The sequence below is a fragment of the Marinobacter sp. genome (assembly GCF_041690455.1).
Classification (GTDB): domain Bacteria; phylum Pseudomonadota; class Gammaproteobacteria; order Pseudomonadales; family Oleiphilaceae; genus Marinobacter.
This window is the reverse complement of the sequence record NZ_JAWLHI010000037.1, coordinates 1-40,756: the sequence shown is the minus strand read 5'-3', so window position 1 is coordinate 40,756 and position 40,756 is coordinate 1. Positions and strand designations below refer to the sequence as shown.

Here is a 40,756-nt window from a genome sequence, read left to right as displayed (position 1 = left end):
AGGCCGTATTCAAACCCATCTGCAAAGCGCGTTGACGCATTGACCATCACCGAGCTGGAGTCCACTTCGGTGATAAACCGGCGGGCCCGGGTGTAGTTTTCCGTGATGATACTGTCGGTATGCTGGGAGCTGTAGCGATTGATGTGCTCGATAGCACCATCGAGGCCGCCCACCACCCGAACCGCCAGGATCGGCGCCAGGTATTCCTCCTCCCAGTCTGCTTCGGTGGCTTCTCCGGCACCGGGGACGATGTCACGGGTTTCCGGGCAGCCCCTCAGTTCCACGCCCTTTTCCTCGAAGGCGGAGGCGAGCAGGGGCAGGATATCCGCTGCCACTTCCCGGTCCACCAGCAGGGTTTCCATGGTGTTGCAGGTACCATAGCGCTGGGTCTTGGCGTTGACCGCCACTTTCAGCGCCTTCTCCGGATCGGCATGGCTGTCGATATAGACATGACACACGCCGTCCAGGTGCTTGATGACCGGCACCCTGGCATCCCGGCTGATCCGTTCAATCAGGCCCTTGCCGCCCCGGGGCACGATGACATCGACATACCGGGGCATGGTGATCAGCTCACCGACGGCGGCACGGTCCGTGGTCCTGACCACCTGCACGGCGGTCTCGGGCAGCCCCGCCGTGGCAAGGCCCGTCGCCAGACAGGCGGCAATGGCCTGGTTGGAATGAATGGCCTCGGAACCGCCACGCAGGATGGTGGCATTACCCGATTTCAGACACAGGCTCGCTGCTTCAACAGTGACGTTGGGACGGGATTCATAGATGATGCCGATCACCCCCAGGGGCACCCGCATCTTGCCGACCTGAATGCCGGACGGACGATAGGTCATACCGGTGATTTCGCCAATCGGGTCCGTCAACGAGGCCACCTGTCTCAACCCTTCGATCATTGCGTCAATACGCTGCGGGGTCAGTTCCAGCCGGTCCAGCATGGCGGCATCGAGGCCATTCTCGCGCCCCTTCTCGAGATCCTTGCTGTTGGCAACCGCCAGTTCGTTGCGAGCGGCATCAAGGGCCTCCGCCGTAGCCAGCAAAGCCTGGTTGCGCGTGGCCGTGGTTGACCTGGCCACCTGTGTGGCAGCCGCTCGCGCCTGCTGGCCGACCTCGGCCATGTATGCTGCTATATCCATCCCGTGTCCTTGCTACCTTGTCAGTCAAATTCAGGAATAAGGGCCTAACTTTACCTTTCCCGTTTCAAGTACGCATCCCAAACCATTATTATACCGCTGCGCTATGCTTCATACTCAAGGAGCCTCTGATTAATGGACACCCGGGAGAGGAAGGACACACCATGGCCCAGACGGCCGATAAATTCCTGTTGACCAGGTTGTCACGAGCCGGGTTCGTGGCATTTCTGGCCATTACCCTGCTGAGTGCCCTGCTCGGCCAGCCCCTGATGGCGGCGGTTGCCGCTGCGGCGGCCGGCATTGTCATCAGCGGCCGGACCTTTCATCCGGCCCGGGCAAAACGGCCCTGGCCCCTGATACAACGGCTTTTTTTCCTGGTCCTCACATTTTTGCTGCTGTCCGGATTCGTGGTGGGCCCCTGGGCCCTGACTCACTGGCTCTACGCCATTCCCCTGGTCGCCTTCTCGCTGTTCCCGCCCGCCGCCGCCATGATCCTGGCCCTGGCAGTGACCATCCTGGCGATGGCAGGCGTCTGGTGGGCGACTGGCCTGCCCGACCGGCACCAGATGATCAGCGCCTTTCTACTCACGCTGCTGCTGTCCGGCCTGCTGGTGTTTCTCCGTGAATACAAGAGCCGCCAGCTTGCGCCGTTGCGGCGCACGGACGAGCTGACCCAGGCCGCCAGCCGGGAGTACCTGTCCGCGGATCTGCACAAGGAGATCCAGCGCAGTGAGCGGGAAGGCACGGACATGTCCGTCATCATGATCGGGCTGGACACTCATCTGAGCGACAACGAACGGGACGAGGACATCCGCTCGATCCTGCCCCGTATTGGCCGCTACCTGCATTCGCAGTTGCGCGACTTCGATACCTATTACCGGGTGGCGGACCTGCAGTTCCTGGTCATCCTGCCCGGCATCGGCACCAATAACGCCCTGGACCGGGCCGAGACCATCCGTGCCGGGCTGCAGACGCTGCTCAAATCCCACGGAATGCGCCTGACCGTGAGCACCGGCATTGCCGGGCTGAATATCGGCGATGACGCCGACAGCCTGCAACAGAGCGCTGCCCACGCTCTGCGTCGAGCCCAGCAACAGGGCGGCAACCGGACTCAGGTGTACAGCGCCTGGTCACAGCAGAACCACGGCATCGCCGGGCAGGAGCGGCCGGCATCATGACCGAAACCCGCCTGAGAACCTGGACCCACAGTGCCGGCTACGTGCTGGCCACCGTGTTCATTGCCAGCCTGGCCGGCCAGAACCTGCGCTATGGTTTCTACGACCTGTTCTACCTGGCTTCCGGAATGGCCATTCTCACCACCGCCGGACTGATCTACACCGTCATCAACCGCCGACACCAACTCGCGTCTCAGGGGCACCTGATCATCCTGTCCGGACTTAACAGTGGACTGGTGGCAGCCCTGATCACCATGGACGGCCCGGGCATCAGCCACTGGGCGATGCCCCTGCTGGTATTGAACCTGCTCATCCTGCCTCTGCGCCAGGGCGTGGGATTGTCGGTGTTGCTGCTGGTACCGCTCGCAGTGACCCTGTTCCTGAAGCACCCGGCCAGTGAAGCCATGACCATCACCACCGGCCTCCTGATCCTGCTTACCGTAACCGGCCTCTACACCTGGCATTACGGCCACATGGCCCAGTCCGCAGAAGATCTGGCGATCACGGATCCCGTCACCGGCGCCCACAATGCCCGCTTCCTGGACGAAACCCTGCAGAAAGAGATCAGCCGGGCCATCGCCACCGGGCACCCGCTTTCGGTTATCCACCTTGGCCTGGACTATGCGGACGAAGCCCGGGACCTGCATGGCGAGGACGCGATCCAGGCGGTATTCCGCGATATGACCCAGCATCTGTTCGGCGTCATCCGCGCGGGAGACACCCTGTACACACTGGACAACGCGGAATTCTTCCTGGTCCTGCCGTTCACCCCCGAGGAAGGGGTACGGGTGATTGCGGAGCGTATCCGGCGGAACATTGCCGAACACCAGTGGCCTGTTCTCGGCAAGGCCACAGTGAGTCTCGGATGCACCACCCGAGGCAGTGGCGATACCCGTACCGATACGCTGCGCAAACGCGCCCGACAGGCACTTGAAGAGGCCCGCAAGCGTGGCGCTGATTCCGCCTGGTTCAGCCCGGGAGAGACCATCGAGGCATGAGCACCGCCTGGCTGACAGAGCTGACGGCGTGGCTATCAGCCAATCCCGGGCTGTTGGCCGGTGCCCTGTTCCTGACCGCATTCATCGAGTCCCTGGCGATCGCGGGCATTATCGTGCCCGGGGTTGCAATCCTGTTTGCAGTTGCCGCCCTGGCGGGCAAATCCGGCATGCCACTGACCGAGGCACTGGTCTGGGCAGGGCTGGGGGCGGTTGCCGGCGACAGCGTGAGTTTCGCCCTTGGGCGCCAGTTACAGGGCCGGCTCACTTCGGTCTGGCCTCTGAGTCGCTTCCCGGTGCTGATCAACAAGGGCGAAGCCTTTTTCCACCGGCATGGGGGCAAGAGCGTGGTGATCGGGCGCTTTATCGGCCCCATCCGCCCCATTATTCCGCTGATCGCCGGCGCCCTCTGGATGCCGTGGCGACGGTTCCTGGGCTTCAACATTGCCTCCGCCATCGGCTGGGCCCCGGTCTACATCCTGCCCGGCTTTCTTGTCGGCAGCGCCCTTCAGAGTGAACTGCGTCCTCCCGCACACTTCTATGCCGTCATGGGCGTCAGCCTCGCGGCCCTGCTCGTGGTCTATCTGATCCTGATCCGCTTCCAGATGGGGCTGGGGGAAGGAGGCCGGGCCTACCGGTGGTTCGAGCAGCGGATGCGGCAGTATGAATTGTCGCACCGGTTCTGGCGTCTCTACACCAATGACCGGCCGGCCCGGGAAGGAGAATTTCCGCTGGCCTCCGTACTGATGGCGGTGGCGGCGTCCGGACTGCTGCTGATCTGGGGGCAGCTGGCCGTAACCGGCGCACTGGAACCCTTCAACCAGTTGACCCTTGAGTGGTTCCGCCAGCTTCGGCAACCCCTGCTCGATGGCCCGGCCATCACCGTTACCCTCATCGGTGACCCCGCGGTACTGGTGACAGCGTCCCTGCTGGCGGTCCTGGTGCTCGGTTTCCGGGGATATTATGCCGCTGCGCTGCATATACTGTTCGCCGCCGCCCTGACCCTCGTCCTGGTCTGGCTGCTGAAGTCGACTCTGGGCATCCCACGCCCGGACCAGGTATTCCAGCCACCGTCTTCCGGGGCTTTTCCCAGCGGTCACAGCGCCGGAATTACCGTGTTTGTCACCATGCTGGCAGGTTTTGTGGCCGGGGAAACCCGACACCGGAAACGCTGGCAGGCCTATGTGCTGTTTTCGTTACCGCTGCTGCCGGTGGCCGTCAGCCGCCTGTATCTTGGGGTGCACTGGTTCACGGATATCATCGGGGGAATCCTGCTGGGGCTGGCAACTACCGGCCTGGTGCGGGCCAGCTACAGCCGTTTTGATCGGGTGCCCATCCACACCGATGGCTTTACCCTCGCGGCCCTGCTGCTGTGGAGTCTTTTTACTGCTGGCTATCTCCATGACCGCTGGCCCGAAGCCGTGGAGGAGTATTCCCGACAGCCGGTCACCGAGCAGACTACCCCTCTTCCAGGGCCTCCAGCAGACCCTGCAGGCGGCTGAGCCGTTCCAGAGGATCCTGAAGTTCCACCAGGCGCTGCTTTTCCTGTTTGTCCAGGGGCAGAAGTTCCGTCAATCGCCAACCCACATCCCGGGCATCCTCGTAGTCCACATCCATGGAAAGGTCGCGGATGACCGGGTGCCTGAACAGAGCCTGCAGCACCGAGGGCAGCTCGATGTATCGCTCGGGAACATCACTCCATGCCTCCTCAAGCAGGCATTCCACATCGCCGACATTGAGACCGTCATCCTGCTGCCAGCTGCGGACCACGGACACCTTGGTCTCGCCCTCGACGGTAATGCCCAGCAGCCCGTTCTCGAGCTGCTGAAAATCAATGATCCGGACGTAGGTCCCGATATCATAGAAGCGCGCAACCGGGCCGGTCTCCTCGCCATCCCTCAGCAGCACCACCACGAATCCCCGGTCCTCCTTGAGGCAACGGGTCAGCATATCGATGTAGCGCGGCTCAAACAGCTGAAGTGGAATACGTCCCCGGGGCAGGACAATGGAATTCAGGGGAAAGAGGGGGACATGCATGATTGGCTTGGTCATCGAGTCGACAGCAAAAGTTGCGTTTGCTCTACCCTCGCCCTGGCTTCGGCAAGAAGCTCCTGGCTGCGGGAGGCACCGGGCTCCGACCCACCCAGTCGCGCGAGCGCGGGCACCTGGTTCAGGGCTGGAAGCTCGCCATTCTGGCTTGAGCCGATCATGGAATGCAACCGGGCGGCGATCACCACATCCACCAGCTGCGGACTCTTGTCGGGACACTCATAATGCCAATCCTCTCCATGACCCACCGCCTCCACCAGAGATGGCGGGCAACCCCAGTTCTCGAGCAGGGCAGTGCCGAACTCTGCCCGCAATTGTCTACTGACAGACTGCAGCCTGGCTTCATTGGACCACAGGCCCGGGTGATGCTCCGCCAGAAGCAGCAACGGCACTCTGCCGATATCATGCAGCAGCCCGGCCAGCTCTGCCCCATCGCGATCCGGGCCCTCGATTTGATCGGCCAGCAGCCAGCACAGTGCAGCCAGTTCCCGGGATTGCTGACTGAGCTTCAGCATTTCCCTCTGCAGACTCAGCTGCCGGCTTCTGAAAACGTCCCTCAGGGCGAACTCGGACACCAGTTGCCGTGTGGTACGCATACCGAGCCGGCTGACCGCCTCGTGAACACTGTGGACACCACCCAAACCTCGGTACACAGGGCTGTTGCAGGCTCGTACCAGCTTGGCGGCCATGGCCGGATCGGCCGCCACCGCCATGGCCAGTTTCTTCTCCGAGAGCCCTTCCCGGGCCGCGGTGCGGCGTATTTTCCATGCCATATCGGGCACGCTGGGCAAACGGATATGGTTGGAGCGCAGTTCCGAATTGAATTCCATTCGCAGCCGATGCTCGGCACTGCCCGAGGCAACCCAGTCACCAGAAGACTCCATTTCCACCTGGCTGACCGGAGCCGAATTCAGGAAGCCATTGAGTATGTCCTGCTCGATCACCAGAAATTCGCTGGACCTGATGGCAACCACCTCGTACATGCGGGGCTGCAGCCGCGCAATGGGATTGATCGCTTTTTCCGTCTCCGCCTCGATGATCGATTTGCGACCATCCTTGGCGTGCAGTTCCACGGCGCCGCTGATGAGAAAAAAATCCAGGCCATCCCGCACGCCCTGCTCGATTACGGTCTCGCCAGGATTGTGGCAGCGACGCTCAGCGCGGTTAACCAGCAGGACCAGCTGATCGGCGGTCAGCCGGTTCAGGGGGTAGAAGCTTTTCAGGCGACCCAGAGGCAGGCGTTCCCGGCCAGCCATAGACGAACTCCTTCTCCGCTCAGCAGAACGCAGCAATCTTCCGGTTCATGTCTTGTTTATAGTCACCAGCCGGGGCAAAAACAACCATGCGCGCCGGGCCTAATCTGGTATCCTCTGTTTTTTACGGAATTTGTCAGGACACAAGAGAGAGACCAGAACTCATGCCTCAGTATCGTTCGCGGACATCCACAGCCGGCCGCAACATGGCCGGTGCCCGCGCCCTCTGGCGCGCTACCGGAATGAAAAACGAGGATTTCGGCAAACCGATCATCGCGGTTGCCAACTCGTTCACCCAGTTCGTACCCGGCCATGTGCACCTGAAAGATCTGGGGCAGCTGGTGTGCCGCGAAATCGAAGCTGCCGGCGGCGTGGCCAAGGAATTCAACACCATTGCCGTGGATGACGGCATCGCCATGGGCCATGACGGCATGCTCTACTCCCTGCCCTCGCGGGAGATCATCGCCGACTCGGTGGAGTACATGGTCAATGCCCACTGTGCCGACGCCCTGGTGTGCATTTCCAACTGCGACAAGATCACCCCGGGGATGCTGATGGCCGCCATGCGCCTGAACATCCCGACCATCTTTGTTTCCGGCGGCCCCATGGAGGCCGGCAAGACCAAGCTGTCCGAGCATAAACTGGACCTGGTGGACGCCATGGTCATCGCCGCAGATCCGAACGCCAGCGACGAGCAGGTGGAAGAATATGAGCGCAGTGCCTGCCCGACCTGTGGCTCCTGCTCCGGCATGTTCACGGCCAACTCCATGAACTGCCTGACCGAGGCCATCGGCCTGGCCCTGCCAGGCAACGGCTCGCTGCTGGCCACCCATGCTGACCGCGAACAGCTGTTCCTCAAGGCCGGGCGCCAGATCGTCGAGAACGCCCGCCGCTACTACGAGGAAAACGACGCCAGCGTCCTGCCCCGCAGCATCGGCTCCGAGGCCGCTTTCGAGAACGCCATGACCATGGACATCGCCATGGGCGGATCCACCAACACCATCCTGCACCTGCTGGCGGCGGCCCAGGAAGGCGGGGTGAATTTCGATATGGCCGACATCGACCGGCTCTCCCGCCATGTGCCGCAGTTGTGCAAGGTGGCGCCCAACTCCCCGAAATACCACATGGAAGACGTCCACCGTGCCGGCGGCATCATGGGCATCCTGGGTGAACTGGAGCGGGGCAAGCTGATCAACACCGACCTGCCCACCGTTCACAGCAAGACCATGAAAGAAGCCCTGGAAACCTGGGACATCATGCGCTCGCCGACCCCGGAAGTGGTGGAGTTCTACAAGGCCGGTCCGGCGGGCATTCCCACCCAGACAGCCTTCAGCCAGAGCACCCGCTGGCCGAGCCTGGACGGTGACCGGGAGAACGGCTGCATCCGTTCCGTGGCCAATGCCTACTCGACCGAGGGCGGCCTGGCCGTGCTCTATGGCAACATCGCCCGGGACGGCTGCGTGGTGAAAACCGCCGGTGTCGATGAAAGTATCTACGTGTTCGAAGGCAAGGCGCGGGTGTTCGAGAGCCAGGACTCGGCAGTCGCCGGCATCCTCGGCGACGAAGTGAAACCCGGCGAAGTGGTCATCATCCGGTACGAAGGCCCCCGCGGAGGACCCGGCATGCAGGAAATGCTCTACCCCACCAGCTACCTGAAATCCAAGGGGCTGGGCAAGGATTGCGCCCTGCTCACGGACGGTCGATTCTCCGGCGGCACCTCGGGGCTCTCGATCGGCCACGCCTCCCCGGAAGCGGCAGCCGGCGGGGAAATTGGCCTGATCGAGAATGGCGACACCATCCTGATCGACATTCCCAACCGCTCCATCAATGTTCAGCTCGACCAGCAGGAGCTGGATCGTCGCCGGGAAGCCCGGGACGCCAAGGGCTGGAAGCCGGATCTGCCGCGCGACCGCAAGGTCTCGGCGGCGCTCAAGGCCTACGCATTGCTGGCCACCAGTGCCGACAAGGGCGCGGTTCGGGATCTGTCGAAACTCGACTGACCTCTTCCGGACAGCCAGCAAAAAGCCCGCAGGGTATCAACCCGGCGGGCTTTTTTATGAACGGCGAACCGGCGGCACTACCAGAGCGACCAACCACCGTCTTCATCTTCCTCGATGGCGTCCTTTTCTCCGGATTCCTTCGCCGGCTCGGCCGAAGCGGCGCTCGATGCCGAGTCTTCCGCACCCTGCGATCCGCTCTGGGCGGGCGCCGCAGCAACCTGCACAGTGATCATCCCCAGTGCCTTGCGGGTTTCCTCGTTCAGGGCACCGGTAGCCTCTAGACCGTGATTTTTCTGGAATTGGGTCAACGCGGCACGGGTCTTGTCATCCATGCCCGAACTGACTTTCGTGATGTCGTAACCGGCACCATACAGGGCGTTCTTCACCGCTACGGTGTCATCTGCCTGGGCCATGGGCGCAAGGCCCAGCATAGCCGCCACACCGGCTGCAGCCAGAAGGCGACCGGGATAACGGGTCGTTTTCTTCATGGTTCTCACCTGTACTACTCCTGACGCCTGGATGGCATCGGTTTTTCTTGTTGTGTGGTGCCTATCTCCACAAGCTGGGGCAAACAATGAATACCCTATCATAGTTTGCCATCGGGACGATTGCCGTGGTTCTCATCTTCGGGGCCGGCGTCCGGATGAAGCACCGCCTGGGACTCGTGCCCGAATTCCCGGATGAAAATCCCCCAGAAAGCCATGAACAGGGCCGCAACCAACGGGCCCATGACAAACCCGTTGATACCGAACATGACAATGCCACCGAGCGTCGACAGCAGCACAATGTAATCCGGCAGCTTGGTGTCACGACCCACCAGAAGCGGCCGCAGGAGGTTATCGGCAAGGCCGATAACCACCACGCCGAACACGGTCAGGATAAGGGCGGGAACAACATCCCCGACCGCCGCCAGGTAGATCGCCGCCGGCACCCAGACCAGGGCCGCCCCGACCGCCGGCAACAGTGACACGATGGCCATGACCACGCCCCAAAGCAGCGCACCGGTAATTCCCAGAATCCAGAAGATCAGCCCCCCCAGGGCGCCCTGGATAATGGCGATCAACAGGTTGCCCTTGACCGTGGCCCGGGTCACCTCGGCGAACTTGGCAAACAGCAGCCGCTCGCGCTCATCGCCCAGGGGCAGCGCCCGTATGATCAACTCGACCAGTTGGTGGCCATCCCGCAAAAGGAAGAAGGCCAGGTAAACCATCAGGGCCAGGCCCATAAAGAACTGGAAGGTATTCTGGCCGATCCCCAGGGCCTGCTTGGCGAGGAACTGGCTGCCGCCAACGAACAGGTTGACAGCCCGGTCCCGTAACTCGGTAAAGCTGATATCAAACTGCGCCAGGAATGCCTGGATCGCGGGGAAGGACTGGTTGACCTGATCGATGTACTCCCCGGGGCGGATCTCGCCGCGCTGGATCTGCTGGTAGATGTCCACTCCCTGTGCCACCAGGGAGGTCACCAGCACCAGCACCGGAATCACCACAATCACCATGCAGATCACCAGTGTAATCAAGGCATTGGTATTTGGCCGTTCGCCGAGCCAGCGGACCAGCAGGTTCTGGACCGGATGGAAAATGAGCGCGATCGCCACTGCCCAGAAAATGGGGCCGAAGAAGGGCTTCATCAGAAACACGAACGCCAGGGAAACCCCGACCAGCAAGGCCAGAAAAGTCCGTGTTTCAAGTTTTGCGTACATAGGTCAGTTCTTCCCAAAGCTGTGAACGGTAACCGCGGGTCTGTGCGGCCACTCCGGCCCGATAGCCTACCACGATGACATGGCCACTGTAGCCTGCTTCAGGTTATAGTGGTCGGTTACGGATTAACCGACAAACGAGTCACATTATTGGAACTGGAAACCTTTACCACCGAAACCGCACTAGACGCCGCGACGGAACTTCAACGCGTGCTGGCGGCAAGGACCCATCGCCGAAAGGTGATGGGGCAGGAGGTGCTGGTGCCCGGTCAGCTCGGGGAGGCTCTGCAACTCCCCAGGATCATCAATCGGCTGCAGAGCAAACAACAGAAGCAACGGGAACAGGGCCTGGACGATTTCCAGGAGCTCTGGCCCACCCTGTCCCCGCGTACTCGCCAGAAAGTGCTTGAGGCCATTGGCTGGTACGACCCCAAGGAGCTTGACTGGGAAGACAAACGCTCCAACCGGCGGCCGGTGGTCGATCCGGATAAAGGATCCGTATAGAGATGGAAATCTCAGCGAAAGGCCGACTCTGTATTGTCATACTCTGGCCCTAGTCTGAAACTATCAGGAGGATATTTATGACTGAACATACCCATTACAAGGCCATTCTCGCCGAAGGCAGTGCGGTACCAACCCTGCTTTGCGGCCATTGCAGGTCCATTCTTTCCCGCGCCCGCATGTTCCGCAACGAAGGCGAGAACCAGCAGGACACCCAGTGCCGCGTCCTGGCCCTGTGCTCGGCGGACGATTGCGGTGCCGTGAACTGCTGTGACGACGCCATGGCAGAAATCGAAAACCCGGAGCGCCTGCTCGACCTCGCCTGCTGAAGCAAACGGGCAACGCACTGTTACGCAACTCAAACACATGAAACAGCCTTCTGATTTATCCTGACTTGCGAGAATTGTCATAACGGCAATTGCGCAACCTATCAGTCAGGACAGTCGATGGCATGCGTATTCTGAGAACCGACGAAGCCCGCTTCCAGGGTCTGCCGGATTACCCTTTTTCTCCCAACTATCTCGACGTAGAGCCCAACCTGAGAATGCACTACGTCGATGAAGGCCCCCGCGGTGCTTCACCTGTGCTGATGCTGCATGGCGAGCCATCCTGGTCCTACCTGTACCGGCACATGATTCCGCTCATTGCCGCTGCCGGCCACCGGGCTCTTGCCCCGGATCTGATCGGCTTCGGCAAATCGGACAAACCGGCGGCAATGGCAGACTACAGCTACGAGCGCCATATGGCGTGGCTGGGCAGCTGGATCGAAAAGCTGGACCTCCGGGACATCACACTGGTGTGCCAGAACTGGGGATCGTTGCTCGGGCTCCGCCTGGCAGCCGAACACCCCCACCGGTTCCGCTGTATTATCGTGGGTAACGGGATGCTTCCTACCGGCGAAACCCGGGCACCGGCGATGTTTTCCCTATGGAAAGCCTTTGTCACCCACAGCCCCTGGCTGCCGGTCGGTCGCATCGTCCAGCTGGGTACCGAACGGACCCTTAGCAGGGCCGAGCAGGCAGCCTACGAGGCGCCCTTCCCTTCAACCGAATACAAGGCCGGTGCCCGCGCCTTTCCGAAACTGGTTCCGGTATCCAGGGACGACCCGGCCGGACAGGCCAATCGGGAGGCCTGGAGGGTACTGGAGAAATGGCGCAAACCGTTCATTACCTGCTTCAGCAGTGGCGACCCCATCACCCGGGGAGAAGACCGCTACATGCAGCGTCGGATTCCCGGCGCCCACGGCCAGCCTCACATCACCCTGCGGGGCGGCCACTTCCTGCAGGAGGACTCCCCCGAGGATTTCGCGCGTATCATTATCGATGCCCTGAAATCAGAAATGGCGGCCTGAGCCGCCATTTCCATGCCTGGTTCCGGGGTTCCCGGAGCTCCGCCCATCAGGACTGGTGCTTGGGCTGGTACTGGCCGGCGTCGACTCGGGGACGGTCCGGCTCACCTTTCTCCAGAGGCTGACACTCCACCAGGCTTGCCAGTGAGCGGCGGGTCAGTCGCTGGTATTCCTCGGTACCCTTTTTCTTCCAGTCCACTTCCTTGTCACTCAGCGTGCGCAAGACCTTGGCGGGCGAACCGACGATCAGGGACGCGGGCTCGCACTGGAATTTGGCCTTGACCAGCGCTCCGGCCCCGACAATGGAACGGGGCGCGATGTGGGCCTCATCCATCACAACCGCATTCATCCCGACCATCGCGTCCTCACCCACGATGCAACCATGCAGGATTGCGCCGTGACCAACGTGACCGTTCTTCTCGATCACCGTGTCCATACCCGGGAAGGCATGCATCACACAGGTATCCTGGATGTTGGATCCTTCCTTGAGGACAACTCGCCCGAAATCACCCCGCAAACAGGCAGCCGGCCCCACGTAGCAGTCCGGTCCGATCCAGACATCACCAATCAGCACGGCACTCGGGTGAACATAAGCGGTGGGGTGGACAACCGGGACAACACCTTCAATGCTGTATACGGGCATAACTTTCTCCTGTTGGCAGGGGGACCGGCACGCAGCCTTATGGAACCCAAAACGATTGTTGTGATTCATTTTCCGTATCACATTATCCGTTTTTGTATGGAATTTCATGTCCACAGGCTGCTTAACAAGGATCAATTACCTTCGAATTGGCTATAAAAAACTCAAAGCCAGAATTTATTTTTCTTTATTTTCATCAAGATAAACGGGTAATTCATCCCCAGACTGCCAAAGTGATACAGAAGTCGATACCACGAGTCCTTGACGGGTATCAATTCTGAGATATACTCATTCACGCATTCGGCCCTGACAGACCAGATCATCCAGGGCATGCAGCGCCCGGAATCTGACCGGCGAAGCCGGCACCTGAGACAAAAACAAAGTCACACCGGATTGCTTATGCCAAACAACCTGCACATCACGCCCGCAGGAGCGGTAACGGGAATGACCGATACCGCCACTGCAAACCTCCGCCCGGACACCTGTCGCGTGCTCCGGGGGACCTTCGCCATTCCTGTCACGGGACGCTGAGCGTCCCTAACCATTTCTTGCTACCAACAACGGGACAACACCATGACCCAGCCGAGCATCCTTCTTGAAATCGATCAGGGCGTCGCCCTGCTCACCCTGAACCGACCGGACAACCTCAACAGCTTCAATGTCGAGATGCATGAGCGCATGCGCGATGCCATCGACACCGTTCGCAAGGACGAGACCGTTCGGGTGCTGGTGATTACCGGTTCCGGCCGGGGATTCTGTGCCGGCCAGGATCTCTCTGACCGCAGCGTATCCCCGGGTCAGGAGATGCCGGATCTAGGCGCTTCCCTGGAAAACTATTACAACCCGATGATGCGCAGCCTGCGTGACCTGCCCATGCCGGTGCTGTGTGCAGTGAACGGCGTAGCCGCCGGTGCGGGCGCCAACATCGCCCTGGCCTGCGACATTACGCTTGCTGCCCGCTCTGCCAGCTTCGTCCAGGCCTTCTGCAAACTGGGCCTGGTGCCGGATTCCGGCGGAACCTGGACCCTGCCCCGGGTGGCAGGCATGGCCCGCGCCAAGGGCATGGCCCTGCTGGGCGGCAAGATCAGCGCCGAAAAGGCGGAAGACTGGGGCATGATCTGGCAGTGCGTGGACGATGATCAGCTGAGGGAAGAAACCATGAAGCTGGCCCGCCACTTCGCCACCCAGCCCACCAAGGGCCTGGCACTCATCAAGCAGGCCCTGCACGCCAGCGTCAACAACACCTTTGAAGAGCAGATCAACCTCGAACGGGATCTGCAGCGGGAAGCCGGTCGCACAGAAGATTATCGCGAGGGCGTGGCCGCCTTCATGGAAAAACGCACACCGTCTTTCAAGGGGAAATAAACGATGCCGGCACTGGACACCCAAACAAAGGTTGCAGTCATCGGCGCCGGCGCCATGGGCGCGGGCATCGCTCAGGTAGCGGCCCAGGCAGGGCACCACGTATTCCTGCATGACCAGCGCGAAGGGGCCGCCGAGGCCGGACGCGCCGGCATTGCCAAGGTGCTGCAGCGCCGTGTGGACAAGGGCAAGATGGACCAGCAGGACCTGGACGCCCTCCTCGACCGCATCCAGCCGGTGGCCGATCTCTCGGAGGCAGCCGAGAGCGGGCTGGTGATCGAGGCGATCGTGGAGAACCTGGACATCAAACGCGGCCTGCTGGCTGACCTCGAGGCGCTGTGCCGCGAGGACGCCATCCTCGCCACCAACACCTCGTCCATTTCCGTCACCTCCCTGGGTGCCGGCATGAAGCATCCCGGTCGCCTGGTGGGCATGCACTTCTTCAACCCGGCTCCGCTGATGGCGCTGGTGGAAGTGGTGCTGGGCCTGGCCACCGACAAGGCCGTTGCCGAGACCGTATACGATACCGCCAGCAACTGGGGCAAAAAACCGGTTTACGCCACCTCCACCCCCGGCTTCATCGTCAACCGGGTCGCCCGGCCGTTCTACGCCGAGAGCCTGCGCCTGGTCCAGGAACAGGCAGCGGACCCGGCGACCCTTGACGCCCTGATGCGCGAGGCCGGCAACTTCCGCATGGGCGCCTTCGAACTCACCGACCTGATCGGCCATGACGTCAACTACGCGGTAACCAACTCGGTGTTCAACGCCTACTACCAGGACACCCGTTTCCTGCCGTCACTGGTTCAGCAGGAGCTGGTCTCCGCGGGCCATCTTGGTCGCAAGAGCGGCCAGGGCTTCTATAGTTACCAGGAGGGGGCAGAGCGCCCCGAGCCGCAGACCGAAGCTCCGCGCCAGAGCAGCGAATCCGTGGTTATCGTCGAAGGCAGCCTGGGCCCCGCTTCGGCCCTGGTGGATCGCCTGCGTGACGCCGGCCTGAAGATCATCGAGCGGGCGGGCAACGGCCAGCTGCGTTTTGGCCAGGCCGTGCTGGCCCTGACCGACGGCCGTATGGCCACCGAGCGGGCCGCCGAGGAAGGCTGTGCCAACCTGGTGCTGTTCGACCTTGCCTTCAACTATACCGAAGCCTCCCGCCTGGCCATCGCCGCCGCGGAGCAGGCCTCCGCTCAAGCCATCGACGATGCCTGCGCCCTGCTGCAGAAGGCCGGTCTTGCGGTCAGCCGCATTGCCGATCGTCCGGGCCTGGTGATCATGCGCACCGTCGCCATGCTGGCGAACGAAGGTGCCGACGCTCACCTGCACGGAGTAGCCACGGTTGCCGATATCGATCTGGCCATGAAAGCCGGCCTGAATTACCCGGAAGGTCCCCTGAGCTGGAGTGACCGCCTGGGCTCAGGTCGCACCTTCACCGTGCTGACCAACATCCAGAACAGCTACGGCGAGGATCGCTACCGGCCGTCCCTGCTGCTGAGAAAGAACTGTTTTGCCAACAAGGGGTTTTACGCATGAGCACTATCGATCAACAGAAACCCGATCCACAGAAACTGGCGGAAGATTGCGCCGAGTCCATGTTCGCCAGGGACCGGGCCAGCCAGAAACTGGGCATGAAAATCGAATCCGTAGCCCCCGGCAAGGCAATCCTGACCATGACCGTGGGCCCCGACATGATCCAGGGCCACGGCTCCTGCCACGGTGGTTATCTGTTCACCCTGGCGGATTCCGCCTTTGCCTTTGCCTGCAACAGCTATGACCGGGCCACCGTGGCTTCCGGCTGCAGCATTGACTACATGTCCGGCGCCAGAGAGGGCGACCTGCTGACCGCTACCGCAGAAGAGCGTTCCCGTGGCGGCCGTACCGGCATTTACGACATTACCCTGACCAACCAGGACGGCCGCACCGTGGCACTGTTCCGCGGCCGCTCCTATGAAGTTCGCGGCACCGTCCGCAATTCGGAGGACAATTCATGAGCACTGACAACCGCCTGCTGGACGCTTACATCGTCGACGCCATCCGCACCCCCATCGGTCGTTACGGCGGCGCACTTTCCCCGGTCCGGGCTGATGACCTCGGTGCGATTCCGATCAAGGCCCTGGTCGAGCGGCACCCGGACCTGGACTGGTCCAAGGTGGATGATGTGCTCTACGGCTGCGCCAACCAGGCCGGCGAGGACAACCGGGACGTCGCCCGCATGTCCCTGCTGCTGGCCGGGCTGCCGGTGGACGTGCCGGGCAGCACCATCAACCGCCTGTGCGGTTCCGGCATGGATGCGGTCGGCAGCGCCGCCCGCGCCATCCGTACCGGTGAAACCCGCCTAATGATTGCCGGCGGCGTCGAGTCCATGTCCCGTGCGCCCTTCGTGATGGGCAAGGCCGACAGCCCCTTCAGCCGCAAGGCGGAGATCTTTGACACCACCATCGGCTGGCGCTTCGTCAATCCGGTGCTGAAAAAGCAGTACGGCATCGACTCCATGCCGGAGACCGCCGAGAACGTGGCCGAGCAGTTCAACATCTCCCGGGAAGACCAGGATGCCTTCGCCCTGCGCAGCCAGCAGCGCACCGCTGCCGCCCAGGCTGCAGGCATTTTCGCCGACGAGATCACGCCGGTGACCATCCCCCGGCGCAAACAGGATCCGCTGGTGGTGGATACCGACGAGCATCCCCGGGAAACCAGCCTGGAAAAGCTGGCCAAGCTGCCAACCCCCTTCCGCGAGAACGGCACGGTAACCGCCGGCAATGCCTCCGGTGTCAATGACGGCGCCTGCGCCCTGCTGATGGCCGGTGCAGATGCCCTGAAAGAATACGGCCTCAAGCCGCGGGCCCGGATCGTCGCCATGGCCACCGCCGGCGTTGAGCCGCGGATCATGGGTTTTGGCCCGGCTCCGGCCACGCGCAAGGTCCTCAAGACCGCTGGCCTGGAACTGGCTGACATGGACGTGATCGAACTGAACGAAGCCTTTGCCGCCCAGGCGCTGGCCGTCACCCGGGATCTCGGGCTGCCGGACGACGCCGAGCACGTAAACCCGAATGGCGGCGCCATCGCCCTGGGGCATCCGCTGGGTATGAGCGGTGCACGCCTGGTGACCACCGCCCTGAACGAGCTCGAGCGGCGCCACAAGGCCGGCAAGCAAGCCCGTTACGCACTGTGCACCATGTGCATTGGCGTTGGCCAGGGTATCGCATTGATCATCGAGCGCACCGACAGCGCCGAGTAACACCTACATCACCAGTGACACGCTGACTCAAGACACAAGAACACGCAGGATTCGATTATGAGCTTACCTCTGCAGAAAATCGGCAAACTCGACCGCATGGAAACCGCCAGCATCGACGAGCTTCGTCACGAACAGCTCCAGCGCCTGCGCTGGAGTGTGGTCCATGCCTACACCAATGTTCCGTTCTACCGGAAGGCATTTGATGACATCGGCCTGAAGCCCATGGACATCAACTCGCTGGAAGATCTGGCCAAGATCCCGTTCACCACCAAGGCGGACCTGCGCGACAACTACCCGTTCGGTATGTTCGCCACTCCGATGTCTGACGTGGTCCGGGTGCACGCATCCAGTGGTACTACCGGCCAGCCCACGGTTGTTGGCTACACCCAGAGTGACATCAACACCTGGGCCGACATCGTGGCCCGGAGCATCCGCGCCGGCGGCGGCTATCGCGGTGACAAGGTCCACATTTCCTACGGTTATGGCCTGTTCACCGGCGGCCTGGGTGCCCACTATGGTGCCGAGCGTCTGGGTTGTACCGTCATCCCCATGTCCGGCGGCCAGACCGAGAAGCAGGTTCAGCTGCTCAAGGACTTCCAGCCGGACATCATCATGGTGACTCCGTCCTACATGCTGAACATTGCTGACGAGTTGGACCGCCAGGGCATCGATCCGCACAAACTGCCCCTGCGCCTGGGCATCTTCGGTGCCGAGCCCTGGACCAACAGCATGCGCACAGAGCTGGAAGAGCGACTGGGCATCGAGGCCCTGGACATCTACGGCCTGTCCGAGGTCATGGGTCCGGGTGTGGGCATGGAATGCATCGAGACCAAGGACGGCCCGACCATCTGGGAAGACCACTTCTATCCGGAAATCATTGATCCGAACACTGGCGAGGTACTTCCGGACGGCGAGTACGGCGAACTGGTATTCACCTCCCTGACCAAAGTCGCCCTGCCGATCCTGCGTTATCGCACCCGCGACCTGACCCGTCTGCTGCCGGGCACGGCCCGCCCGATGCGTCGTATTGACAAGATCACCGGTCGCAGCGATGACATGCTGATCATCCGTGGTGTGAACGTATTCCCGAGCCAGATCGAGGAGCAGGTGCTCAAGTGCGAGGCACTCGCCCCGCACTACGAGATCGAGGTCTACAAAGAGGGCAACCTGGACTGCGTGGACATCCGTGCCGAACTCAAGCCGGAAGCCGGCATGGGTGACGAGGTACGCGCCAAGGCCGCCAAGGAGCTGGCACACCACATCAAGTCGTACATCGGCATCAGCACCCGTGTAGACGTTGTCGAACCCAACCGTCTGGCCCGTTCCGAAGGCAAGGCCAAGCGTGTTATCGACCGCCGGAAGTAAGCTCCGGTAGCGCCCCGACCGGTCCCCACGACCGGCCGGGGCCCTTACCATCCGGATTATCGGGATTTAATTTAACTCTCTCACAATAGATCTCGATAGTTTTTCATTACGTATCACTTTTTTTAGCTCTACTATCAACTGCTTAACAAGTCATTACGTAACCTTTTAAGCTGACATGACACACAAAATCGTTCCTTGATTTTTATTCAGTATCATTTAATATTGACTAAAATCAGAGAAACATGAAGAGAGCATTCTTGCTCGCAGAACAACAAGCCGAACCGGAGGTATTGTATGTACGCCCAGCTCGTTGAAACCGGAGCCAAGCGCGTCAAGAGCCTGGATGAGATGTCGCCCGAAGAGCGCGCATTCCAGGAAAAGATCGACGCCGAAGTGAAGATCGAACCGAAGAACTGGATGCCGGAGGGCTACCGCAAGACCCTCGTCCGCCAGATTTCCCAGCACGCCCACTCCGAAGTGGTTGGCATGCTTCCGGAAGGCAACTGGGTGACCCGTGCCCCGACCCTCAAGCGCAAGCTACAGCTGATGGCCAAGATCCAGGACGAAGCCGGCCACGGCCTGTACCTGTACAGCGCCATGGAAACCCTCGGCGCGGATCGCGATGAAGAAATCGAGAAGCTGCACCAGGGCAAGGCCAAGTATTCCAGCATCTTCAACTACCCGACCCTGAACTGGGCCGACATGGGTGCCGTGGGCTGGCTGGTGGATGGCGCTGCCATCGTCAACCAGGTGGTCCTGCAGCGCACCTCCTACGGTCCCTACTCCCGTGCCATGATCCGCATCTGTAAGGAAGAGAGCTTCCACCAGCGTCAGGGCTACCAGATCCTGCTGGATATGATGCGTGAGGGCACCGAGGAGCAGAAGCAGATGGTGCAGGACGCCATCAACCGTCTGTGGTGGCCAGCACTGATGATGTTCGGCCCGCACGATGACGAATCCCCGAACTCCCAGCAGTCCATGGCCTGGAAGATCAAGCGCAAGAGCAACGACGAACTGCGCCAGATGTTCATCGACCAGACCGTACCCCAGCTCGAGTACCTGGGCTGCAACGCTCCGGACCCGGACCTGAAGTGGAACGAAGAAACCGGCCACTATGATTTCGGTGAAATCAACTGGCAGGAGTTCTACGACGTTCTCAAGGGCAACGGTCCCTGCAACCGCGAGCGCATCAAAACTCGCAAGAACGCAATTGACGAAGGCGCCTGGGTCCGTGAAGCCGCTGTCGCCTACGCCAAAAAACAAAAACAGCGCGCTGAAGCCGCCTGATACCGGAGGAAAGAATCATGGCTGAATGGAGCCTTTACGAAGTTTTTGTACGCAGCAAGCACGGTCTGAACCACAAGCACGTTGGCAGCGTCCACGCCGCCGACGCGGAAATGGCCATGGAAAACGCCCGTGACCTGTACACACGCCGCAACGAAGGCGTCAGCATCTGGGTGGTTCCGTCCGACGCGATCACTGCCTCTGCCTCCGATGAGAAAGAGGTGCTGTTCGACCCGTCGGAAGACAAGGTTTACCGACACGCATCTTTCTACAAGCTGCCCGACGAAGTCGGACACATGTAAGGAGCGGTTCCATGACTCAGAAAGAAGCACTCACGGACTACCTGCTGCGCCTGGCGGACTCCGACATGATCCTGGGCCAGCGCCTGTGTGAGCTGTGCGGCAAGGCCCCGGCCCTGGAAGAGGAAATGGCGCTGATGAACGTCGCCCTGGACCTCGTCGGTCAGGCCCGGAACTGGTACGAGTATGCCGCCGAGCTGATCGATGACGGTCGGGATGCCGACAAACTCGCGTTCCGTCGCGACGCCCATGACTACCGCAATCTGCTGCTGACCGAGCAGCCGAATGAAGACTATGCGGTCACCATGGGTCGTCAGTTCTTTTATGACGCCTGGCACTACTTCACCCTGAAGAGCCTGGTGAACGCCAGTGACGAGCGGGTTGCCGCCATCGCTGCCAAGGCACTGAAAGAGGTGACCTACCACCTGCGCCGCTCATCCGAATGGGTCAAGCGCCTGGGCGATGGCACCGAGGAAAGCCACCGTCGCATGCAGGATGCGGTAGACATTCTCTGGCGCTTCACCGGTGAGCTGATCACGCCGGACGAAACAGACCGTCTGATGGCGGAGGCCGGCATCGGCCCGGATCCCGAGCAGCTGAAGGAAGACTGGCGCGGAATGGTCAAGGAAGTGCTCCAGGAAGCCACCCTGACGCCGCAGCCGGACGATGCCTGGATGTACCTGGGCGGCAAGCGTGGCGAACACACCGAACATCTCGGTTTCATTCTGGCAGAAATGCAGTTTCTGCAGAGGGCCTATCCCGATGCCACAACATGGTGATACAGACCCGCGGTCAGCGGTAGACAAGCTGATTGCCAGTGATCGGGTGCCGGCAGACGCCCGCACCGATCAACTGACCGAGGCGGACATCTGGGCCATCCTTGACGAGGTCAAGGATCCCGAAGTTCCGGCAGTAAGCGTCGTCGAGCTCGGCATTGTCCGGGCCGTACATTGGGACGGAAAAGAACTTTCCGTCGATGTGACGCCGACCTACTCCGGCTGCCCTGCGACCGAGTTGATCGAGGAACTGATTGAGGAAGCCTTGCGTGCTGCGGGTTTCCGCAATCCCCGGATCAAACAGGTGCTGACCCCGGCCTGGACCACCGATTGGATTACAGACGAAGGCAAAGAGAAGCTCCGGGTTTTCGGCATCGCGCCGCCCCAGGGCAGTGCCAGCAAGCGAAGCCTGCTGGGCGACTCCGAAGTGATCACCTGCCCCCATTGCGGCAGCACCCAAACTGAGCGGGTCAGCGAGTTCGGATCCACCGCCTGCAAGGCGCTCTACCGCTGCAAGGACTGTCTCGAGCCCTTCGACTATTTCAAATGCATCTAGAGCCAAGACGACCATGAACAAATTCTATTCACTGGCCCTCAAAGAGGTCAGACCTGAAACAAGAAACGCGGTAACCCTGTCTTTTGACGTACCGGAAGACCTGGCCGACAAGTTTTCCTACAAGCAGGGCCAGCACCTGGTTGTGAGAACGAAACTGGACGGCGAGGAAGTACGGCGCTCCTACTCCATCTGCAACAGCGTCAACGACCATGAGTTGCGCATTGCGGTCAAGAAGATTTCCGGAGGCCGTTTCTCCACCTTTGCCAACGAGCAGCTCAAGCCCGGCCAGACGCTGGAAGTGATGCCGCCCCAGGGCCATTTCTCCGTGGACCTGAACCCCGAGCGCGAAGGCAACTACCTGGCCGTCGCTGCTGGCAGTGGCATCACGCCGATCCTGTCGATCGTGAAGACCACGCTGGAAACCGAGCCCAAGAGCGAGGTCACGCTGTTCTATGGCAACAAGGCCACCAGCAACACCATGTTCCGGGACGAGCTCCAGGACCTGAAGAACGAGTACATGTCCCGCCTGAACCTGGTGTATATCTTCACCCGTGAAGAGCAGGACATCGACCTCTACAACGGCCGGATCGATCACGACAAGTGTGATGCCCTGTTTGATCACTGGATCGATGCCAAGGCACTCACCGCGGCCTTCATCTGTGGTCCCCAGGCGATGACCGAGACCGTCCGCGACTCGCTGGCCCGCCACGGCCTGGACAAGAGCAAGATCCACTACGAGCTGTTCACACCGGCCGGTGGTGTACCCCAGTCCAGGAAAGACCGGGATCCGTCCCACGTGGACCCGCAGTCCATCAGCGAAGTGACCGTGATTGCCGATGGCCGTTCCCTGACCTTCCCGCTGGTTCGCGATACCAAGAGCATCCTGGATGCCGGTAATGAGGAAGGCGCAGACCTGCCCTACTCGTGCAAGGCTGGCGTCTGCTCCACCTGCCGCGCCAAGGTCGTGGAAGGTGAAGTGGAAATGGACCAGAACTTTGCCCTGGAGGATTACGAGGTCGAAGCCGGCTACGTGCTCTCCTGCCAGTGCTATCCGATCAGCGACAAGGTGGTTCTCGACTACGACGAGATGTAGTCGCTACACCACCCCCAAGCTACGAACAAGGCAAGTCCCGGGTAAACGGGACTTGCCTTCGTGTTTCAGAAACGAATGGAGTTTCCCATGTCAGTCCTGAAAAGTTTCATTGCCGGCCAGTGGGTCGGTGAAAAGCCCGCCAAGGCGCTGCCCAGCGCCATCAATGGCGAGATCGTCGCCCATACCCACGACGACACCCTCGATTTCAGGAAAGCCGCTGAATTTGGCCGCAAGGTCGGTGGCAAGAACCTGATGGCCATGGATTTCCAGGAGCGTGCCCTGGCCCTGAAGGCCATGGCCATGTACCTGCAGGAGCACAAGAAAGAGCTCTATGCCCTGTCCATGCACACCGGTGCCAGCAAGGGCGATAACGGCATCGATATCGATGGCGGCTTCGGCACCCTGTTCTCCTACGCCAGCATGGGCCGCCGCGAACTGCCGTCCGGCAATGTCGTGCATGAAGGCCCGGTGATGCCCCTGGGCAAGAACAACCACTTTGCCGGCACCCATATCCTGGTGCCCCGCGGTGGTGTGGCGCTGCACATTGACGCCTACAACTTCCCGGTCTGGGGCATGCTGGAGAAGTTCGCGCCCACGTTCCTGGCAGGTATGCCATGCATCGTGAAGCCGGCCACCTCCACCTGCTACGTCACCGAACTGGCCGTTCGCCTGATGCAGGAATCCGGCGCCCTGCCCGAGGGCAGCCTGCAGCTGATCATCGGCAGCACCGGTGACCTGTTCGATCACCTGGAAGAACAGGACGTGGTCACCTTCACAGGCTCTGCAGCGACAGCGCGCAAGCTACGCAACCATCCGAACATCATCAACCGGTCGATCCCGTTCAACGCCGAGGCTGACTCGCTGAACAGTGCCATCCTGGCTCCGGACGTGACCCCAGAGCACGAAGAGTTTGATGTATTCGTAAAAGAAGTCGGCCGTGAAATGACCGCCAAGGCCGGTCAGAAATGTACGGCGATCCGCCGGATCCTGGTGCCAAAAGACCGTGTGGACGCCGTCTGCGAGAAGCTGAAAGAGCGGCTGTCGAATGTCACCGTCGGCGATCCCTCCGTGGAAGGCGTGCGCATGGGTGCCCTGGCCTCCGTCGACCAGCTGGAAGACGTCAAGGCCAACATCCAGGAACTGCTGAAGACCAGCGAACTGGTTGTCGGTGGTGACGGCAGCTTCAAGCCAACCGGCGACGGCACCGAGAAGGGCGCCTTTATCGAACCGCACCTGCTGCTGTGCCGGAACCCGGAAAACGGCTGTGGCGCCCACGACATCGAAGCCTTCGGCCCGGTTGCCACCGTAATTCCCTATGACACCATCGAGGATGCGGTGGAGCTCTGTTCCAAGGGCCGGGGCTCCCTGGTCACTACCCTGACCACCCGAGATCCGGCTATTGCAGGCAGGATCGCTCCGCTGCTCGCCGCATTCCACGGCCGTCTGCACCTCCTGGACGCCGAGGCAGCCAAGGAATCCACAGGCCACGGCTCGCCCCTGCCCATGCTCAAGCATGGTGGCCCGGGTCGTGCCGGTGGTGGTGAGGAGCTGGGCGGTATCCGCGCGGTCCATCACTACCTGCAGCGGACCTCCATCCAGGGTTCCCCGACCATGCTGGCGGCCGTTACCCGCGAGTATGTGCGTGGTGCCGACTTGATCGAAACCGAAGTACACCCGTTCCGTCGCCATTTCGAAGACCTGCAGATCAACGAGTCCCTGCTGACTCACCGGCGCACGGTCACCGAGGCGGATATCGTCAACTTCGGCTGCCTGTCCGGCGATCACTTCTACATGCACTTTGATGAGATTGCCGCCCGTGACTCGCAGTTCGGCAAGCGCATTGCCCATGGCTACTTCGTGCTGTCCGCAGCGGCCGGTCTGTTTGTTGACCCGGGCGAAGGTCCGGTACTGGCGAACTACGGTCTGGACACCCTGCGCTTCATCGAGCCGGTGGCCCCGGGCGACACCATCCGGGCGCGGCTGACCTGCAAGCGCAAGATCGATCAGGGTCGGACCTCTCCGGACGGACACCCTCAGGGTGTGGTGGTCTGGGATGTTCAGGTTACCAACCAGAACGACGAGCTGGTTGCGAGCTACGACATCCTGACACTGGTTGCCAAACGTCCCCAGTAATACCGGGGGTGTATCCGGCCTGCCACCCGTTGGACCCGAACAGCAGGCCGGAGGCAAACAAAAAGGGGACAGGCCAAAAGCCTGTCCCCTTTTCTGTTTCCACCGGGCGGAAGTTTTACATGCCCAGGTAGGCCTCCCGGACCTTCTCGTTGCTGAGCAGCTCCCGGCCGGTGCCCTCGATGACCACCTTGCCGGTTTCCAGCACGTAACCACGGTCGGCCAGTGCCAGCGCCTGGGACGCGTTCTGCTCCACCAGGAAGATGGTAATGCCCTCTTCCTTCAGCTCCTTGATGATATCGAAGATCTCCTCGATGATCAGCGGCGCCAGGCCCATGCTCGGCTCGTCCAGCAACAGTAGCTTCGGCCTTGCCATCAGGGCTCGCCCCATGGCCAGCATCTGCTGCTGGCCACCGGAGAGTTCACCGGCGAGGTTGTGGCGCTTCTGACGCAGGATCGGGAACTTGGTGTACATCCGCTCCAGGTCATCATCCACTTCCTGGCTGCGGCCACGGGTGTAGGCCCCTAGCAGCAGGTTGTCATGCACCGACAGGTCCTTGAACACCTGACGACCCTCCGGCACCTGGACGATGCCCTCGGCCACCCGCTGGTCAGCCTGAACCTTTGCCAGATCCTTGCCCTGGTAAACCATGCTGCCACGGTCCAAAGGCTGCAGGCCGGAAATGCTCATCAGCAGGGTCGACTTGCCGGCGCCGTTGGCGCCCACCAGCGACACGATCTCGCCACTGTTGATGCTGATATCGATGTCGTGCAGCACCTCAATCTGGCCATAGGAGGTGGCCAGACCCTTGATCGCCAGCATTTCCTCCCTGGCGTGGGGCGCGCTGACCCGCTCCGCATGCTTGAGGCCAAGACCGCCGAAGCGCTCCGGGGTATAGCTGATAATCTCGTGGCGAAGATCCCGGAACTCTTCCCGGACCCTTTCGCCGAACAGGGGATCGTTTTCGATGTCCCGTGCTTCGATGATCTGCTCCCAGTCCTCTTCGGACAGTACCTTGCGGGCACGGGGAATCACCACCCCTTCTTCCTTTCGGATGTGCTTGCGCAGGGCTTCGGTGAACCGGGCCAGGGCGTGACTGAACTCTTCCCGACCTTCCGGCCAGTTTTGCATGCAGTCAGTCAACAGCTGGCGAAGCTCCATCAACTTCTCGTGACCCACCAGGTAACCCTTGGAAAGCTTCTCCAGCAGCGGCAGCGACTCCGGATGCTTGGCTCCCAGGCGCTTGTACAGCTCGATGTCCGTCGGCGTCGAGTGTACCCGCTCGGAAAAGTGCTCGATGTAATCGAAGATCTTGGTGAACAGGCGCTCATCGGGCTGCTGCTCATTGATGTTCATATCACTGAGCAACTGGTCCAGCAGGTCCAGGATGCGCCAGAGCGCCTGATGCTCGTGAACAATAATGCGCACTGCCTGCTCGCTGCGGGACTGGGCAGGCGCCATTTCGGTCTGTTGCTCGCTCATTTGAAATGTCTCCTTGCTCAGCCGCCCAGGTAGGCAGCGATGACGTCCGGATTGTTGCGGATTTCTTCAGGTGTGCCTTCTGCCAACACACGCCCGTAGTTGAGTACCAGCAGGCGGTCGGAAATCCCCATGACCAGCTTCATGTCGTGCTCTACCAGCATGACCGTCGTACCCTGGTCGGCAATCTTCCGGATCAGTTTTTCCAGCGCCGCAGTTTCAACGGCGTTGAGGCCGGCGGCCGGCTCATCCAGCAGGATGACCTTGGGTTCTGCCGCCAGGGCACGGGCAATCTCCAGCCGCTTGAGGGCGCCGTAGGACATCGCCGAGGCCTCGGTATCGAGGTACTCACCACAGCCGACGAATTCCATCAACTCCGCGGCCCGCTCACGACAGGATTTCTCATCCCGAAGCAGGGACGGCAACCGGAACAACGTGGTGAACAGGTTACTGCGAAGCTTCAGGTGCCGCCCCAGCATCACGTTCTCGATAGCCGACATGTTCATGCAGATCTGCATCTGCTGGAAGGTACGGCACATGCCCCGCTCCGCCAACTCGTTCGGCTCGAGTTTCGCGGTACTCTCGCCCTTGAGGTGGATCTCGCCCCTGGTTGGGGTATAGAGCCCTGAAATCAGGTTGAACAGGGTGGTTTTACCGGCACCATTGGGGCCGATCACCGAATACACCTGGCCGGCTTCCACCGAGAAGGACACACCTTCCACCGCATGGACCCCACCGAACGCCTTGTCCAGGCCTTTTACTTCAATCAGTGCGCTCATGCCTGACCTCCCGCCTTTTTCTTCATCCGCTTACCGACAGCCGTCTGGATAGTGGGCAGCAGGCCCTTGGGCATGAAGATCATGGTGAGCATCAGGATCGCACCGAACATGACGGTTTCCAGTTCCTGGAAGTCCGCCAGCACCTGGGGCAGGAGTTTGAGCACCACCGCACCAAGAATAACGCCCATGGTGGAACCCATGCCGCCGAGCACCACCATGGTGATAAACAGGATGGAGAAATCGAACCCTGCCACCGCAGGCGTGATAAAGCCCTGGAAATGGGCGTACAGGCTGCCCATGGCACTGGCATAGATCGCCGAAATTACGAACACCAGGCTCTTGTAACGGGCAGTATCGACACCAACCACCCGGGCTGCCACCTCCGAACCATGCACCGAGCGCAGCGCCCGGCCTATGGGCGAGTCGATCAGGTTCTGGGCGAGCCAGACCGCAACCAGCAACACCACCGCAGCAAACAGGTACCAGGCTTCACTGCCATTGAGCTCCATCCCGAGCAGGTTGTAGCTGCCAAACGGGCTCAGTTCCCAGCCAAACACGGTGAATGCCGGCACCGGCATCCCATCGGGGCCACCGGTCAGCGCCCGTTCGTTGTTGAGGATAATCGCGATGATAAAACCAACTGCCAACGTCGCCATGGACAGGTAGTGCCCTTTCAGGCGCAGGATCGGTCGGCCAACAATCCAGGCAATGATGCCCACCACGATTGCGCCAACGACCAATGCGGGCACCGAGGACCAGCCATAAGTGCTGGTCATGATGCCAGTGAAGTAGGCCCCTAGACCGAAGAAACCGGCATGCCCGAGGCTGATCTGGCCGGCAAAACCCACCAGCAGGTTCAGGCCCACCACCGTGGCGGCGATGATCGCCATCTGGGTGGCCAGGTCATAGTGGAACGGGTTGTTCAGGAACAACGGCAGGGCGAACAGGATGACCGCCAGAATGATCAGGTCCCGTAGCCGCATTTGCATGAATCTATTCAACATTATCAAACCCTCTCCACGACCTTGGCGCCAAACAGACCGCGCGGCATGAAGAACAGCACGATGAGAATCATGGAGAACGCCACGGCGTCCTTGTAGTCAGAGGAGATATAGCCGGCAGCCATGGCTTCGACTATACCCAGCAACAGGCCACCGACAACGGCACCGATACCGCTGCCCAGCCCGCCGATGGCGGCGGCGACAAAGCCTTTGAGACCGAGCATGATACCGATGTCGTAGGAGGTGAAGGTAATCGGCGCGACCACCACTCCGGCGACGGACCCCAATACGGCCGAAACCAGGAACGCCAGCATCAACACCAGCTGGGTACGGATACCCACCAGGCGCGCGGCCTCCTTGTTCATGGAGGTGGCTAGGATGGCCTTCCCGATCAGCGTGCGGGTGAAGAACAGGACCAGCCCCACCACAAGGATCGCTCCAATGCCCAGAACCCAGAGGCTCTGGCTATTGAGCACAGCGCCGAAGATGCGGATCGGTTCGTCGCTGCTGAAATTCTGCATAACGTGGTATTCCTTGCCCCAGACCAGCTGGGCAAGACCACGAATGAAAATGGAGGCACCGATGGTGATAATGATCAGGGTGACCACGTCCGCCTGTTTCGCGGGCGCAATAGCAAAGCGCTGAAGCAGGATTCCGAAAACACCGGCAAGCAACACGGCCAGGATGATGGCAAGCACCATGGGCACGCCCATCGCCGTGAGAGAAACGGTCGCCATGCCGCCAATCATCAGGAATTCGCCCTGGGCAAAGTTGATGACGTGGCTGGCGTTATAAATGAGAGTAAATCCGAGGGCTATCAGGGCATAAGTGGCACCGATAGTGATCCCGGTGAAGAGATACTGGAGGAATTCTGCAAACATAGCCGTGGTTCCGGTCGGACAGCGTCCACCCGCCCCTGAGCGGGACGGGCAGACGGTTTACTGCTTGATGGATCGATCAGTTAATGAGCTTCCACTCGCCATTCTGGACTTCCAGAATGCGGAAGGAGTCAGCGTCGAGGCCGTTGTGGTCTTCCGGTGACATGTTGAAGACACCGGTCACACCGACGTAGCCCTGGATATTTTCCAGTGCTTCGCGCACGGCTTCCTTGTCGGTGGAGCCAGCAGCTTCGATGGCCTGGACTGCCAGCATCAGGCCGTCATAGGCGTAGGCACCGAAGGTGGACACCTTGGAATCCCAGCGAGCTTCATACTCGGCCTTGTAGTCCTGCACGACCTTTTTCTGGGGGTCGTCATCCGGCAGGGAATCCGGCACCAGCAGCGGAGAAGCCGGCAGGCGCAGGCCCTCGGCAGCATCACCCGCGAGCTCCAGGAAGCTGTCGGAAGCCACACCATGGGACTGGTAGAACGGAAGCTCCATACCCAGCTGGTCGTAGTTGCGGGTCACGATGGCCGGGCCCTGGCCGAAACCGAAGTTCAGTACAGCCTCGACACCGTCGGTGTTACGGATGTTGGTGAGCTGGGCGGTCATGTCGGTATCTGAGCCGCTGTAGGTCACATCGGCCACTACTTCCATGCCCATCTGCTCAACCACGTCCAGAGTCTGGGTGCGACCGGAACTACCGAAACCACCGGTACCGGAAATCAGGCCGAAGCGGGTAATACCACGGTCTTTCATGTCGGTCAGGATCCGCTCTGCCGCCATGCGATCAGTTTGTGGAGTCTTGAATACCCACTTCTTCACCGGGTTGGTAATCACCACGGCACCCGCCAGGGAGATGAACGGCACCTTGGCCTGCTCTACCAGGGGCACGGCCGCCATGGTAGCGCCGGTAGTACTGCCACCGACGATGATATCGACACGGTCGGAACGGATCAGACGGCTGGCAAAGTTACGGGCATTGGAAGCGTTACCCACGTCATCGTAATGGATCAGCTCCAGCTGGCGTCCAAGAACGCCACCTTCTTCGTTGATCTTCTCAACGTACATTTCCAGAGTTTTCAGTTCCGGATCCCCCAGGAAGGAGGCGGGGCCGGTAACTGACAGGAAGGAACCGATCTTGATCGGCTCTGCAGCCTGGGCACTCATGACCAGACCGGCGGCTGCGATAGCCGCAAATTTTCCCGTGCGACGCAGAATTGTCTTAAGCATTGTTTTTGTTCTCCCGAATTGTGCGGGGCTTGTTTGCCCCCCATCCATTGCTCAGAAGTAAAACAACGATCGAGAGCCTGGCTCTGACTTCTGTGTCATTTCAGTCACCCTTCGACCCGTTGTCAGCTTTATATTTGTGTACTCATCCCTGATCCATCAGATCCCTGATCTTCATCACTGGTAAAATTCGATACCGTTGACGAATATCAATGGACATTATTGTATCATAATATCCGTGTCAACCGATTTGGTTGACTACCTGACAGGTTCTCACAGTAAAGCCGACCATGGTCCAAGGCGCCAGTCAGGCTACACAGTACTGAATGCTTTACGTGACACACAGGAACCGCATAATACGTATCAGATTCGTAATTCCTGATATTTGATAACCGATAACTGACAATAAGCCTATGTCTGCAAAAAACCAGCTTGAGCAGCTCGTCCTCAACTTTCAGAAGAAACGCCCGCTTCGTGCCGGCTCGCTGATCATCACCATCTATGGTGACGCCATCGTTCCCCGGGGAGGGACCGTATGGCTGGGCAGCCTGATGAAGCTGGTGGAACCCATGGGCATCAGTCAGCGCCTGGTTCGCACCTCGGTATACCGGCTGGTGCAGGAATCCTGGTTGCAGACAGAAAAAGTCGGACGCTGCAGCTACTACAGCCTGACCGGCCCCGGTCTGCGCCGGTTCGAGCAGGCGTTCCAGCATGTCTACAGCCTCTCGACCCGGGAATGGAGTGGCAGCTGGTGCCTGGTCTACCTCAACCAGCTGGCGCCCGACCTGAAACAGAAAGTCCGGGAAGAACTGAAATGGCTGAGTTTCGGCAGTATGGCGCCGGGCGTGATGGAGCATCCGCGCTTTACCCGCAACGAGCTGTTGCCACTGCTGCAGGAATGGGGCGCCCTGGAAGACACCATCGTCATGGAAACCGTGCCCATGGAGCAGAAGAGCTCCAAGGCCCTGCGGCTGCAGGTGCGTGAAAGCTGGAACCTGGACGAACTGGGCGGGCGCTACCGGCGCTTCCTGTCACAGTTCCGCCCAGTCTGGCGGGAACTGCAGAACGAGGATGACCTGACCCCGGCCGAGTGCCTTACCCTGCGCATCCTGCTGATCCATGAGTACCGCAAGATCCTGCTGCGGGATCCCTTGCTGCCCGAGGAATTGCTGCCCGGGGACTGGGAGGGGCGCAGCGCCAAGCAGTTGTGCCGGAACCTGTACCGGCACATCTACGCACGCGCTGAGAAGTGGCTGGACGAAACCCTGGAGAATGCCTCGGGCCCGCTGCCGGGACCGAACGAGAAGTTCTACCGCCGGTTCGGCGGCCTGCAGGATACCAGCGACGAAAACGAAGAAAGGCTCACAGCGGTCGGCGAACCGGTGTGAGCCTTTCGGAGGGTCGGGGCGCCATGATGGCGCCCTCTCCTTCAGATCAGATGAGGTTGTAGAGGAACACCACCAGGATCCCGGCCGGCGTCAGGTAACGCAGCACAACCATGAAACTCCGGTAGACACCGCCCCGCAGACCGATGTCTTCCATCAGCCCCTCACGGCGCATGGCCCAGCCTGCAAACAGGGCAATCGCCAGCCCGCCCAGGGGCATCATCAGGTTCGACACCAGGAAGTCCAGCAGATCGAACACGGTCTTGCCCTCGAAAAAGGCCAGGAAGCCCAGCGGGTGAACATCGGACCAGACGTTGAACGACAACACCGTGCCGATCCCCACGAACCAGATCGCCAGCCCGCCAGTCAGCGCACTCTTGAAACGGTTGATGCCCTTGTGCTCCTCAAGCCACTCCACCACCGGCTCCAGCATGGAAATGGCCGAGGTAACTGCGGCCACCAGCAACAGCGCGAAGAAGATCACGCCGAACAGCACACCGCCGGTCATCTGTCCGAAAGCCAGCGGCAGGGTCACGAAGATGAGCCCCGGGCCGGTGCCCGGCTCCAGGCCGTTGGCGAACACCAGCGGGAAGATTGCCAGCCCCGCCAGCAGGGCGACACTGGTGTCGAGTACGGCGATGGTCATCGCGGTGCGGGCAATATTGACCTGTTTCGGGAGGTAGGAGCCGTAGGCCATCAGCACGCCGATACCGATGCTCAGGGTAAAGGCGGCATGACCCAGCGCCACCAGTACGCCCTTGGTGGTGAGCTTGCTGAAGTCCGGGGCGAACATGAAGTCCACCGCCCGGCCGAAACTGCCGGAATTCATGGCATAGAACACCATTACCACCAGCAGGATAAACAGCAGCGGCATCAGGGTATTGACCGCCCGCTCCAGCCCTGACCGGATGCCGCGGCCGACAATAAGCACCACGATGGCCATGAACACGCTGTGCCAGAGCAGCAGTTCCCAGGGATTGGCCAGCAGGTTACCGAACTGGCCACCGATGGTTTCCGCGTCAGCACCGGTAAACAGGCCGGCGGCTGCCTTGCCGATATAGACCAGGGCCCAGCCACCGATCACCGAATAGAAGGACAGCACCAGGAAGGAGGCAATCACGCCGTTCCAGCCGATAGCCCGCCAGCCCCGGGCGGTGCCCTCGCTGTCGGTCAGCGACCGCATGGTGGCAACCGGGCTTTGCCCACCACGGCGACCAATCATGGTTTCGGCAATCAGCACCGGCACACCGATGATGGCGATACACACCAGGTAAACCAGGACAAAAGCGCCACCACCGTGCTCGCCGGTGATGTACGGAAACTTCCAGATATTGCCCAGCCCCACCGCCGAACCGGCGGCAGCCAGGATAAAAGCAAGACGCGAAGACCAGAGGTTCGAAGCCTGCTGGTGCGGTTGTGTTTGGTTAGTCATGTACTACTCCGAAATAGTTGTTTTTGTCGGAAAGTCGGACGGACAGAATCAGAGAATGGTCCGGATTGCCTCGGCGACGACCGGCAGCGTGCGGTCGTTCAGCCCGGCCACATTGACCCGACTCGACTCCAGCATGTAGATGCCGTACTCCTCCCGGAGCCGGCGCACCTGCGCGGGGGAAATGCCCAGGAACGAGAACATGCCCCGCTGGCGTGCGATGAACCCGAAATCGCCGGCCGGCGCCAGCGCTTCGGCAAAGGCCCGGCGCAACCCGAGAATGCGGTCGCACATGCCTGTCAGCTCCAGCTGCCAGTCGGTGCGCAGGGCCTCGTCCCCGAGAATGGTTTCCACGATCGCCGCGCCATGGGCAGGCGGCATGGAGTAATGGGAACGGATGACACTGAGCAGCTGGCTGTTGGCCGCGGAGGTGACGCTGTCGGTTGCTCCCATCAGCATCAGGGCACCGGTACGCTCCCGGTACAGGCCAAAATTCTTGGAGCAGGAGGCCGCCACGATCATTTCCGGCACCCGGCCGGCCATGTGGCGCAGACCGGCGGCATCGGCCTCGAGACCGTCACCCAGGCCCTGGTAGGCCATGTCCACAAAGGGCAGCAATCCCTTTTCCAGCACCAGGTCGGTCACCTGCTGCCACTGCTCGAAGGTCAGATCCGCGCCGGACGGGTTGTGGCAGCAGCCGTGCAGCAGCACCACATCACCGGCCTCCGCCTGTGCCAGGCTTTCCAGCATGGCGGCGAAGTCTACCTGCAGGGTTGCCGGATCGAGGTAGGGATATTCGCGGATGTTCAGGCCGGCTCCACCCAAGAGGGGCAGATGGTTGCCCCAGGTGGGGGTACTGACCCAGACGGTGGCATTGTCCCGACACAGGCGCAGGAATTCCGCCGCCATCCGTAACGCTCCACAGCCACCCGGGGTCTGGACTACGGCCACCCGGCCGTCCCGTACCAGGGGACTGCCCTCGCCCATTACCAGATCCGCCATGACGCGACCGAAACCGGGGGAGCCGGCCGGACCGACGTAACTCTTGGTGGACTCGCTCTCCAACAGCCGACGTTCGGCCTGGTGCACGGCGGTCATGATCGGCGTATTGCCGGCATCGTCCTTGTAGACGCCGATGCCCAGGTCAATCTTGTGTTCCCGGGGGTCCTCCCGGAAGGTCTGCATCAGCTGGAGAATCGGATCCTGTGGCAGTGGTTTCAGGGCCTCAAACATGGGATTCCTCCTTCTCGCCGGCCGGTTTGGTGCGAATCAGGGTTGGGCGGCCGGTTTCCAGCGCCTTGAGCAATTGCTGCTGGCGCTCCCGGATCGCTTCCACCGCCTGCTCCCGGACCGGACCGAAGCCGCGCACGTCCGCCGGCAGTTCCGCCAGTTGCAGGAAGGTCTCGTGATTGTCTGCGCTCAGCTCGCGACCAATACGCTCGGCCAGTTGGCGGTAGTCCGCCAGCAGGGCCCGGTCCAGCTTCCGGTCAGCGGAGTGACGGAACGGATCCAGCGCGGTACCGCGCAGGCCACGCAGTTTTGCCAGCAGCTTGAAGGCCCGGAACATCCAGGGGCCGAACTGACGCTTCTGCGGCCGGCCACGGGCATCGGTGCCGCGATTGAGGATCGGCGGCGCCAGGTGGAAATGCACCTTGAAGTCACCCTCGAAGGTTTTTTCCACTTCCTCCATGAAATCGGTCTCGGCAAACAGGCGAGCCACTTCGTACTCGTCCTTGTAGGCCATGAACCGGTACAGCTGCTCGGCAACCGTGCGGGTCAGCAGCAGGCTATCCTGACCGGCGGTCTGCTCGGCCTGGCGTACGCGCTCGACCAGATCCCGGTAGCTGTCGGCCCAGCGCCGGTTCTGGTACTTCACCAGGTGCTGGTAACGGGTCTCGAGCAGCTGATCCAGGGTCGGCTCCGGCTGCACTTCCACCGGCTCACTGACGGGATTCAGCAGGTCATCAATCACTTTCGGATCGACCGCTGCAACCCGGCCCCAGCCGAAGGCTTCCTTGTTGCGCTCGATGGCCACACCATTGAGCTCGATGGCCCGCATCAGGGCCGCCTCGGACAACGGCAGCAGGCCTTTCTGCCAGGCGAAACCGAGCATCATCACGTTGGAGAACACGGTGTCACCCATCAGCTTCTCGGCAATGCCGTTGGCATCCAGGGCATCGAAGCGGTCGTCTCCCACCGCGTCACGGATCAGCCCCAGACGCTTGTCCGCCTGCATGTCCGCATCCCGGTACAGGACATAGTCCGCCGTCGGCAGCTCCGCCCTGTTGGCCACCACCCGGGTGTGATCCGGACGCAGCACACTCAGTGCTTTCTGGGAGGACGCCACCACCATGTCGCAGGCAATGACGGCATCCGCCTGGCCGTTGCTGATACGCACCTGGTGCAGTTTGTCCGGGGATGGCGCCATGCGCACATAGCTCAACACTGTGCCGCCCTTCTGGGCGAAGCCCATGAAGTCCAGCACCGAGGCACCCCGGGATTCCAGGTGGGCCGCCATGGTGATCAGCTGCCCCACGGTCACCACACCGGTGCCACCGACGCCGCCCACCAGCAGGTCGAACGAACCGTCCAGTGCCGGCAAGGAGGGCTGCGGCAGGCTCTCAAGCTGCTTGCTCAGTACCGACCCGGTATCCACGCCCCGGGACTTGCGCAGCTGGCCTCCCTCGATGGTGACAAAGCTCGGACAGAAGCCGGTGACACAGGAAAAGTCCTTGTTACAGGACGACTGGTCGATCTTGCGCTTCCGGCCCAGCCCGGTCTGGCGCGGCACCACCGACAGGCAGTTGGACTGCACCGAGCAGTCACCACAGCCTTCGCACACATGGTGGTTGATGTAGGCCCGCTTGGCCGGGTCCGGGAACTGGCCACGCTTGCGACGGCGGCGCTTTTCCGCGGCGCAGGTCTGGTCGTAGATCAGCACGGTGCAGCCGGGAATGTCCCGCAGCTCCCGCTGGACCTGATCCAGCTCGGAGCGATCGTGGAAGGTTACATCGTTCGGGAACAGTCCTTCGTGGCCCTTGTACTTCTCCGGTTCGTCACTGAGCACCACCACCCGTTTGACGCCTTCGGAGGCGACCTGCTGGGCGATCATGGGTACGGTAATCTGCCCGTCCACAGGCTGGCCGCCAGTCATGGCCACCGCGTCGTTGAACAGGATCTTGTAAGTGATGTTGATGCCGGCAGCCACGGCCTGGCGAATGGCCATGGAACCGGAATGGAAGTAGGTGCCCTCGCCCAGGTTCTGGAAGACATGGGGGTTACCGGTGTACCGGCTCTTGCCGATCCAGTTGACCCCTTCGCCACCCATCTGGATCAGGGACTCGGTATTGCGCCCCATCCAGGACGCCATGAAATGGCAGCCGATACCGGCCAGGGCCTTGCTGCCCTCCGGCACCTTGGTGGAGGTATTGTGAGGGCAGCCGGAGCAGAAATACGGCAGGCGCCGGACCCCGCCCGGGTCCTTGGCGCTGGTCATCTCGTTGATGGCCCTGAGCTGTTCGCTGAAATCCACGTCAAAGAAGCGGGTCAGACGGGCCGCCAGGTAGCCGGCCACCAGTTTCGGGCTGAGCTCGCCGACGTAGGGCATCAGCGGCTTGCCGGACTCGTCCTGCTTGCCGGTGATCAGCACCTCACCGGGACGGTCCGGTTCGGACATGTATTCCTTGATCTGGCTCTCGATGATGCCCCGCTTCTCCTCGATCACCAGCACTTCCTGCTTGCCATGGACAAAGTTCAGGATGCCGCGACGCTCCAGCGGCCAGACCATACCCACCTTGTAGATATCCAGCCCCAGCTCGGCGGCACGGGCTTCATCGATGCCCAGCAGCTCCAGCGCTTCCAGCAGATCCAGGTAGCCCTTACCGGTGGTAACGATACCGAACCGGGCCTGCGGGTTGTTGTAGAGGCAGCGGTCGATAGGATTGGCGCGGGCAAAGGCCTGCACCGCCGCCAGCTTGTGCTCGATCCGGGTTTCCAGCTGGGGTCCGGGCAGATCCGGCCAGCGGTAGTGGAGACCATCCGCCGGCGGAGTGAAATCTTCCGGCGTCTTGAACTCGGGCAGCGGCGGCAGCTCCACCGAAGCGGCGCTCTCCACAGTCTCAGAAATGGCCTTGAAGCCCACCCAGCAACCGCTGTAACGGGACAGCGCGTAACCCCAGAGGCCGAATTCCAGGTACTCGGCGATGTTGGCCGGGTTGATGGTGGGCATGAAGAAACTCATGAACGCCACGTCGGACTGGTGCGGCATGGACGACGACACACACCCGTGGTCGTCACCGGCCACCACCAGCACGCCCCCGTTGGGTGAGCTGCCATAGGTGGTGCCATGCTTGAGGGCATCGCCGGCGCGGTCGACACCGGGCCCCTTGCCATACCAGAGGCCAAACACGCCATCGACCTGGCGGTCCTCGTCGGTTTCCACCTGCTGGGTACCCAGCATGATGGTGGCGGCAAGGTCCTCGTTGATGGCGGGGACAAAATCGATGCGATTCTGGTCGAGCAGATCCTTGGCCTGCCAGAGCGCCTGGTCGTAGGCGCCGAGCGGAGAACCCCGGTAGCCACTGACCATGCCGGCGGTATTCAGGCCGTGTTTGCGGTCCAGGGCTGCCTGCATCAGGGGGATCCGTACCAGGGCCTGGGTTCCGGTCAGGAATACCCGCCCGGAGTCGCGCAGGTAGCGATCCTCGAGTTTGTAGTTGTCGAGTTGAGGTGTATCGGCGGTCATGGTCGCCCCTCCAGCTGTTGATTTTATGAACAAAATTCTAGAGGGATCGACGCAAAAGGTGCTTGCTTTTTGGTTAGCCGATCGGCGCCGATGTGCAACATTCTTTGATAAATGACAAAATATCGAAATATCCTTTGATAAAAATCAGGTGTTACCAAATGAAACAGGTCGAACTGGACAAACTGGACCGCCGTATCCTCGATGCCCTCCAGCAGGATGGCCGCATCAGCAACCAGTTGTTGGCCGAGCAGGTGGGGCTCTCGCCGGCGGCCTGCTGGCGCCGTGTCCGGTCCCTGGAGGAGGCCGGCGTCATTACCGGCTATACTGCAAAACTGGATCCGGAAGCCATGGGCCAGGGCCTTTGTGTACTGGTCAATCTGTCCCTGCAACGCCACACCATCGACAGCACTGCCGAGATCGAGCGTGAGGTCAGCAGCTATCCGGAAGTCCTGCAATGTTTTGCCGTCACCGGCAACGCGGATTTCGTGCTGCGGGTCGTGGTACCGGACATGGCCAGCTATGACCGGTTCCTGAATGAGAAGATCTTTACACTGAAGGGCATTGCTCAGGTGAACTCGAACTTTGCCCTGCGGGAGATCAAGAACACCCTGACCTTGCCTGTGTCGTGATGACGCCGGCGCGCCGGGTCAGGGGAAATGCATACGAGTAAGAGGGTATTGCGCGTATCAAACATCGTGCAAACCGACTATAATGCTGGAAAATCACGCATTGCCCGGCAATGCCCTCCCTCCGAATTCCGAGTAAATCAATGTCAGAAATGTCCTTTGCCGAACTGGGGCTGGATGCAGCCGTACTTGAAGCTGTCAACGCCGTTGGCTATGAAACACCCTCGCCGATCCAGGCAAAATCCATCCCGGCGCTGCTGGCCGGCCACCACCTGCTGGGTGTCGCCCAGACCGGTACCGGCAAGACCGCCGCGTTCGCGCTGCCGCTGCTGAGTCGCATCGACGCCAGCATCGCCGAGCCGCAGATTCTGGTGCTGGCCCCGACCCGGGAACTGGCCATCCAGGTCGCCGAGGCGTTCACCACCTACGCCAGCAAGTTCCGCAATTTCCATGTACTGCCGATCTACGGCGGCCAGGATTTCGGCCCCCAGATCCGCGGCCTGCGTCGCGGTGCCCAGGTTATTGTCGGTACCCCTGGCCGCATGCTGGATCACCTGCGCAAAGGCACCCTGAAGCTGGATAGCCTGAAGGCCCTGGTACTGGATGAAGCCGACGAGATGCTGCGCATGGGCTTCATTGATGACGTTGAGGCCATCCTGGCGAAGACGCCGGACACCTGCCAGCGCGCCCTGTTCTCGGCCACCATGCCGCCGCAGATCAAGAAGGTGGCCCAGACCTACCTGAAGGACGCCACCGAGGTCCGGATCGAGAGCGAGACCCGTACCGTCGAGCGTATCTCCCAGTTCGTGCTTCCGGTCTACGCCGAGCGCAAGCTCGACGCCCTGACCCGCATCCTCGAGGTGGAGCCTTTTGACGCAGCGATCATCTTCGTGCGCACCAAGGCCGAGACCACGATGCTGGCCGAGAAGCTCTCCGCCCGTGGTCATGCCGTGGCCCCCCTGAGTGGTGATCTGAACCAGCGTCAGCGTGAGCAGACGGTTGAAGATCTGAAACGGGGCAAGAAGGACATCATCATTGCCACCGACGTCGCCGCCCGCGGCCTCGATGTGCCCCGGATTACCCACGTCATCAACTATGACGTACCTTACGATACCGAGGCCTACATCCACCGGGTTGGCCGCACCGGCCGTGCGGGCCGTACCGGCAAGGCTATCCTGCTGGTGACTCCGCGCGAGCGCAGCTGGCTGCGCACCCTGGAGCGGGCCACGAATTCGCCCATGGAGTCCTATCAGCTGCCCTCACCCACCGATCTTCAGAAGATGCGGGTGGAGCAGTTCGAGACCCAGCTGCTGGCCTTCGCCGAGGACGGCAAGCTGCCCAAGGCGATGGCGCTGCTGGATGAGATTGCCGAGCGAAATGACATGGACATGGCGATGGTAGCCGGCGCCATGGCGTGCTGGATGGAAATGGCCCAGCCCGGCGCCCTGCCGCTGGAAGCGCCGGAAGCCCTGCCGGAGATTTCCGCAGCGCCCCGCCGTGACCGCAAGGGACCGCCTCCCGGCAAGAAGAATTTCCGCAAGGGCCCCGGCAAGGGTTTCAAGAAGGACGGCAAGCCCGGCCACCGCAAAGGCGCCCCGAAGGGCAAGCCCGCCGGCAAGGGCGGCAAGCCGCCGAGCAAGCGCCCCGCCCGTTAATCGGCGCGGCGCTGGTATACCACGAAGCTGTAGTCATAGGGATTGTTGTCGGACGCGGAGAAATCCTCCCGTCCGATTTCTTCCCATTCATCCCAGTTCACTTCCGGAAAGAATGCATCCCCCTCCACTTCCGCGTGCACCTGGGTGATGTACATGCGATCCACCAGCGGCAGCGCTTCGGCGTAGATCTGGCCGCCACCGATAATCATTACTTCATCCCCGCCTTCCAGTTCAGCCTGTGCAGCGGCTTTCACCAGGGCGTCGTTGAGCGATCTGGCGGCAACGGTACCGGCCGGCGCTTCCCAACTCCCGTTCCGGGAAATCACCACGTTCATCCGTCCCGGCAGCGGCCGGCCAATGGAATCCCAGGTTTTCCGCCCCATGATGATGGGTTTCCCCATGGTCGCCTGCTTGAAGTAACGCAGGTCGCCCGGGAGGTACCACGGCAGCTTGTTGTTCCGGCCGATGACCCGGTTTCGGGACATGGCCACGATCAAAGCTTTTCTCATTTCTTGTCCTCAAGTTTGGGAGTTCTGGTTCCGGAGCTCTCGGCCTTGGGGGCTGCCATCGGGCGGGGATGCCTCTCCAAAAAACGCCTCAAGGCATCCCTGCGCGGCTTGGGCTCCGCCATCCATGGCTCCGCACATTTTTGGAG

General features: G+C 61.3%; 36 protein-coding genes and 1 pseudogene. 21 read left to right on the top strand and 16 right to left on the bottom strand.

The features are described from left to right. Window positions 1-1,142 (bottom strand): glutamate-5-semialdehyde dehydrogenase (locus ACESMW_RS10900; protein ID WP_372987066.1); only part of this gene is annotated, 1,142 nt, incomplete at its 3' end. A gap of 161 nt (window positions 1,143-1,303) precedes the next feature. Here ACESMW_RS10900 and ACESMW_RS10895 point away from each other — a divergent pair. Genes ACESMW_RS10895 through ACESMW_RS10885 form a run of 3 tightly spaced genes read left to right on the top strand, consistent with a single transcriptional unit; the run spans window position 1,304 to window position 4,811 of the window. After that, on the top strand, window positions 1,304-2,317 hold the full coding sequence (locus tag ACESMW_RS10895) for a GGDEF domain-containing protein (RefSeq protein WP_372987065.1): 1,014 nt from the start codon (window positions 1,304-1,306) through the stop codon (window positions 2,315-2,317). Continuing rightward, window positions 2,314-3,312 carry a GGDEF domain-containing protein gene (locus ACESMW_RS10890; RefSeq protein ID WP_372987064.1) on the top strand — a complete coding sequence of 333 codons (999 nt, stop codon included), beginning with the start codon at window positions 2,314-2,316 and terminating at the stop codon, window positions 3,310-3,312. The genes ACESMW_RS10895 and ACESMW_RS10890 overlap by 4 nt, the downstream gene beginning before the upstream one ends. After that, window positions 3,309-4,811 carry a bifunctional DedA family/phosphatase PAP2 family protein gene (locus ACESMW_RS10885; protein ID WP_372987063.1) on the top strand — a complete coding sequence of 501 codons (1,503 nt, stop codon included), beginning with the start codon at window positions 3,309-3,311 and terminating at the stop codon, window positions 4,809-4,811. The genes ACESMW_RS10890 and ACESMW_RS10885 overlap by 4 nt, the downstream gene beginning before the upstream one ends. Here the strand turns inward: ACESMW_RS10885 and ACESMW_RS10880 are convergent. Together ACESMW_RS10880 and ACESMW_RS10875 are read right to left on the bottom strand one after the other, a co-directional pair. Next, window positions 4,768-5,346: an LON peptidase substrate-binding domain-containing protein gene (locus ACESMW_RS10880; RefSeq protein ID WP_372987068.1), complete on the bottom strand. Its 579-nt coding sequence runs from the start codon at window positions 5,344-5,346 to the stop codon at window positions 4,768-4,770. The two genes, ACESMW_RS10885 and ACESMW_RS10880, sit on opposite strands and share 44 nt — an antisense overlap. An 11-nt stretch (window positions 5,347-5,357) precedes the next feature. Beyond that, entirely contained in the window at window positions 5,358-6,614 is a 1,257-nt protein-coding gene (locus ACESMW_RS10875; RefSeq protein ID WP_372987062.1) for an HDOD domain-containing protein, read from the bottom strand. Window positions 6,615-6,775: 161 nt separating this feature from the next. On the opposite strand from ACESMW_RS10875, the gene ilvD reads away from it, so the two are divergent. Further along, a complete protein-coding gene (gene ilvD, locus ACESMW_RS10870) occupies window positions 6,776-8,611 on the top strand; it encodes a dihydroxy-acid dehydratase (protein WP_372987061.1) in 1,836 nt (611 codons plus the stop codon). A 77-nt stretch (window positions 8,612-8,688) separates the two neighbouring features. On the opposite strand, the gene ACESMW_RS10865 is transcribed toward ilvD, so the two are convergent. Continuing rightward, complete coding sequence (locus ACESMW_RS10865) at window positions 8,689-9,099, bottom strand: peptidoglycan-binding domain-containing protein (RefSeq protein ID WP_372987060.1); 411 nt, start codon at window positions 9,097-9,099, stop codon at window positions 8,689-8,691. Window positions 9,100-9,197: 98 nt separating this feature from the next. Then, on the bottom strand, window positions 9,198-10,313 hold the full coding sequence (locus ACESMW_RS10860) for an AI-2E family transporter (RefSeq protein ID WP_372987059.1): 1,116 nt from the start codon (window positions 10,311-10,313) through the stop codon (window positions 9,198-9,200). Window positions 10,314-10,460: 147 nt separating this feature from the next. Between ACESMW_RS10860 and ACESMW_RS10855 the strand changes: the two genes are divergently transcribed. The 3 genes from ACESMW_RS10855 to ACESMW_RS10845 all read left to right on the top strand — a co-directional run bounded on the left by ACESMW_RS10855 (window position 10,461) and on the right by ACESMW_RS10845 (window position 12,162). Further along, window positions 10,461-10,814, top strand: coding sequence for a hypothetical protein (locus ACESMW_RS10855; protein ID WP_372987058.1), 354 nt, complete (start codon window positions 10,461-10,463; stop codon window positions 10,812-10,814). 77 nt (window positions 10,815-10,891) lie between these two features. Next, window positions 10,892-11,140, top strand: coding sequence for a hypothetical protein (locus tag ACESMW_RS10850; RefSeq protein ID WP_372987057.1), 249 nt, complete (start codon window positions 10,892-10,894; stop codon window positions 11,138-11,140). Window positions 11,141-11,262: 122 nt separating this feature from the next. Further along, entirely contained in the window at window positions 11,263-12,162 is a 900-nt protein-coding gene (locus ACESMW_RS10845; protein WP_372987056.1) for a haloalkane dehalogenase, read from the top strand. A gap of 46 nt (window positions 12,163-12,208) precedes the next feature. Here ACESMW_RS10845 and ACESMW_RS10840 read toward each other — a convergent pair whose 3' ends face one another. After that, window positions 12,209-12,802: a phenylacetic acid degradation protein PaaY gene (locus tag ACESMW_RS10840; protein ID WP_372987055.1), complete on the bottom strand. Its 594-nt coding sequence runs from the start codon at window positions 12,800-12,802 to the stop codon at window positions 12,209-12,211. Between the two features lie 570 nt (window positions 12,803-13,372). Here ACESMW_RS10840 and paaG point away from each other — a divergent pair. From paaG to paaZ, 11 genes are all read left to right on the top strand, one after another. Then, on the top strand, window positions 13,373-14,164 hold the full coding sequence (gene paaG, locus ACESMW_RS10835; RefSeq protein WP_372987054.1) for a 2-(1,2-epoxy-1,2-dihydrophenyl)acetyl-CoA isomerase PaaG: 792 nt from the start codon (window positions 13,373-13,375) through the stop codon (window positions 14,162-14,164). 3 nt (window positions 14,165-14,167) lie between these two features. Further along, a complete protein-coding gene (paaH, locus tag ACESMW_RS10830) occupies window positions 14,168-15,688 on the top strand; it encodes a 3-hydroxyacyl-CoA dehydrogenase PaaH (RefSeq protein ID WP_372987053.1) in 1,521 nt (506 codons plus the stop codon). After that, entirely contained in the window at window positions 15,685-16,146 is a 462-nt protein-coding gene (paaI, locus tag ACESMW_RS10825; protein WP_372987052.1) for a hydroxyphenylacetyl-CoA thioesterase PaaI, read from the top strand. The genes paaH and paaI overlap by 4 nt, the downstream gene beginning before the upstream one ends. Then, on the top strand, window positions 16,143-17,390 hold the full coding sequence (gene pcaF, locus ACESMW_RS10820) for a 3-oxoadipyl-CoA thiolase (protein WP_372987051.1): 1,248 nt from the start codon (window positions 16,143-16,145) through the stop codon (window positions 17,388-17,390). The genes paaI and pcaF overlap by 4 nt, the downstream gene beginning before the upstream one ends. A 57-nt stretch (window positions 17,391-17,447) precedes the next feature. Then, on the top strand, window positions 17,448-18,755 hold the full coding sequence (gene paaK, locus ACESMW_RS10815; protein WP_372987050.1) for a phenylacetate--CoA ligase PaaK: 1,308 nt from the start codon (window positions 17,448-17,450) through the stop codon (window positions 18,753-18,755). Between the two features lie 294 nt (window positions 18,756-19,049). After that, complete coding sequence (gene paaA / locus ACESMW_RS10810) at window positions 19,050-20,042, top strand: 1,2-phenylacetyl-CoA epoxidase subunit PaaA (protein WP_372987049.1); 993 nt, start codon at window positions 19,050-19,052, stop codon at window positions 20,040-20,042. Window positions 20,043-20,059: 17 nt separating this feature from the next. Continuing rightward, complete coding sequence (gene paaB / locus ACESMW_RS10805; protein WP_113860921.1) at window positions 20,060-20,341, top strand: 1,2-phenylacetyl-CoA epoxidase subunit PaaB; 282 nt, start codon at window positions 20,060-20,062, stop codon at window positions 20,339-20,341. A gap of 11 nt (window positions 20,342-20,352) precedes the next feature. After that, window positions 20,353-21,117, top strand: coding sequence for a 1,2-phenylacetyl-CoA epoxidase subunit PaaC (gene paaC, locus ACESMW_RS10800; RefSeq protein ID WP_343815100.1), 765 nt, complete (start codon window positions 20,353-20,355; stop codon window positions 21,115-21,117). Further along, window positions 21,101-21,670, top strand: coding sequence for a 1,2-phenylacetyl-CoA epoxidase subunit PaaD (gene paaD / locus ACESMW_RS10795; RefSeq protein WP_372987048.1), 570 nt, complete (start codon window positions 21,101-21,103; stop codon window positions 21,668-21,670). Before paaC ends, paaD begins: the two co-directional genes overlap by 17 nt. A gap of 13 nt (window positions 21,671-21,683) precedes the next feature. Continuing rightward, the gene (paaE, locus tag ACESMW_RS10790) at window positions 21,684-22,763 is read left to right on the top strand and encodes a 1,2-phenylacetyl-CoA epoxidase subunit PaaE (RefSeq protein WP_372987047.1); all 1,080 of its coding nucleotides are present in this window, start codon (window positions 21,684-21,686) and stop codon (window positions 22,761-22,763) included. 87 nt (window positions 22,764-22,850) lie between these two features. Beyond that, window positions 22,851-24,896: a phenylacetic acid degradation bifunctional protein PaaZ gene (gene paaZ / locus ACESMW_RS10785; protein ID WP_372987046.1), complete on the top strand. Its 2,046-nt coding sequence runs from the start codon at window positions 22,851-22,853 to the stop codon at window positions 24,894-24,896. Window positions 24,897-25,011: 115 nt separating this feature from the next. On the opposite strand, the gene ACESMW_RS10780 is transcribed toward paaZ, so the two are convergent. The 6 genes and pseudogenes from ACESMW_RS10780 to ACESMW_RS10755 form a co-directional block, all read right to left on the bottom strand. Continuing rightward, window positions 25,012-25,716, bottom strand: a complete 705-nt coding sequence (locus tag ACESMW_RS10780) for an ABC transporter ATP-binding protein (RefSeq protein WP_372987067.1) — start codon at window positions 25,714-25,716, stop codon at window positions 25,012-25,014. 210 nt (window positions 25,717-25,926) lie between these two features. Next, window positions 25,927-26,355 (bottom strand): annotated as a pseudogene (locus ACESMW_RS10775) (hemerythrin domain-containing protein); the annotation flags it as partial. Between the two features lie 38 nt (window positions 26,356-26,393). Further along, window positions 26,394-27,152 (bottom strand): ABC transporter ATP-binding protein, encoded by a 759-nt coding sequence (locus tag ACESMW_RS10770; RefSeq protein ID WP_372987045.1) that lies wholly within the window; start codon window positions 27,150-27,152, stop codon window positions 26,394-26,396. Next, on the bottom strand, window positions 27,149-28,156 hold the full coding sequence (locus tag ACESMW_RS10765; protein WP_372987044.1) for a branched-chain amino acid ABC transporter permease: 1,008 nt from the start codon (window positions 28,154-28,156) through the stop codon (window positions 27,149-27,151). Before ACESMW_RS10765 ends, ACESMW_RS10770 begins: the two co-directional genes overlap by 4 nt. A gap of 2 nt (window positions 28,157-28,158) precedes the next feature. Then, a complete protein-coding gene (locus tag ACESMW_RS10760) occupies window positions 28,159-29,034 on the bottom strand; it encodes a branched-chain amino acid ABC transporter permease (protein WP_372987043.1) in 876 nt (291 codons plus the stop codon). Window positions 29,035-29,110: 76 nt separating this feature from the next. After that, window positions 29,111-30,265 (bottom strand): ABC transporter substrate-binding protein, encoded by a 1,155-nt coding sequence (locus ACESMW_RS10755; RefSeq protein WP_372987042.1) that lies wholly within the window; start codon window positions 30,263-30,265, stop codon window positions 29,111-29,113. A 410-nt stretch (window positions 30,266-30,675) separates the two neighbouring features. Between ACESMW_RS10755 and paaX the strand changes: the two genes are divergently transcribed. Then, a complete protein-coding gene (gene paaX / locus ACESMW_RS10750; RefSeq protein ID WP_092005229.1) occupies window positions 30,676-31,650 on the top strand; it encodes a phenylacetic acid degradation operon negative regulatory protein PaaX in 975 nt (324 codons plus the stop codon). Between the two features lie 46 nt (window positions 31,651-31,696). Here paaX and ACESMW_RS10745 read toward each other — a convergent pair whose 3' ends face one another. From ACESMW_RS10745 to ACESMW_RS10735, 3 genes are read right to left on the bottom strand one after another with little or no spacing between them, the layout of a single operon-like run. Continuing rightward, on the bottom strand, window positions 31,697-33,079 hold the full coding sequence (locus tag ACESMW_RS10745) for a sodium-dependent transporter (protein WP_372987041.1): 1,383 nt from the start codon (window positions 33,077-33,079) through the stop codon (window positions 31,697-31,699). Window positions 33,080-33,127: 48 nt separating this feature from the next. Further along, a complete protein-coding gene (locus ACESMW_RS10740) occupies window positions 33,128-34,309 on the bottom strand; it encodes an aromatic amino acid transaminase (RefSeq protein WP_372987040.1) in 1,182 nt (393 codons plus the stop codon). After that, entirely contained in the window at window positions 34,302-37,820 is a 3,519-nt protein-coding gene (locus ACESMW_RS10735) for an indolepyruvate ferredoxin oxidoreductase family protein (RefSeq protein ID WP_372987039.1), read from the bottom strand. Before ACESMW_RS10735 ends, ACESMW_RS10740 begins: the two co-directional genes overlap by 8 nt. A 158-nt stretch (window positions 37,821-37,978) precedes the next feature. Here ACESMW_RS10735 and ACESMW_RS10730 point away from each other — a divergent pair, with 158 nt between their 5' ends. Both ACESMW_RS10730 and ACESMW_RS10725 read left to right on the top strand, forming a co-directional pair. After that, window positions 37,979-38,449 (top strand): Lrp/AsnC family transcriptional regulator, encoded by a 471-nt coding sequence (locus ACESMW_RS10730; protein ID WP_372987038.1) that lies wholly within the window; start codon window positions 37,979-37,981, stop codon window positions 38,447-38,449. Window positions 38,450-38,589: 140 nt separating this feature from the next. After that, window positions 38,590-40,101: a DEAD/DEAH box helicase gene (locus ACESMW_RS10725; protein WP_372987037.1), complete on the top strand. Its 1,512-nt coding sequence runs from the start codon at window positions 38,590-38,592 to the stop codon at window positions 40,099-40,101. Here ACESMW_RS10725 and ACESMW_RS10720 read toward each other — a convergent pair. Further along, on the bottom strand, window positions 40,098-40,610 hold the full coding sequence (locus ACESMW_RS10720) for a dihydrofolate reductase (RefSeq protein ID WP_372987036.1): 513 nt from the start codon (window positions 40,608-40,610) through the stop codon (window positions 40,098-40,100). The two genes, ACESMW_RS10725 and ACESMW_RS10720, sit on opposite strands and share 4 nt — an antisense overlap. Between the last annotated feature and the right edge of the window lie 146 nt (window positions 40,611-40,756).

Bases quoted from the DNA above. Each gene is read 5' to 3' on its own strand.
- ACESMW_RS10745 (WP_372987041.1), bottom strand. From the start codon at position 33,079: ATGACTAACCAAACACAACCGCACCAGCAGGCTTCGAACCTCTGGTCT.
- paaE (WP_372987047.1), top strand. From the start codon at position 21,684: ATGAACAAATTCTATTCACTGGCCCTCAAAGAGGTCAGACCTGAAACA.
- ACESMW_RS10865 (WP_372987060.1), bottom strand. From the start codon at position 9,099: ATGAAGAAAACGACCCGTTATCCCGGTCGCCTTCTGGCTGCAGCCGGT.
- ACESMW_RS10730 (WP_372987038.1), top strand. From the start codon at position 37,979: ATGAAACAGGTCGAACTGGACAAACTGGACCGCCGTATCCTCGATGCC.
- ACESMW_RS10765 (WP_372987044.1), bottom strand. From the start codon at position 28,156: ATGTTGAATAGATTCATGCAAATGCGGCTACGGGACCTGATCATTCTG.
- ACESMW_RS10860 (WP_372987059.1), bottom strand. From the start codon at position 10,313: ATGTACGCAAAACTTGAAACACGGACTTTTCTGGCCTTGCTGGTCGGG.
- paaK (WP_372987050.1), top strand. From the start codon at position 17,448: ATGAGCTTACCTCTGCAGAAAATCGGCAAACTCGACCGCATGGAAACC.
- ACESMW_RS10760 (WP_372987043.1), bottom strand. From the start codon at position 29,034: ATGTTTGCAGAATTCCTCCAGTATCTCTTCACCGGGATCACTATCGGT.
- pcaF (WP_372987051.1), top strand. From the start codon at position 16,143: ATGAGCACTGACAACCGCCTGCTGGACGCTTACATCGTCGACGCCATC.
- ACESMW_RS10720 (WP_372987036.1), bottom strand. From the start codon at position 40,610: ATGAGAAAAGCTTTGATCGTGGCCATGTCCCGAAACCGGGTCATCGGC.
- paaB (WP_113860921.1), top strand. From the start codon at position 20,060: ATGGCTGAATGGAGCCTTTACGAAGTTTTTGTACGCAGCAAGCACGGT.
- paaZ (WP_372987046.1), top strand. From the start codon at position 22,851: ATGTCAGTCCTGAAAAGTTTCATTGCCGGCCAGTGGGTCGGTGAAAAG.
- ACESMW_RS10890 (WP_372987064.1), top strand. From the start codon at position 2,314: ATGACCGAAACCCGCCTGAGAACCTGGACCCACAGTGCCGGCTACGTG.
- ACESMW_RS10755 (WP_372987042.1), bottom strand. From the start codon at position 30,265: ATGCTTAAGACAATTCTGCGTCGCACGGGAAAATTTGCGGCTATCGCA.
- ACESMW_RS10725 (WP_372987037.1), top strand. From the start codon at position 38,590: ATGTCAGAAATGTCCTTTGCCGAACTGGGGCTGGATGCAGCCGTACTT.
- ACESMW_RS10850 (WP_372987057.1), top strand. From the start codon at position 10,892: ATGACTGAACATACCCATTACAAGGCCATTCTCGCCGAAGGCAGTGCG.
- paaX (WP_092005229.1), top strand. From the start codon at position 30,676: ATGTCTGCAAAAAACCAGCTTGAGCAGCTCGTCCTCAACTTTCAGAAG.
- ilvD (WP_372987061.1), top strand. From the start codon at position 6,776: ATGCCTCAGTATCGTTCGCGGACATCCACAGCCGGCCGCAACATGGCC.
- paaD (WP_372987048.1), top strand. From the start codon at position 21,101: ATGCCACAACATGGTGATACAGACCCGCGGTCAGCGGTAGACAAGCTG.
- paaI (WP_372987052.1), top strand. From the start codon at position 15,685: ATGAGCACTATCGATCAACAGAAACCCGATCCACAGAAACTGGCGGAA.
- ACESMW_RS10875 (WP_372987062.1), bottom strand. From the start codon at position 6,614: ATGGCTGGCCGGGAACGCCTGCCTCTGGGTCGCCTGAAAAGCTTCTAC.
- paaA (WP_372987049.1), top strand. From the start codon at position 19,050: ATGTACGCCCAGCTCGTTGAAACCGGAGCCAAGCGCGTCAAGAGCCTG.
- paaG (WP_372987054.1), top strand. From the start codon at position 13,373: ATGACCCAGCCGAGCATCCTTCTTGAAATCGATCAGGGCGTCGCCCTG.
- ACESMW_RS10895 (WP_372987065.1), top strand. From the start codon at position 1,304: ATGGCCCAGACGGCCGATAAATTCCTGTTGACCAGGTTGTCACGAGCC.
- ACESMW_RS10880 (WP_372987068.1), bottom strand. From the start codon at position 5,346: ATGCATGTCCCCCTCTTTCCCCTGAATTCCATTGTCCTGCCCCGGGGA.
- ACESMW_RS10740 (WP_372987040.1), bottom strand. From the start codon at position 34,309: ATGTTTGAGGCCCTGAAACCACTGCCACAGGATCCGATTCTCCAGCTG.
- paaH (WP_372987053.1), top strand. From the start codon at position 14,168: ATGCCGGCACTGGACACCCAAACAAAGGTTGCAGTCATCGGCGCCGGC.
- ACESMW_RS10780 (WP_372987067.1), bottom strand. From the start codon at position 25,716: ATGCTGGCGATCAAGGGTCTGGCCACCTCCTATGGCCAGATTGAGGTG.
- ACESMW_RS10770 (WP_372987045.1), bottom strand. From the start codon at position 27,152: ATGAGCGCACTGATTGAAGTAAAAGGCCTGGACAAGGCGTTCGGTGGG.
- ACESMW_RS10885 (WP_372987063.1), top strand. From the start codon at position 3,309: ATGAGCACCGCCTGGCTGACAGAGCTGACGGCGTGGCTATCAGCCAAT.
- ACESMW_RS10735 (WP_372987039.1), bottom strand. From the start codon at position 37,820: ATGACCGCCGATACACCTCAACTCGACAACTACAAACTCGAGGATCGC.
- paaC (WP_343815100.1), top strand. From the start codon at position 20,353: ATGACTCAGAAAGAAGCACTCACGGACTACCTGCTGCGCCTGGCGGAC.
- ACESMW_RS10845 (WP_372987056.1), top strand. From the start codon at position 11,263: ATGCGTATTCTGAGAACCGACGAAGCCCGCTTCCAGGGTCTGCCGGAT.
- ACESMW_RS10840 (WP_372987055.1), bottom strand. From the start codon at position 12,802: ATGCCCGTATACAGCATTGAAGGTGTTGTCCCGGTTGTCCACCCCACC.